Genomic DNA, 56,812 nt, shown 5'->3' with positions numbered 1-56,812 from the left:
CGTCCGCATCACGAGCTGCGCCGCAGGACCGCCGTACGGCGCCATCAGGACCGGCAGCGGCTTGTCGCCAGACCGGTACCACGACGGGAGCAGTACGGCGGTGCGCAGTTCGAGCTCGCCGGCGCGCAGCCGGGTGATCCGCGGTGTGACGACCGGCGTGGCATTGCGGGCCTCGATGGACCGATCCGGCCGACCTGCCCGACGTACGACGAACGAACGGCCGGACTCGGTGTGGGACGTGAGGAGCAACGTGTCGTCGACGAGGCTCCCGCTGTGCACGCCCTGGCCGTCGCTCAGTCGCCGGAGCCCGTGCCCGTCGTACAGCCAGAGGTGGCGCTCGGTCGGCTCGTCGTTCGCCTGCAGCAGGACGGACTCTCCGGAGACCTCGAGAACACTGCGAACCTGGAGTCCGTCCGGAGTCACCGGTACGCCGTCGATCACCAGCCGCCTGGTCTCGCCGACGTCCTCGGTGTGGACGAGCTTGCCCGACGCCGTCCGCGCCGGGGTGCCGTCGATCAGCTCGACCCAGGCCTTGTCCTGCTGCTCGTGCAGGACCCGCGTCTCGCCGGTCTCGGGATCACCCGCCAGCACCAAGAGCGTACGCTGGTCGCGCGACTGTACGGCGAACAGCGGGCCGTGCGCGTCCCAGTCGGCCGCGGTCAGGTACTCGTACGCCCTCCGGTCCCAGCGCAGCTCGACCGAGCCGCCGTCGAGGTCGAGAGCGTGCAGGGTGACGATCGCGTTCGCCGTACCGGCGACCGGGTATGCGACCTCGCGTGGAAGGCGGTCGGGGTTCGCCGGGTCCGCGATCCACCAGCGCTGCACCGGGGTCTGGTCGACCCGCGCTGCGAGCAGCCGGGTGCCGTCGGGCGACCACCAGTACCCGCGGGTGCGGCCCATCGACTCGGACGCCTCATGCTCCGCCAGGCCCCAGCTGACCTCCGGGTCGGGGTCCGCCGCCACAGTCAGGTCCTTGCCGTCGGCAAGGTCCACCACATGCAGCTCGCGACCGGTCACGTACGCGACCCGGCGTCCGGTCGGATCGATCCGCGGATCGACGACCAGGCCGGCCGTCCAGATCTCGCGCGGCAGTGCGTCGGGCCCGTCCAGGTGATACAGCACGCCCTGGAGCGCGAAGACGATCTGCCGGGCGGAGCGATCGGTCGAGTAGGCGACGATGCCCGAGCCACGTTCGCGGCTGCGTTCCCGCCGTACCCGCTCGGCTTCCGGCAGCGACCCGTTCGAGTCCAGGTCCTCGGGGGCGACGACGAGCTGTTCCGTGCCGTCGGCGGTCAGTTGCCACAAGCAACTGGTGCGGTCCTCCGGGCCGGTGGTCCGGAGGAACAACACGTGCTCGCGGCCCAGGGTGAAGGCCTTCGGCAGGCCGTACGTGAAAAGCCCGGTGCGTGCGGATTGGCCGGGGAAGTCTTCGATCGGATTCACCGTGGTCAGGTCAGCCAGTCGGTCAGCGGGCCGATCGCAAAGTAGATCACGAACAGGCCGGCCACCACCCACATCAGCGGGTGCACCTGGCGGGCCTTGCCGCGGACCACCTTGAGGATCACGTACGCGACGAACCCGGCACCGATCCCCGCCGAGATCGAGTACGTGAACGGCATCAGCACGATCGTCAGGAACGCCGGGAACGCGACCTCGAGGTCGTCGAAGTCGATCCCCTTCACCTGCGTCATCATCAGGAACCCGACCAGGATCAGCGCCGGCGTCGCCGCCTCGTACGGGACCAGCGTGACCAGCGGCGCGACCACCATCGAGATCAGGAAGCAGATCCCGGTCACCACACTCGCCAGACCGGTCCGGGCCCCTTCACCGACCCCGGAGGCCGATTCGATGTACGACGTGTTGCTCGACACCGACGCGGCGCCACCGGCGGCCGCCGCGACGCTGTCCACGATCAGGATGCGCTGCGAGTTCGGCGGGATGCCGTCCTTGTCGTTCAGCCCCGCCTCGGCGCCGATCGCGGTCATCGTGCCCATCGTGTCGAAGAAGTCGGCGAGCATCAGCGAGAAGATCAGCAGCAGCGCCGAGACCATGCCGATCTTGTCGAACGAGCCGAACAGGTTGAAGTCGCCGATCGTGTCCAGGTTCGGTTTCGTGAACCAGGAGTCCGGCAGCTTCGGCACACTCAGGCCCCAGCCGCCCGGGTTGTCCTGCGTCCGGGCGCCGATCTTCGCGACCGACTCGAGCACGATCGCCAGCACCGTCGAGGCCAGGATGCCGATCAGGATCGCGCCCTTCACCTTCCGGGCGTACAGCGTGACGATCAACAGCAGGCCGAACACGAACACCAGCACCGGCCAGCCGCGCAGGTTGCCGCCGACCCCCAGTTCGACCGGCGGACCGGTCGGCGCCGCGGGACGCCGTACGAAGCCGGAGTCGATGACGCCGATGAACGTGATGAACAGGCCGATACCGACGCTGATCGCCACCTTCAGCTGCAGCGGAACCGCCTCGAAGACCGCCTTGCGGAAGCCGGTGAGCACCAGGATCAGGATGATCAGGCCCTCCAGCACCACCAGGCCCATCGCGTCCGCCCAGGTCATCTTGGTGGCGACCGTGAACGCGATGAACGCGTTCAGGCCGAGCCCGGTGGCCAGGGCGAGCGGGAAGTTCGCGACCACGCCCATCAGGATCGTCACCACGCCCGCGACCAGCGCGGTCGCGACCGCGATCTTCGCGATCGCCGCCGCCGGGTCGGTGCCGCCGCCGACGAACTGACCGGTGCCGTCCTTGACGGTGCCGATGATCAGCGGGTTCAGCACGACGATGTAGGCCATCGTGAAGAACGTCACCAGCCCGCCACGGACCTCCCGGCCGAGCGTCGATCCGCGTTCACTGATCTTGAAGAAGGAGTCCAGAGGACCGGAACCGGAGCGGGCCGTCGCGGCCTGGGGCGAACTCATAGGCGCATCGTGCCAGGTCGGCCAGGGCAGTTGCGAGCACTTACCGCAAACCGTTGCGCGGCGGAAGCTAAGGTAGGCACGTGACGGAGGATCAGGGGGCATCCAAGAAGCGCACGGACCCGACCAGCCAGCTGGCCCGCGGCGAGCTGGTGCACGCCGAGGTCAAGCCGCTGGACCTGTCCGGCATCCCCAGCGTGATCACCGGTATCGCGCTCTGGGTGGTCGCTTTCGTCGTCCTGCTGATCTTCCGCGACGAGCTCAAGGCCGACGGCCTCGACTGGTGGCTCTGGGTCCCCGTCGCCGGCTTCGGCCTCGGCCTGATCGGCCTCTGGTACTGCAAACGCCGCTGGGCCGCGATCCAGGCCGGCCACCGCCCGGAGACCGAGGACTGATCCCGCACTCCCCCGGCTCGATGATCGAGTACGAGGCGAAGGTCCTGGACATCGATCCGGATGCTGTCGCCGCAACGATCCTGGCACTGGGCGGCCGCCAGATCGCCGACCGCTTGCTGCGGCGCTACGTCTACGACATCACCGCCGGCGACGACTCCCGCTGGATCCGCCTGCGCGACACCGGCTCCGAGGTCACCCTCACGGTCAAGCAGATCGCCCACGACGGCATCGACGGTACGACGGAAACCGAGGTGACCGTCAGCGATTTCGCCACCACGAACGAACTGCTCCGCCTGATCGGCTACACACCGAAGTCGTACCAGGAGAACCGCCGTACCAGCTTCGCACTGCGCGGCGCTGCGCTCGAGATCGACCGCTGGCCGCGCATCCCGCCGTACCTGGAGATCGAAGGGCGATCCCGCGCGCACGTCGTCGAGGTCGCGAACCTTCTGGGCGTCGCCGAGACCAAGCTCACCGGGGAGAACACCACCAAGGTGTACGCCCGCTACGGGATCGACCTGACGACGATCCCCGACCTGCGGTTGGCCGAGTAGTCAGTCCTCGGGCTGGGCCAGCTCGAGGTTGTCGTAGCCGGTGGTGTCGAAGGCGTGCTCGGGGGTCGGCTGCTCGGCGATCTCGATGGTGGCGTCGGAGTGGGCACCGCAGCCGTAGTCGTAGGCGACGACGCGAGCCTCCCCCGGGGCCATCTCGTTGGCGCAGACCCCGAACGCCTGACCGAGGCTGTCGGCGAGGCGGATCCAGTAGCCGCAGGAGAAGCACTTGTACGGGACGGCCTGCGCGATCGCGGACGACGGCCCGAACTCCCCGGCGTACCAACGCTCGGCGGCGTCCTCCCGCCCGACCGGCGAGAGCACCCGCTCGCGACCGAGACCGAGCTCCTCGACCACCGTCAGGACCTCTTCGGGAGCGTCCGCGGTGTCGGTGAACCCCGGCTCGAGGCGCGGGTCGTCGGCGTGCGTCGGGAACAGGTCGCCGGGGCGCAGGTCGCCGGGCTGGACGCGCTCCGACCACGGGACCCACACCGGCGCGACGATCGCGTCCTCGCCGGGCAGCATCACGACCTCGTTGACCGTGACGGTCTTGGCGCGGGACGCGCGGGACAGCGTGACCGCCCAACGCCACCCGAGATACCCGGGGTGCGTCGAGGCGAAATAGTGGGTGACGAGGCGCTCGCCCTCGACCGACTGACCGAGGTGCTCCCCGACCTGCGCCGCGCCGGCCTCGGCGATCGCGGCCTCGCGAGCCGGTTCGACCGCCGCGACGCAGACGGCGTCAGGCTTCGCACGTACCTGGTCCGGGATTCTGACGGGAGTCACAATCGCCCATTCTCGCACGCCGTTCCAGCGACGCCGAACCGCCGTCGCGGAACCGCCAACTACCGGACGCACGCGCGGTGCCTGCGCGCTGTCCCCGGCAGGAGGCAGGATGGTTGCATGCACTCCCCCGACCCTGGCGACCCGAAGGCCACTCCCGGCGGCAAGCCCGCCGACGGCCCGGCGCGGAGCGACACCGGCCGAGCCGCCGGAGCAGGTGACGCAGGTGGCGCAGGTACGACGGGGCGGGCCGGGGCGGGAGGCGCCGAGCCGTCAGCCGGGAAGTCTGGGCAGTCGGCTGGGACGTCTGGACAGTCGGCTGGGACGTCTGCTGGGAAGTCGGCCGGTGAGCGGTTCGGGGACGCGCGCGGGCGGGTCGGCGGCGCCGGTAAGAAGGTCGGGAGCGCCGGTAAGAAGGTCGGGCACGCGTCGAAGGTCGGGGCCGAGGGCGTCGCGTCGGCGTCCAAGAAGGCGGCCGAAGTCAGTGGCAAGGTCGGCCGTGCCACCGGACGGCGGATCCGCGGACTGACCGGTGCGCAAGGCGCCGGCGAGTCCGGGCTGTCCCGGATGATCGAGCTCGGCGCCGTGAACGCGGCCGGTGACACGGCGTTCGCGGTGTCACTCGCCGGGACGGTGTTCTTCACCGTGCCGAGCGACCAGGCCCGCGACCGCGTCGCGCTCTTCCTGGTGCTGACGATGGCGCCGTTCGCGTTGATGGCGCCGCTGGTCGGCCCGATCCTGGATCGGTTCCGCCACGGCCGCCGTTGGGCGATCGGCGCGACGCTCGGCGTCCGCGCGTTCCTGGTCTGGAGCCTCGCGTCCTCGATCGCCGGCCAAGGCTCCGCCTGGCTGTATCCGGCCGCCCTCGGCTGCCTGGTCGCGTCCAAGGCGTACGGCGTCACGCGCGCCACCGCCGTACCGCGGCTGCTGCCCAAGCAGATCACGCTCGTCACGGCGAACTCGCGCATCTCACTCGCCGGTGTCGCCGGCGCGACCATCGGCGCCGGGATCGCCGCTGCCTTCGCCGCGATCGGTCCGCAGTGGTCGCTGCGCTGGGCGGCGCTCGTGTACATCGTCGGCCTCGTCCTCGCGATCCGCCTGCCGAGCGCGGTCGACTCTCCGGCCGACGAGGAAGTCACCGGTACGGCGGGCCGCGAAGCCCGTCGGCGCGCGATCACCGCCGCGGTGTCGCGCGGGATCCGGTGCAACCTCGGGCTCCGGTTCGTGTCCGGGTTCCTCACGATGTACCTCGCGTTCCTGCTGCGGGACCAGCCGATCAGCGGCGTAAAGGGTGCCGTCGCGGCCGGCGCGGTGATCGCCGCGGCCGGGATCGGGAACAGCCTCGGCACCATCCTCGGATCGTTGCTCAAGGCCCGTAAACCGGAAGCGATGGTGCTCGTCGTACTGCTGGCAGACGCGGTCGTGGCGATCGCGGTCGCGGTGCTCTACGGGTTGCCGATCCTCATCGCGCTCGGCCTGGTCGCCGGTTTGTGCAGCTCGCTCGGGAAGCTGTCGCTGGACGCGATGATCCAGCGCGACGTGCCCGAAACCGTGCGGACGTCGGTATTCGCGCGCTCCGAGACCGTGCTGCAGCTCGCCTGGGTGATCGGCGGCGGTTGCGGGATCCTGATGCCGCTGATCCCGCGGCTCGGGTTCGGCTTCCTGGCCGCCGTACTGCTGATCGTGGTCTTCCTGGTACTGCGGATGCGCCCGACAACCCGCCCCACCGAAGGGCCGCTGCGCCCGGGCGGTCTCGGCGGTCCTCGCACCGACGCCCACCCGCAGCACGATCACACGGACGAGCACGCGGACGAGCACGCGGATGAACACGCAGGCGAGCACGCGGACAGCACCACGCGGACGATCCTGACCACGAGCGTCGCCGAGCAGCGCGCCAACCGCGCCCAACGCTCGAGCTCCCACGACGAGCCGACGATCGAGTGGCGGGCCCCCGGCCGGCAATCATCCGGCCAGCAGCCGCCCAGCCCGCCCCAACACGACCATCCCCGTGAGGACCAGCGTCGTCAGGAACGGCCGTCGGGTTCGGGTCCGGAGCAGCAGTCCGCCGGCCGTTGGTGGAGCGGTCAGCCCGACGAGGACGAGGACACCACGCAGAACCAGGCCCCGTGGGCCGAGGAACCAACGGTCGAACGCAACAAGGGCGGCCTGTTCAAACGCCGCGGCGGCCACGACCCGCGTCGCCCACCCCGCTGACAGCACGAAGCTGACAGCACGAAGCGGGGGGCGGGGGGGCGCCGCTTCGGGTTCAGATCGGTTTCAGGATGCGCTGACTAGTTCAGCCTCCTCGGCGGCCGGCTCCTCGGCGGGGGCAGTCCCGCGGAGGGTGAGGGTGGCGGTGACCGCGGTGACCAGCAGGAGCACGGTCCCGACGAGCGCGACCACGTTCATGCTGTGGGTGAAGGCGTGCTGCGCGGTGGTCAGGACGGTGCCGGCCAGTTCCGCCGGCAGGTGGGACGCCGCCGCGGTCGCGGCCGGCAGGCCCTCGCGAACCGGTGCGGCGACGCCCGCTGGCAGGTTCGACGGGAGGTCGGCGCGGTAAGCCGCCGTACCGATCGAGCCGAGGACCGCGATCCCGAGCGCGCCACCGAACTCCGAGCAGGTCTCCATCACCGCGGACGCGGACCCGGCCCGCTCCGGAGCGACCGAACCGACGACGGCCTCGGTGACCAAGGTCATCACCATCACCAGGCCGGCGGCCAGCAGACCGGCTCCGGTCAGCGGCACGGCCAGCGACGAGTCGGGGTGCACCTGGGTCAGGACGCCGTACCCCGAAGCCGCGAGGACGAAGGCACCGCCGATCACGTACGCCCGGTCCATCTTGTTGGCCAGCGCGGTGGCCAGCGGCGCCGCGCCACCGACCAGCACCGACGGCGCCAGCGACCACAGTGCGGCCTTCAGCGGGCTCAGGCCGTGCACCAGCTGCAGGTACTGGGTGAGGAACACCGCGTTGCCGACCAGCGCCAGGGTGCCGACAGTGTTCGCGGCCAGCGACCCGCTGAACGCCCGGTTCCGGAACATCGCCAGCTCGACCATCGGGTGCGCCGCGGTCCGCTGCCGCTGCACGAACAGCGCTCCGAAGATCAGCCCGGCCACGATCGCCACCACCGGCAGCGTGGAAACACCGTTCGCAGCGATTTCTTTAATCCCCCAGATGACCGGAAGCACGGCGGCCAGCGACAGCACCGAACCCAGCAGATCGAAGCGTCCACGGGCCGCGGTCTTGAACTCGGGCAGCAGAATCGGCGCGAGAATCAGCAGCAGAACCATCGCCGGGGTGTTGATCAGGAACACCGAACCCCACCAGAAGTGCTCCAGCAGGAACCCACCGAGCACCGGGCCGAGGGTGATCCCGCCCATCATCACCGCGCTCCAGAACGCGATCGCCTTCGACCGCTGCTTGGCGTCGTGGAACATGTTCCGGATCAGGGCCAAGGTCGAGGGCATCAGCGTCGCACCGCCGATCCCGAGCAGCGCTCGAGCCGCGATCAACTGTTCCGGGCTCTGCGCGTACGCCGCGGCGAGCGAGGCGACGCCGAACCCGATCGCGCCGAGGATCAGCAGCCGGCGGCGGCCGATCCGGTCACCGAGCGAGCCCATGGTGATCAGCAGACCGGCGAGGACGAACCCGTAGATGTCGAAGATCCACAGCTGCTCGGTCGCGTTCACCCCGAGGTCCGCGCTGATGAACGGAACCGCGAAGTACAGGACCGAGACGTCCATCGAGACCAGCAGCAGCGGCAGTGCGAGCACGCCGAGCGCGATCCATTCCTTGCGGCCCGCCCGTTCGGTGGTCCCCATGATGCCCCTCCGGTTTATCTGTCTACGCCGCACACTGTGTGCGCCATACACAGACCATAGGACATGACTGTCTATGTTGTAAACAGATAGGATCCAAGGGAAGACGGCCTCGCTCCGCTCGGCGGTGGAGAGGGAGAAAAGACGGCCTCGCTCCGCTCGGCGGTGGGAGGGAAGGGTGGAGACCATGGACGAGAGCGAACTGCCGCGGGTGCTTCAGCAGCTCTGGGGGATCGAGGGGCGGTCGCGGCCGGGGCCGAAGCCGGCGTTCCAGGTGAGCGACATCGGGCGCGCGGCGATCAAGCTCGCGGACGCGGGCGGGCTGGGCGCGCTGTCGATGAGCAAGGTCGCCGCCGAGCTCGGCGTCACCACGATGGCGCTCTACCGGTACGTCGAGGCCAAGGACGACCTGTACGTCGTGATGCTCGACCAGGCGTTCGGACTGCCACCCGAGGCGAGCGACGGGCAAGACTGGCGGGACCGCATCACCGCCTGGGCGACCGCGTTCCAGGCCGCGTTGCTGGCGCATCCGTGGATCCTGCAGGTGCCGGTGGTCGAGCCGCCGCTGTCACCCAACCAGCTGGTCTGGATGGAGGAGGGCCTGCGCGCGTTCGCGAACACACCGCTGACGCCGGGTGACCGGATGTCGGCGATGCTGCTGGTGAACATCTACGTCCGCGGCACCACCGGACTGAGCGCGAGCATGCTGAGCATGCCGCCGGACGAGGCCGCGGCGGCCGGCGAGCGGTACGTCCGCCGGCTGCGGGGCCTGGCCACGCCGGACCGGTTCCCGACCATCGCGGCCGGGCTCGACGAGCCGATGGATTACGTCGACAACGACCCGTCGGAGTTCTACTTCGGCCTCACTACAGTGCTCGACGGCATCGAATCCTTGATCAACCGCCGCAGCAGTTGATCAGACGTCGAGTTTGTCCGCGACGCCGCGCAGGACCGTCGCGACCTGGCGGGCGGACTTGTTGTCGGGCTGGCGGCCGCGGCGGTAGCCCTCGCCGAGGCGGTCGAGGAGCTTGATCAGGTCCTCGATGACGACCTGCATGTCCTCCGGCTTCGGCCGCATCGCCTTCGCCACCGACGGCGGCGGGTCGATCAGCCGGACCTGCAGGGCCTGCTCGCCCTTGCGGCCCTCGACGACGCCGAACTCGACCTTCTGCCCCGGCTTCAGGTTGGTCACACCGGACGGCAAGGCCTCGGCGCGGACGTAGACGTCCCCGCCCTCCTCCTTGCTGAGGAATCCGAACCCCTTGTCGGAGTCATACCACTTCACCTTGCCAACGGGCACGGGAAACCTCTTCAGTCGTCAATCGTTCGGAAGCCCATCGGACCGTGAAGTCCGATCGGAAACCCAGCGTACGTGAACCTGCGCGACGGCGCCTCCGGGAAACTACCTGATCGAGCAGCCTCCCCGCATCCCTACAAATTCCGGTACTTGTCGGGCTCCGAAAGCCGCTCGTTCATCGACCCGGACCGGAACCCGCGCGGGTCGACCTGCGCGGCCGCGAACCCTTCCGCCACCACGGCATCCACCAGCGTCTGCTGGTCGATCCGGTCGAGCAAAGCGGCGTCGATCTCGATCGACGCACTCTCCCCCAGGTCCCGCACGCGCACGTTCTGGACGTCGTACGCCGTCAGCTGCGCACGCACCGCCTGCTCGGCGCGATCGACGCGGACGAGCAGGTTCGGGGTGATCCGGATGCCGTACGCGATCCGGCTGGACAGACAGGCGGCGGCCGGCTTGTCCGAGGTCTCGAGACCCCAGCTGCGCGACGCCGTACGGATCTGGGCCTTGGTCAGCCGCGCGTCCTTCAGCGGGGTCAGCGCACCGCGCTCGTGGGCCGCGCGGATGCCGGGCCGGAAACCGGCGATCGCGTCGTCGGCGTTCGTCCCGGTCGCGATCGCGGTGATACCGAACTCGTCGGCGATCGGTTGCAGCGTCTCGATCAGTTCGGCCTTGCAGAAGTAGCAGCGGGCCCCCGAGTTCGCCTGGTAACCCTCGCGCTCCATCTCGTGCGTGTGCGGGGTGACATGCCGTACGCCGATCCCGTCCGCGAACCGCGCCGCCGGCTCCAGCTCGGCCGCCGGCAACGACGGCGAGATCGCAGTCGCCGCAACGACATTGGCCGCGCCGATCGCTCGCGCGGCAGCCGCCAGCAGGAACGCCGAGTCGGCGCCACCGCTGAACGCGACGACCATCGTGTCGTACGTCGACAGCCGCCGCATCAACGCTTCCAGCCGCTGCTCGAGCACATACGCGTCAAGCCACGCCGGGAACTCGGTCAGATCGTTCAGTACGACGTCGGCGCCGTACGCCCGCAGCTCGTCGGCCGTGAACGGACCGGTCGCCACCGACACCGCGACCGCACCGGCGGCGTGTGCACCGTCGATGTCGGCGGTGTGATCACCGACGTAGATCGTGGCCCGGTGCTCGCGGAGCGCCGTACCCTTCTCGGCTCCGTGCAGGTCACCGACGGGCTCGTCGACGTCCAGGCCGAGGTGCTCGAGGTGCAGCCGGACCGACGGCGTGTACTTCGCGGACACCACCATCGTCCGCCCGCGCAGCGCCCGGATCGCGGCCAGCGACTCGGCCACGCCGGGCAGCGGCAGGCTGCCCGTGATCGCGTGCGACGGGTAGTGCTCGCGGTACCGCGACACCATCGCGTCGACCTGCTCCGGCGGGAACCAGTTCGCCATCTCCCAGGTCAGCGGCGGGCCGAGCCGGCTCACCACCAGGTCGGTGTCGATGGCGACGCCGGTCTCCGCGGCCAGCAGGTCCCAGACGGCCTGGATCCCTGGCCGAGAGTCGATCAGCGTCATGTCGAGGTCGAAGCCGACCACCAACTCCGGGACGTCGGCGGTGTCGGGGGCGGGTTCAAGAGCGGCGGCTGACACGTCCCCCACACTACGTGACCCGTCACCGACACGGTCTCGCATCCCGAAACAGACCCTATGTCTACTAAATCGGTCGGATTATGGGAGATCACCGACCGTGAGGGAGCAGTCATGACAGCGCAACTGGAAGCACCGGAGATCACCGTCGACAAGGCCGGCGGCGCGCTCGGCGCCGTGATCGGGAACGTCCGGCTCGGGGGCGACCTCGCGCCGCCGACCGTCGCCGCGATCCGGCAGGCGTTGCTCGACCACAAGGTGATCTTCTTCCGCGAGCAGCACCACCTCGACGACGCCGGCCAGCTGGCGTTCGCGCGCCTGCTCGGCACGCCGACCCTCGCGCACCCGACCTCGAAGAGCCTCGACGGCGCGGCCGAGGTACTGCCGATCGACTCCGACTACAGCAAGGCGAACAGCTGGCACACCGACGTCACGTTCGTCGACCGTGTGCCCGCGATCAGCCTGCTCCGCGCGGTCACGCTGCCGGCGTACGGCGGTGGGACGACGTGGGCCAACACCGTCCGCGCGTACGCCCAACTGCCCGAGTCGCTCAAGGCCCTGGTCGACCGACTGTGGGCCGTGCACAGCAACGTGTACGACTACGCCGGCCATGCGGACGAGGGCCGGATCGGCGGGGTCGACGTGAAGTTCGAGGAGCACCACAAACAGTTCGAGTCGAAGCTGTTCGAGACCGAGCACCCGGTGGTCCGCGTGCATCCCGAGACCGGTGAGCGGGCGTTCGTCCTCGGGCACTTCGTCCGCCGCTTCGTGGGCCTCAGCAGCACCGAGACGAGCGCGCTGTTCCAGCTCCTGCAGAACCGGATCACCAACCTCGACAACACCGTCCGCTGGCAGTGGCAGCCGGGCGACCTGGCGATCTGGGACAACCGCGCCACCCAGCACTTCGGCGTCGCCGACTATGACGACCTGCCGCGCCGCCTGCACCGGATCACGCTCGCCGGCGACGTCCCGGTGAGCGTCGACGGCGTCCGCAGTACGCCGCGATCGGGTGACGCCTCGCACTACTCCAGCATTTGACAAACGAAGACACGATGTCCGAACACTTGACACCGGAGACGATTTTGTAAACCCTCGTCCCCATGGACTCGTTTGCCGATCGGACCAAACGCCGGCTCCACGACGAGCTGCTCGACGCCGCACAGGACGCCATCGAAACAGGTGGGTACGACGGACTTCGGATGGCCGAGGTAGCCCGTCGTACCGGGGTGTCCCGCCAGACCGTGTACAACGAGTTCGGCGACAAGTGGGGCGTACTGGAAGCCGTCGCGGCGCGCGAGACCGAACGGTTCCTGCTGGATGTGAACGCGGCGCTCGCCGAGGAGTCCGACCCGATCGACGGCCTGCGGGCCGCGGTCGAGCGGGCCCTCACGCTGGCCGGGGAGAACCCGCTGGTGAAGGCGGCGCTGAGCCAGCCGGGATCGGACCAGGCCAGTCAGCTGCTGACCACACGGGGGCAGCAGGTGCTGGAACTGGCACACCTCCGGCTGGATGCCCATGTCAGGGAGCACTGGCCGGAGGTCCCAGCCGAGGACGCGACCAGTTGCGTCGACGTCGCGTTACGCGTCGTCCTGAGCCACATTGTCACGCCGGGCCCTCCCCCGGCGGTGGTGGCCGCGCAACTGGCTCGCGTCCTCTCTCCGTTCCTGTCCGAGACGAGGAGGCAGCACGTATGAACGAACTGCACCGTAAGGGTTTCAGCTCGCTGCGGTCCGGTGGCCTGAACTGGGACGCGCTGCCCCTGCGTCTGTTCGACAAGGGCAACCGCAAGTTCTGGAACCCGCGCGACATCGACTTCAGCCAGGACGCCAAGGACTGGCAGGAGCTGGGCGACAACGACAAGGACAACGCGTTGATGCTCTGCTCGCAGTTCATCGCGGGCGAGGAGGCGGTGACCGAGGATCTACAGCCGTTCCTGCAGGCGATGGCCGCCGAGGGCCGGTTCGGCGACGAGATGTACCTGACCCAGTTCTGCTTCGAGGAGGCCAAGCACACCGCGGTCTTCCGGCTCTGGCTGGACGCGGTCGGCGTCACCGAGGACCTGCACCGGTACGTCGAGAACAACCCGGGGTACCGCGCGATCTTCTACGAGGCGCTGCCGGTCGCGCTGAAGTCGCTCGCCGACGACCCGTCGCCGGCCAACCAGGTCCGGGCGTCGGTGACCTACAACCACGTGGTGGAAGGGACTCTGGCCCTCACCGGGTACCACGCGTGGAACCTGCTCTGCACGTCGCGCGGCGTCCTGCCCGGCATGCAGGAACTGATCCGCCGGATCGGCGACGACGAGCGGCGGCACATGGCGTGGGGCACGTTCACCTGCCGCCGGCACGTCGCCGGTGACGCGTCGAACTGGAAGGTCGTCACGGACACGATGGAGGAGCTCCTCCCGCACGCGTTGACGCAGATCCAGTGGGCTCTCGACAACTCGCCGGAACTCCCGCCGGAGATCAGCCCGACGGCGTTGATGACGTACGCCGGTGATCGCGCGACCCGCCGCCTCGGCGCGATCGAGTCGGCGGTCGGCGCGGACGTGGCCGGGATCGATCTCGACTACTCGCCGGAGAAGCTCGAGGACACCTTCGGCGACGAGGACTCAGCCGCGCTGGCGGCGGTTCGCTAACAGGACCAGCAGGGCGGCGGTTGCCAGCGTTGCGGGCAGCCAGGTGACGGTCGTCGTACCAAGGTGATCGGCGACCTGGCCGCCGGCGAAGGCACCCAGGGCGATGGATCCGTTGTAGGTCCCGACGAGGACGGCGGAGGATGCTTCGGGCGCGGTGGGTGCCGCGGCATGTCCCCACGCTTGCGTGCTGACCGTCGTCCCGCCGTACGCGAGGCCCCAGATCACCAGCAGGACAAGGGATCCGGCGAGGGTGGTGCCGACGACGGGCAGGGCGAAGGCGGTCAACGCGATGCCGGCTGCGATGAGGGTCAGGGCGCGGGCCGGGCGGAGAGCGCCGGTGAGGAAGTTGCCGATGACACCGGCCACGCCGTACGCGAGCAGCAGGGTGCCGATCAGTGCAGGGCCCGTGTGCGGTTCGAGGAGCGGACGGACATAGGTGTACGCCGCGAAGTGGCCGGTCACGATGAGCCCGACGAGCACCAGACCGACGCGCACCTGCTTGACCTGCAGCACCTTCGCCACGTCGTTGAAGCGCACTGCTTTCTCGGCGGCCAGTGGCGGTAGGTAGATGGTCAGCGCGGCAGCCAGTGCGATGGACAGCAGCCCGACACCCGCGAAGGCCCAGCGCCAGCCGACAAGCTCGCCGACGTACGCGCCGGCCGGAATCCCCAGTACAGAAGCGATTCCGATCCCGCTGAAGATGAGCGACGTCGCGGGACCGGACGCATGCGCAGGTACGACGCGACGCGCGAGGCCGACCGTGAACAGCCAGACGCCGCCGATCGAGATCCCCATCAACACCCGGCCGCTGACGAAGACGGAGTACGCCGGGGCGATCGCGGCGAGGAAGCCGGCCGCGGCGAGCAGGAGCATCAGGCCGATCAGCACCGTGCGGCGGTCGAGTTTGCCGAGCAGCAGCGGGAGGACGGGCGCGGCGATCGCGGAGACGACGCCGGTGACGGTGAGGCTCAGGCCGGCGGTTCCTTCGGTGACATGCAGGGCGTCGCTCATCGGGGTCAGCAGGCCGACCGGCAGCATCTCGGCGGTCACCACGGTGAACACGGTCGCGGCCATCGTCACGGACGCGGCCCAGGCCCGCGCGCCGGAGACCGGCTGGTCGACGCAGATCGTTGTCATGTCACCAGTGAGCGGCTCAGCGGTGGTCCCGAACAACGGCGATCTGGTCATCCTTGTATTAGCTGAGCTAATCGATGACCCTGGACCCATGGCCGTCGAGATCCGCGAACTCGAGTGTTTCCTCGTCCTCGCCGACGAACTCCACTTCGGCCGCACGGCGGAACGCCTCTACCTCTCGCAAAGCCGAGTCAGCCAACTACTCCAGGCACTCGAACGCCGAATCGGCGGCCCGCTGTTCGAGCGAACCAGCCGGCGAGTGGCGCTGACCCCGCTGGGCAAGGAGCTGGTGACGTCCCTGCGCCCGGCGTACGCGGCACTGGAGCGGGTCGTCGAGAACGCCCGCGAGTACGCCGCGTGCGTCCAGGGGAAGCTGAAGATCGGGTTCCAGGGTGCGGCGAGCGACGAGATCCTCGCCGCGGTTTCGGCCTTCCAGGCGCGCAATCCGAACTGCCTGATCGATGTCTGCGAGCTGCCGCTGAACGATCCGTTCGGCGCTCTTCGCCGCGGCACGATCGACGCTGCCGTCGTACTGCTGCCGGTCGCCGAGGATGACCTGGTCGTCGGTCCGGTCTTCTCGCGCCACCCGCAAACCCTCGCGGTCTGCGAGCGGCATCGGCTCGCCGGGCGGGACTCGGTCGACGCGGAGGACCTGGCCGGCGAAACCCTGATCGCGTTCGCCGGGCCTGCGCCCGACTACTGGCGGCAGGCCCAGGCTCCGACGCAGACACCCGGCGGCGCACTCATCCACCGCGGGCCCGACGTCAACACCCTTCAGGAAGGCATCTCGCTGATCGCCGCCAACCGCGGCGCGATGATCATCTGCCGCCCCACCGCCGACCTCAACGGCCGCGCCGGCATCGTCACCGTCCCCCTCACCGGCCTCCCCGACTCCGCCCTCACCCTGATCTGGCGCCGCGGCGAACAAACCCCGTCAGTCAAAGCCTTCGCCGAACACCTGCGGGACTAGACGCGCGATCGGCAGCTCGACAGGAGGTGTCGGTCGGCCAGGTAGTGCACCTGAGCGTGATTGGTGTTCCGTGTACAGCGTCTCGCCTGTGCTCTACCTGTCGAGCTGCCGGTCAGACCTTGTGGACCTCGGTGTCGGACGGGGTGATTGGGCGGCCGTCGGCGGCGTGTACTTCGAGGGGGCGTAGCCGTAGGTGGTCGCGGCGGTCCAGGAGGACTGAGTGGTCCTCGCCCGGCTCGAAGGCGAAAGCCTCGCCCCATTGGCGGAGGGCGACGATCACGGGGAAGAGCGCCTCACCCTTGGCGGTCAGGACGTAGTCGGGGCCGGTGTGGTCGAGGATGCCGTTGTCGACCAGTGCGCGGAGCCGCGAGCTGAGGATGTTCTTCGCGACGCCGAGGCTGCGCTGGAAGTCGCCGAACCGGCGGCTGCCGTCGAAGGCGTCGCGGACGATCAGCAGCGACCACCAGTCGCCGACCGCGTCCACCGACCGCGCGACCGGGCAGCTCTCACCGTCGAATCTCGTGCGCTTGACCACTCCACACCTCCTGGTTGCAATATGCTACCAACTCCTCCTACGGTAGCAAGATGCAACCAAACAGGCTGTTCCTCGCGCTGACGGCCGGGGTCGCGGTCGCCACGGTGTACTTCGCCCAGCCGCTGCTCGTGACGATCGGCGGCGACCTCGGGATCGCCCCCGGAACGGTCGGAGTGTTCGTGACGGTCACCCAGGCCGGGTACGGGCTCGGCCTGTTCTTCCTGGTACCGCTGGGCGATCTGCTCGATCGGCGGCGCCTGATCAAGGTCCAGTTCGCCCTGCTGGCCGCGGCGCTGCTAGCGACCGGGTTGGCGAGGAACTCCGCGATGCTGCTCCTCGGCCTCGCCGCGGTCGGCGCCCTCGCCGTCGTCACCCAGTCCCTCGTCGCCTTCGGCGCGTCGATGAGCGACCCCGCCGAACGCGGCCGCACCGTCGGAACCATCACCAGCGGCATCGTGATCGGCATCCTGCTGGCCCGCACGACGTCGGGAATCCTCACCGACCTCCTCGGTTGGCGATCCGTCTACCTGATCGCCTGCGCCGTCTGCCTCGCCATCGCCGCCGCTTTCGCTCCCGCCAGACCGCGTCCCGCGAGCAACCTCACCTACCGCGCGGTGCTGCGATCCACCGCCGGGCTATGGCGGGAGCCGTTGTTCCGTGAGAGCGCGGTCCGCGCGTTCTTCGTCTTCGCGTCGTTCAGCACCCTGTGGACCTCGATCGCGCTGCCGCTCACCGAACGCGGCCTGTCGCACACCGAGATCGGTGCGTTCGGCCTGATCGGCGCGGCCGGCGCGCTCGCCGCCGGACCGGCCGGGCGGCTGGCCGATCGTGGCCACGGCCGGGCCGTCAGGATCGCCGCTTCGGTGCTCTTGGCAACGAGTTGGCTGGCGACGTCGCAGTCCCTGGTGGGGCTCGCGATCGGAGCGGTGCTGCTCGATCTCGCCGTACAGGCTGTGCACGTCACCAACCAGAGCCTGATCTACCGGCCGGACGCCGGCAGCCGGCTGATCGGTGGCTACATGGTGTTCTACTCGCTGGGCAGCGGCGTCGGCGCGATCGCCTCGACCGCGTTGTACGAGCGGGCCGGGTGGTCCGCGGTGTGCGGACTCGGCGCCGTGTTCGGGATCGGCAGCCTGATCAGTTCAGTCCGAGGAGCTCGACGGACTTCTCACGCATCTCGACCTTGCGAATCTTGCCCGTGACGGTCATCGGGAAGTCGTCCACCAGCAGCACGTACTTCGGGATCTTGAAGTGCGCGAGCCGGCCGTTCGCGAAGGCCCGGACGGCGTCCGCGTCCAGCGGGTCCGAGCCGGGCTTGAGCTTGATCCAGGCGCAAAGTTCCTCGCCGTACTTCTCGTCGGGGACACCAATGACCTGGACGTCGGCGATCGACGGGTGGGTGTAGAGGAACTCCTCGATCTCCCGCGGGTACACGTTCTCGCCACCGCGGATCACCATGTCCTTGATCCGGCCGACGATCTTCACGTACCCGTCCTCGCGCATCGTCGCGAGATCGCCGGTGTGCATCCAGCGGGCCCGGTCGATCGCCTCCGCGGTCTTCTCCGGCTCGTCCCAGTACCCGAGCATCACGGAGTACCCGCGGGTGCACAGCTCGCCGGTCCCGCCGCGCGGGACGACCAGGCCGGTGGCCGGGTCGACGAGCTTCACCTCGACGTGCGGCAGCACCCGCCCGACAGTCGACGTACGGCGGTCCAGGTCGTCGTCGCGGCGGGTCTGAGTGGACACCGGCGACGTCTCGGTCATGCCGTAGCAGATCGCGACCTCGGCCATGTGCATGTCGGCGACGCAGCGCTTCATCACCTCGATCGGGCACGGCGATCCGGCCATCACCCCGGTTCGCAACGAGCTCAGGTCGTACCCCGAGAAGTCCGGCAGCCCGAGCTCGGCGATGAACATCGTTGGTACGCCGTACAACCCGGTGCACCGCTCGTCCTGGACGGCCTGCAACGTGGCGGCCGGGTCGAACGCCGGCCCCGGGATCACCATGCAGGCACCGTGGGTGGTGCAGCCGAGGTTGCCCATCACCATGCCGAAGCAGTGGTAGAAGGGCACCGGGATGCAGAGCCGGTCCTCGGGAGTGAACGCGATCGTCTCGGTGACGAAGAAGCCGTTGTTCAGGATGTTGTGGTGGCTGAGTGTCGCGCCCTTCGGGAACCCCGTCGTACCGCTGGTGTACTGGATGTTGATCGGGTCGTCGAAGGACAGCTCGGACTCGCGGGCGTTCAGGGCCTCGACGGTGATCCGGCTCGCGTCGTCGCGGAGCGCGTCCCAGTCGCCGGTGCCGAGGTAGACGGTCTCCTCGAGCGCGGCGCAGTCCGGGCGCACCTCGTCGATCATCGCGCGGTAGTCGCTGGCCTTGAAGGCGGTCGCGGACACCAGCAGCCGGACGCCTGACTGGTTCAGCGCGTACGCCAGTTCGTGGGTGCGGTACGCCGGGTTGATGTTCACCAGGATCGCGCCCATCAAAGCGGTCGCGTACTGCGTGATCGTCCACTCGGCCTGGTTCGGGGCCCAGATGCCGACCCGGTCACCTTGCGCGATCCCCCGCGCCATCAGGCCGCGCGCCACCAGCTCCACCTCGGCGCCGAACTCGTCGTACGTCCAGCGCCTTCCGGTCTGGACCTCGACCAGCGCCTCTCGATCGCCGTACGCCGCGATCGTCCGTCTGAGGTTCTGGCCGATCGTCTCGCCCAGCAACGGAACCTCGGACACCCCGGACGCGTACGACGGCAGGCTCATCAAGTCATCGTCACCTGCGCCGGATGCGCCTGCAAGTGCACGTGCGGCAGGAAACAGGGGCCCTCTTTCTTCGTTCCCCTGAACCGAGCACCTGCACGTGCGGCAGGAAACAGGGGGTGGACGGCAAGCAATGTCCTCTCCAACTCTCCGTCATCGCCGTCGCGGAGCGTGGTTGGACCGTTACATTGGAGCTGAGAGGTGTGAGGCGATGGGCCGATCCATGGAAGGTCACGCCCGCAGCGACCGTCCGCCGCGTCGATCCGCCGAAGCGGCGCAACGTACCGCTGCGGTACAGGAGCGCGTCGGAACCCTGGGCACCGTCCTGGCCGACGCGCTCGCCATCGACATACACGGTGCCGATCTACAGACCCTGAAGCGGGCTCCGCGCCGGGCTCCGCCGACCGTGTCACCGGCCGATCTCGAGGCGCATCCCGGACCTGTCTGGGATGCGTTCGTACCTCACCCGCCGGGCAGGTTCCGCTGGTGGGGCGCCGAGCGCCGGTTCGCGCGTCGACTCGCCGACGCGGAGGACCGGTTCGCGGAGGCGATCGAGCGGCACCGGGCCGCCGAGGAGACCCGCCGTACGCGGGTGGCCAAGGCGCTGCGGGAGCAGGTCGAGCACCAGCGCCGGCTCGACGAGGCGACCGCGGAGCAGCATGCGCGGGTCGACGCGTACCAGCGCGCGGTGGAGAACCACGACCGGGCCGCCGTGACCCGCTACTTCACCAAGGCGCTGGACCGCGTACCCGAGCCGTTGGACTTCCCACGCCGGCGCAAGGTCGGGTACGTGCCCGAGTCGACGTTGTTGGCGCTCGAGTGGGACCTCCCGGATGTCACTGCGGTCCCTGCCGAGGCGTCGTACCGCTATGACCGTGACGTCGACGCAGTGCTCGCCGTACTGCGGGATCCGCAGGAACTGCGGCGGCTCTACCAACAGCTGGTCGCCCAGCTCGCGCTGCGGGCGCTGCACCTGGTCTTCGGCAGTGACAGGTACGGCGTGGTCGACACGGTCGTGTTCAACGGGATGGTCGAGTCCGTGGATCTCACCACCGGTCAGACCGTGCGGCCGTGCCTCATCACCTTGCGGGCAACGCGGGAGCAGTACCAGGCGCTGGTGATGGATCAGCTCGATCCGGTGGCCTGTGTCCGGCACTTCTTCGCCGCAGAGGTGTCACGGCACCCGGAGGAGCTGCAGCCAGTGGAGCCGGTGCTGGAGTTCGACCTGACCGACCCACGCGCTGTCGAAGCGGTCGACGTGATCAGTGAGATCGACGCCCGGCCCAATCTGCTGGAGCTGAGTGCGGAGTCCTTCGAACACCTCGTACACAACCTGCTCACCCGGATGGGCCTGGAGGCGCAGCTGTTTCGGCGCGGGACGGACGGTGGGATCGACTGCGTGGCTTACGATCCCCGGCCGATCACCGGTGGGAAGTTCGTCGTCCAGGCCAAGCTCTGGACCCGCACCGTGCCGCCTTCCGCCGTACGCGACCTGTTCGGCACTGTGGTGGACGCCGGCGCCACCAAGGGCATCCTGATCACCACCTCCGGTTTCGGACCGACCAGCTACCAGTTCGCCAACGGCAAACCCATCCAGCTCATCGACGGCACAGCACTGCTGTCGCTCTGCCACCTCCACGACATCCCCGCTCGCATCATCCGCCGCGCCAGTTGAGCGGGATGCCAGACTGGCCGCCATGGATACTGGGGTGACTGTTGTCGGGTCAGGACAGGTCAGTGGGGCGCCGGATGTGCTGCGGGCGACATTCGGGGTCGAGTCGTTCGCACCGGACGTGGCGAGTGCGGTGGCGCGGGTCGGTGAGCTCACGGAGGCGGTGACCGCAGCTCTGCGTGGACGCGGCGTCGTGGAGTCGCAGCTCGGCACCAGCGCCGTCAACGTGTTCCAGCACTTCCGTGAGCCCGGGGTTGACGTGGGGTTCCAGGCGTCACACATGATCCAGGTCGAGACGAAGGACCTCACCGGGTTCGGAGCGCTGCTGAACGCGGCGGTCGATGCTGCGGGCAACAGTCTGACCCTGAACGGGCTGCAGTTCGACATCGAGGACAAGTCCGGCCTGCTGACCCAGGCACGGGAACTCGCTTTCCAGCAGGCGCGGACGAAGGCCGAGCACCTGGCCACGCTGGCCGGCTTCGCACTGGGCTCGGTCACCGCGATCGCAGAGACCCAGAACGCGTTTCCGATCCGGTACGCCGCGTCCGCCGCGGGCCGGAAGGCGAACCTCGACGCCTCGATCAACGTCACCCCGGGCGACAGCAGCGTCGAGGTCACCCTGGAAGTGCACTTCAGCTGGGCGTAAGGCCCGTCTCAAAAGCGGAACAAGGGTTGCGTTGTCGGTGCCTTCGTAGAGACTTCTCTCATGTATGCACCGGCGCCGCTGCGGCGGCAACTGAGCCGGTCCGGGCTGTTACTGCTCGGACCGGCGTTCGTTGCTGCAGTTGCGTACGTCGACCCGGGCAACTTCGCGACCAACATCGCCGCGGGGGCGACGTACGGCTACTTGCTGTGCTGGGTCGTCGTCGGCGCGAACCTGATGGCCGTCCTGGTGCAGTACCTCGCGGCCAAGGCGAGTATCGCCACCGGGCGGACCCTGCCGCAGCTCTGCCGTGACCATTTCAAACGCTCGACGTCAACCGGACTGTGGGCGCAGGCCGAGATCGTCGCGGTCGCGACCGACCTGGCCGAGGTCGTCGGCGGTGCGATCGCGCTGAACCTGCTGTTCCACGTCCCACTGCTGCTCGGCGGAGCGATCACCGGCGTCGTCTCGTTCGCCTTGCTGATCTACCAGTCGAAGCGCGGGCAACGGCCGTTCGAGGCCGCGATCATCGGACTGCTGGCCGTCGTACTGATCGGCTTCGTGGTGTCGACGGCTAAGGCTGACCCGTCGGCGAGTGGCGTGGTCAGCGGTCTGGTGCCCCGCCTGGACGGGACCGAGTCCCTGGTGCTGGCGGCCGGCATGCTCGGCGCGACCGTGATGCCGCACGCCATCTGGCTGCACGGCGCCCTGGTCACCGACCGGCACTGGAAGAGCATCCGGTCCGACGAAGGCAAGTCCCGGGTACTACGGGCCACCCGCCTGGACGTAGCCGTCGCGATGGCGCTGGCCGGCGCGGTCAACCTGGCGATGGTCGTCCTCGCCGCCGCCTCCCTCAAGGGCACCGGCGCCGACTCGCTCGACGCCGCCCACTCCGCGATCGGTGTCCGGCTCGGAGAGTTCCCGGCCCTGCTGTTCGCGCTCGCCCTGCTGGCCAGCGGATTCGCCTCCTCCTCGGTCGGGACGTACGCCGGGTCGGTGATCCTGGACGGGTTCTGGCAGCGCCGCGTCCCGCTGGCAGCCCGACGGCTGATCACGCTGGTGCCCGCCCTGCTGGTGCTCGCGATCGGCATCGACCCGAGCCGGGCGCTGGTGGTTTCCCAGGTGGTGCTGAGCTTCGGCATCCCGTGCGCGTTGTGGCCGTTGGTGAGATTGACCGCTTCCCGGCGCGTCATGGGTGACCTCGTCAACCGTCGGGCGACTACTCTCGCCGCATGCCTGGTAGCCACCGCCGTCACGGCCCTGAACGTCGTACTGATCGTGCTGACCATTCGGGGATGACATGACGCGGGTGTTCGCCGTGAGCGACGTCCACGGCCACCTGGAGAAACTGACCGCCGCCCTGCACGCCGCCGGCCTCACCGATGCCGACGGCAACTGGGCCGCCGCGGACGCCCGACTGTGGTTCCTCGGCGACTTCTTCGACCGCGGCCCGGACGGCATCGGCGTCCTCCGCTACGTGCGCGGCCTGATCGACCAGGCACCGGACGACGCGGTCCGGATGCTGCTCGGCAACCACGAGATCCTCGCGCTCGGGATGCACAAGTTCGGCGACACCTTCGTCCCGCACGACGGCATCACCATGCGCAGCTTCGAGCGGTCCTGGGCTCTGAACGGCGGCCAGGACCGCGACCAGGAGCTGCTCACCGACGAGGAAGTGGCCTGGCTGCTCGACCGGCCGATGCTCGCGCTGGACGCCGGCCATCTGCTGATGCACTCCGACACCGCCGAGTACGTCGAGTGGGGCGACACGATCGACCAGATCAACACTGCCGCCCGCGCCGAGCTGCACTCCGACGACATCGAGGTCTGGTGGGAGATCTGGCGCCGCACAACCTCCCGGTACGCGTTCCGCGGCGCGAGCGGTCCGGAGGTGGCCCGGATCATGCTGCAGCACCTCGGCGGCCACCGGATCGTGCACGGGCACAGCATCGTCGCCGACCAGCTCGGGATCGACCCACAGTTCCTGACCGGCCCGCACCTGTACGCCGATGGGCTCGCGCTGGGGATCGACGGTGGCGCCTTCGACGGCGGACCGTGCCTAGTCGTCGAGCTGGAAGAGTTCACCACCGAGTGACCCGCTGACGGCATCGAGGCAGGACCGGAAGGTCCGCTGCCCGCCACCGTCGATCCACCGGCTGAACGCGTTCTGGAACACGACCGACCCCACCTGCGCCACCAGCGCGGCGTCGTCGGGCGACAACCCACGCTCCTCGAGCCCATCGCGCAGAGCGGCGGTCACCGAGGCCATCTTGGTCCGCTCTCGCTCCTGCAGTTCCGGGCTGGCCGCGATCACTTCCCGCCGTACGTCGGTGTCCTCGGCGAGATCGACCAGGAGCTCGCCGACGGTCGCGGCGGCCTGCAGTACGGCGGGCCACGGCGCGACCGTGGGGTCGACGGCGCGGATCGCGTCGGTCACCGCGGCGGGCAGGCGCTCGGAGCCGGCGAACAGGACCTCGCGCTTGTCCGGGAAGTAGCGGAAGTACGAGCGCCGGGTCAGGCCGGCGTGCTCGGCGATCTGGTTGACCGTCACCGCGTCGTACCCGTGTGCGGCGTACAGCTCGAGCGCGGCCTTCCGCAGCCGCTGCTCCGCACCGGGGTCCCATCGCGCCATGCCCGGAGTCTAGCAATCGCGATGTCTCAGAGTGTCATCGACGTGCTATCGTCGCAGTGATGACACCCTGAGACATCAGACCGAGGAGCACGCATGGCCATCTGGATTCTTGGCGCCACCGGGCGGACCGGACGCGAGATCGCCGCCCAGGTCGCGGCCCGAGGAGGTACGCCGGTGCTCGTCGGGCGGAATGCCGAGCGGCTGCGCAAGACCGCCGCGGAGGTAGGGCTGGGCGACGCCGAGGTGATCGAGACTGCGGACGCGGCGGCCGAGATCGCGCGGCGCCGGCCGGCCGTCGTGGTGAACACGATCGGTGGGTACGCCGAGACCGCCGTACCGATCGCCCGGGCCTGTCTGCCGGGCGGACATTACGTTGACCTGGCCAACGATCTGGTCGCGATGCCGCGGTTGCTCGCACTGCACGACGAGGCCGTGGCGGCGGGCAGCACGTTCGTGACCGGCGCCGGGTTCGGGGTGCTCGGGACCGAGGCGGTGGTCGCGCTGTTGTGTGCGGATCGGGCGACGCCTCGCGACGTACGGGTGGATGCGTTGCCGTCGGTCGCGATCGAGGGTGGGCAGCTGGGCGAGGCGTTGGCGCAGTCGATCGTGTCGGGGCTGACGACGGGCGGACTGCGGTACGAGGACGGTCGGCGGGTCCCGACGCGGCTGGCGGCCGACCCGCGGGTGCATGCGCTGCCGGATGGCCAGACGGCGAAGTCCGCGGGCGGTCCGACGGGCGAGCTGCTGGCGGCGCAGCTCGCGAGTGGTGCACCGAACGTCGTGGCGACGTCCGGACTCGTCCCGTCGGCGCCTGCGGTGCGGGCGATCCTGCCAGTGGCAGGTGCGCTGTTGAGGATCCCGGCGTTGCGACGGTTCGCCGTACGGCGGATGGCGGCGGCCGAGTTCAAGCCGGCTCCGCGACCGCGCGAGCACTCGTGGGGTCATGCGGTCGTGACGTGGCCGGACGGTACGACGCGGGAGGCGTGGCTGCGGACCGGGGACGCGATGGAGTTCACCGCGAACGCCACCGCGGAGACAGCAGTCCGACTGGCTCGCGGCGACGGCCGGCCCGGCGCGTACACCCCGGCCGGTGCCCTAGGCGCCGAGCTCGCGGAAGCCGCGGGGGCAACGTTCGTCACCAGTCACCAACATCCGGGAATGGGATGAGAGGTGGCTGGGTTGTCAGCAGTTATGGCGGAGAAGACTGTGAAGATCCCCGGGCCGGACCATCCGATCACCGTGGGAAAGAACCCGGACCGCGTGGTCGTGAAGGTCGGCGACCGGGTCGTCGCGGACACCCGCGACGCGCTGTCGCTGCAGGAGGCGAGCTATCCGGCGGTGCAGTACATCCCGCGCAAGGACGTCGACTTCACGCAGCTCGAGCGCACCGAGCGCCACACCTACTGCCCGTACAAGGGCGACGCGTCGTACTACAACGTCCTCCCCGCCGGGGCGGACGGGGCGAACGCGGTCTGGACCTACGAGGCGCCGTACGACGCAGTCGCCGACATCCGCGACCACGTCGCCTTCTACCCGGACAAGGTGTCGATCGAGATCATCGCCTGAGAAAGTCAGCCACCACAGGGGCGAGCACCTCGGGGGCGACCGCGTGGTGCTGGTCCTTGAGTTCGGTGAGGGCGGCGTTCGGGAGGATCGAGACGATGCGGTGCGCCGCGTCGATCATGAACGGCGCCGTCGCGGTGCCGGCCAGGACGAGCGTCTCGGGCTTGACCGTGCGGAGCAGCTCGACCGGCGTACCCGTGCCGTTCAGGCCGTGCCCCATGACGGCGAAGTCGTAGGCGAGCGTCGGCGCGAGATCGGCCAGACCGGGAGTGGCCGCCCACTGCAGCGCCTGGGGCTTCGGCATGCCCGTCATCATCAGGAACAGCTCGACCGCCTCCAGGTTGCGCCCCTCCCGGATCCGTTCGAGCACCTCGTCCCCACCGTCCGACGGGTCGACGTCGTCCGGTCCGTACGGCGGCTCGTGCAGCACGACCTTCGTGAACGGCAGTCCGGTGCTTGCCGCGATCGCCGCGAGCCCGGCGCCGGACGAGTGCCCGTAGATGGCCGCCGTACCGCCGAGGGCCGTGACCAGGGCGGCGATGTCCTCCACCTCGCGCTGCACGCCGTACGGCGTACCCGCGCCGGAGTCACCGCGGCCGCGCCGGTCGTAGGTGACCACGTCGTACTCGCTCGCCAGCTCGTCGGCGAGCGGCCGGAACGACTGCCGGTCGCACAGCGCCCCGCCCACCAGGATCACCGGCTGTCCGCTGCCCAGGCGGTCGTAGGCGATCGTCGTACCGTCCGCGGACGTCACGTTCTGCATCTGTTGCTCCTCGGTCGTGTTAGCTGACACGTGGTACGTCGGAGCCGTTCGGCGCGTCTCGACATATCCACTGGCGTCGACCCGGTCCGGGTGGTTCACTGCCTCGCGATGATCAGCACAGTCGATGAGTACCTTCACAGCGTCCCTCTGTCCGGCGCGTTTCCCGAACAGGTCGGTCCGTTCACGCTGTTCCGTAGTACGACCGTCTGGCCGTACTACGCCCGCCCAGTACCCGGATCCGGCGCGACCATCGAGCCGAGTGACATCGAGCTGGTGCGGGCGCGGTGTGCCGAGCTGGAGATCCCGCTGAGCTTCGAGTGGGTCGTGGAGACCTGTCCGTCGCTGGGACCGGCTGCTGCCGCCGCAGGTCTGTCTGTGGTCGAGCACCCGCTGCTCGTGCTGCAGCGAGATGACTTCCGGCCCGCCCTGGCTGACGCGCGCTGCGAGATCCTGTCCGCTGACGAGGTCATGGTCCGGGAGGCGCGTGCGGTCGCCGGCCTCGCGTTCGGTGAGCCCGGCACGGCGGTCGGCACTGCTGGACCCACTGAGCGCGAAGTAGCAGCCGCAGCGGTACCGGACGACGTCGTAGCGACGCTGAGAGACCGGGTACTACAGGGCGTGGCAGTCACCGCCGGCGCGTTCACCGAGCAGGGCATGGTGGCCAGTGGGACCCACCAGCCGGTCAACTCGACCACTGAGATCGTCGGCGTCGGCACGCTGCCGTCCATGCGCCGTCGCGGCCTGGCAGCCGCAGTGACCTCCACACTGGTCGAGCACGCGCTCGCCAACGGAGTGGAGCTGGTGCTGCTGTCAGCCGAGTCCGACGCCGTCGCAGCCGTCTACGAGCGTGTCGGCTTCCATCGGATCGGGAGCGCCGGGGCAGCCGAGTGACCGGTACGCCGGCGACGCGACTCGTCGTACTGCGAGGGAACTCGGGCTCCGGCAAGTCGACGACCGCGAAGGCGCTGCGGGAACGACTCGGCCGCGGTACGGCGTGGGTAGAGCAGGACCACCTCCGGCGGATCCTGCTCCGCGAGCGCGACGTCCCCGGCGGGGTGAACATCGGGCTGATCGACACAACCGTCCGCTACGCCCTCGACCACGGGTACGACGTGGTGCTCGAGGGCATCCTGGACCACGGGCGGTACGGCGACATGCTGCGGCGGCTGACCGCCGACCATCGCGGGACGACGCTGCACTACTACTTCGACATCCCGTTCACGGAGACCGTCGTACGGCACGGGACGCGGGTGATGCCCGGGGTGGATCCGGACATGATGCGGGACTGGTACCGGGAGCACGACGTCCTGGACCGGATCGAGCAGACCGTGATCGGCCCGGACAGTCCGCTGGAAGAAACCCTGGGCCGGATCCTGACCGACCTTGGGGTGCAGACCGCCGGGGCCGTACCTTTGGAAGGATGAGCACCGCCGATCCGACCCGCCCCCGTACCCTCGCTGAGGCCTTGCGGACGTGGGACGACGCCGCGCTCGGCGAGCTGCTCCGGCGGCGGCCCGACCTGGCGCTGCCGATTCCCGCGGACACCGGCCAACTCGCCGCGCGGGCGACCAGCAACGCGTCCGCGGCGCGCGCGATCAACCGGCTGGACGAGTTCGGCGTGGACCTGCTCGAGTCGCTGTCCGCACTGCCCGAGCCGGTCGATCTGGAGACGTTGGCGCGCGGCGTCGACCAGCCGGAAGAGGTGGTCCGGCCGCGGGTCGACGAGCTGCTGGACCTCGCTTTGGTGTGGGGCGCCGCGGATGACCTCCGTCCGATCCGCGCGGTGCACGAACTGCTCGGACCGACGCCGGCTGGACTCGGTCCGGTGACCACGCGGCACTTCGGTGATCTGGACAAGCTGATCGAGCAGGCCGGTCCGGATGCGCGGGCAGTGCTGGACAAGCTGACCTGGGGTCCGCCGACCGGCTCGGTGGAGAAGGCGGAGCGTCCGGTGACGATCGCCTCGGCCCGTACTCCCGTGGAGCGGTTGCTCGCGCGCGGGCTCGTCGTACCCAAGGATCCGAACACCGTGGTGCTGCCGCGGCAGATCGGGCTGCATCTGCGGGGCGGGCGGGTACTGGCGTCGACTAGACCGGTGCCGCCGCCGTTGGACGGGAAGAAGGTGTCGGCGACGATCGCCGACCGGGCTGCCGCTGGTGCGGCGTTGGACCTGGTGCGGCTGGTTGACCGAGCTCTCGAGCAGCTGGGGACCGAGCCGCCGCCGGTGCTGCGTACTGGTGGGCTTGGCGTCCGTGAGCTCCGCAGTCTGGCCGGGAAGATCGGCGCGGAGGAGCAGACCGCCGCAGCAGTGCTGGAGATGGCGTACGCCGCCGGCCTGGTTGCTGCGGTCGAAGTCGGCACCAGTGAGCTGTGGCTGCCGACCAGTGCCTACGACGACTGGCTGGAGCTGGACCTGGCGCACCGGTGGGCTCAGCTCGTCGTTGCGTGGTTCAACGGACTCAGGGCGATCGGACTGATCGGCCGACGGGACAGCGGCGGCGGTACGGCGGCTGCTCGGGAGCGGCTGATCAACGCGCTGGCGCCGGACCTGGAGCGGTTGCTGGCACCGGAGATCCGGGTGCTGACGCTGCAGGCGCTGGCCGAAGCAGGTGCGGGTACTGCGCCGGCTCCGGAGACCGTGGTGACCTGGGTGGCGTGGCATCGGCCGCGGCGCGGTGGGCAGTTCCGGGACGACCTGGTGCAGTGGAGCGTGACCGAGGCCGCGCTGCTCGGGCTGACCGGACTGGGCTCGATGGCGAAGCACGCGCAGCCGTTGCTGGGTGCGGAGCCGACCGTTGACGAGTTGGCCGAGGCGATCAGCCCGTTGATGCCGGAGCCGGTGTCCGAGGTGCTGTTGCAGGCTGACCTCACCGCGATCGCTCCTGGACCGTTGGTGCGTGCCGTGCAGGACGAACTGTCCACGATGGCGGATGTCGAGTCCGACGGTGGCGCTGGGGTCTACCGGTTCAGTGACAGCTCGGTGCGGCGTGCGTTCGATCTCGGGCGGACCGCGGCGCAGTTGCACAGCTGGTTGGCGGAGCACTCGCGCACTCCCGTGCCGCAGCCGCTGGCGTACCTGATCGACGACGTTGCACGGCGCCACGGCGTACTGCGACTCGGGACCGCCTCGACGTACCTGCGGTGTGATGACGAGAACGTGCTGACCCAACTGCTGAACTCGAACATGCCCGGTGTGCGGTTCCGGCGGTTGGCGCCGACCGTGGTCGTGTCGCCGTCCCCACCGGACATGGTCCTGAGCCGGCTGCGGGACGCCGGGCTGGCGCCGCTGGCCGAGACCTTCGACGGGGCACTGCACGTGACCGGCGCGCCGCGACGTGGCGAGGCACCGCGGCGTCGTACCAGCCGGGACTTCAACGAGAGCGCGTTCGACCTGACCGACGACCAGGTGAAGGCAGTCATCGAGAAGGTCCGCGCCGGCGACCGCATCGCCGCCGAACGCCCCGACGACCAGGGCCTCGTCGAACCCGCCGCCCCCGCCGAGACGATCGCCGTCCTCACCAACGCCGCCGAGGCCCACACCCGCACCTGGATCGCGTACGTCGACCACAACGGCCACTCCTCCGAACGCATCGTCGAACCAGTCCGAGTAGCCGACGGCTGGCTAACCGCCTACGACGACACCGCCGACACCCCCCGCACCTACGCCCTCCACCGAATCTCCACAGCCCGCCCCGTCGACTAGGTCACCCGCTTATTTGCAGCACCAGGCACAATGGAGGGTCGGGGCGAGGTTAGGAGCTGCGGGTGACAGACGGTCCACTGATCGTGCAGTCGGACAAGACGTTGTTGTTGGAGACCGCGCATGCGGACGCGAACGACTGCCGGAAGGCGATTGCGCCGTTTGCGGAGTTGGAGCGGGCGCCGGAGCATGTGCACACCTACCGGCTGACGCCGCTGGGCCTGTGGAACGCGCGCGCGGCCGGGCACGACGCGGAGCAGGTGATCGACGTACTGCTGCGCTACAGCCGCTACCCGGTCCCGCACTCGCTGCTCGTCGACATCGCCGAGACCCTGGATCGGTACGGGCGTCTGCGGCTCGAGAAGCATCCGGAGCACGGGCTGGTGCTCGTGACGACCGACCGGCCGGTGCTGGAAGAGGTGCTGCGCAGCAACAAGGTGAAGCCGATGCTGGGCGCGCGGCTCGACGACGACACCGTCCTGGTGCACCCGTCGGAGCGCGGTCACCTCAAGCAGACCCTGCTGAAGCTCGGCTGGCCCGCCGAGGACCTGGCCGGGTACGTCGACGGCGAGGCGCACCAGATCGACCTGGTAACTGACGGCTGGGAGCTACGCCCGTACCAGGAGCAGGCGACCGACTCGTTCTGGCACGGCGGCTCCGGGGTCGTCGTACTCCCCTGTGGTGCCGGCAAGACGATCGTCGGCGCGGCCGCGATGGCACAGGCCTCCGCGACCACGCTGATCCTGGTCACCAACACGGTGTCCGCGCGGCAGTGGAAGGACGAGCTGCTGCGCCGCACCACGCTGACCGAGGAGGAGATCGGCGAGTACTCCGGTGCGCGCAAGGAGATCCGGCCGGTCACGATCGCGACGTACCAGGTGATGACGACGCGGCGGAAGGGTGTCTACACGCACCTGGAGCTGTTCGACGCCCGCGACTGGGGCCTGATCGTGTACGACGAGGTGCACCTGCTGCCCGCGCCGATCTTCCGGATGACCGCCGACCTGCAGACCCGCCGCCGGCTCGGTCTGACGGCGACGCTGGTCCGCGAGGACGGTCGCGAGGGTGACGTGTTCTCGCTGATCGGCCCGAAGCGGTACGACGCGCCGTGGAAGGACATCGAGGCGCAGGGCTGGATCGCGCCCGCGGACTGCATCGAGGTGCGGGTCGACCTGGAGCAGACCGAGCGGTTCGTGTACGCGACGGCCGAGCCCGAGGACCGCTACCGCCTGGCCGCGTCCACGCCGGCGAAGTCCCGGCTGGTACGACGGATCGCCGACCATCACGCCGGTGAACCGCTGCTCGTGATCGGTCAGTACATCGACCAGCTGGACGAGCTCGGCGAACGGTTGGAGTGCCCGGTGATCAAGGGCGAGACCACGGTCCGCGAACGCCAGCGCCTGTTCGACGCGTTCCGCCACGGCGAGATCACCCGCCTGGTGGTCAGCAAGGTCGCCAACTTCTCCATCGACCTGCCCGAGGCGTCGGTCGCCATCCAGGTCTCCGGCACCTTCGGCTCTCGCCAGGAAGAGGCCCAGCGCCTCGGCCGCGTCCTCCGCCCCAAGGGCGACGGCCGCACCGCCCGTTTCTACTCGATCGTCGCCCGAGACACCATCGACGCCGAGTTCGCCGCCCACCGCCAACGCTTCCTAGCCGAACAGGGCTACGCCTACACAATCGTGGACGCCGAGAACCTCTTCGCCTGAGGGATCGGCGGCTCGACAGGACGTGTCAGCTCGGTCGGCCCATCGTCACGCTCAACCGACCGAGCGCCGCGCCGCAGTGGGCGTATACGTACTGTCGAGCTGCCGGACTTCACCCGACGAGCCGCTGCGCGAGGGCCGCGCGGACGGTGGCAACAACCCAGGCCGGATCACCGATGATCTGCTCGTAGGTGAACCGGAGAACCAGCCAGCCCGCGGTGTTGAGCTCGTCGTACCGGTAGCAGTCGGCGGCGAAGTCCCGGCGCGAACCGTGGAACTCGAACCCCTCGGCCTCCAACGCCAACCGGGCGACCCGATGTCCGAGGTCGACTCGGGCATAGAACCCGTCGTGCGACACCAGGACCTGTGGCTCGAAGCCCTCGACGCCCGCGCTGATCAGGAGCGCCCGAAGGATCGACTCCAGAAAGCTGCCGGCCAACGGTGTGGCAGCGGTCGCGACCTGCCGAGCATTCGGGCAACCGGCACCCCGCATCGCAGATACCTCGGACAGTAGTTCCTCGGGAAGCAGGTGCCGGGTGGCGAGAGCAGCGTCGGCGACGGCCAGTGCCTCGGCGAACGGAAGCAAGCGCGAACAGTCGGCGACAGTACGGGACAAGGAAGTGATGCGGGCCTTTCGCTCGGTCGAACTGACTTCGGCCCAATGCATCACAGCAGGTGGGCCTGGTCGCGGACGGCGATGCGGCGGCAGGATCAGGTGTGGCTTCTCAGGTGCTGACAGTAAGGGAAGGCCGGAGGCCGCTGCCGCACTCATGTGCGAGAGGACACCGTCGTAAGCCAGTACCGCGACAGTTTCGGCCGGGAGGCCGGGAAGTCCGTAGATCCCCAGTGCGATCCGCTGGACGTCGCCGCGCGCGACGGCCTTCGCCACGGCGTGCCGGGTGACCAGGCCGGCCAAGTCGGAGGCGGTGGCCCAGCCGCCCCGGCGCAGCAGGATCTGATCGACCGATTCCATCCCGGGATGGTGCCTGAAAACGCCAGTTCACCGGTTTGGTTCATCCACAGGCGGCAGCTCGACAGGAGGTGTCCCTCCCAATCACTCATCTTCACGCTCAGCTGCCGCGCCGCGAGGCCGCAGTGGGCGTATACGTACTGTCGAGCTGCAGAGCTACGAGTCCAGGCGGGTGTGGATTCCGTTGAAGTGGGACTTCATGGAGTGGGCGTAGGTGTCGGGGTTGCCGGAGGTTAGGGCTTGGAGGAGGTCTCGGTGCCAGGCGGCGGCGTCGGAGGGGGTGTAGCGGGCGCCGGGGAGGCGGGCGTCGACCTGGGCGAACGTGCGCCAGAAGACTGACAGCAGGTCGATGACCAGGGCGTTGCCCAGGGGTTCGTAGAGCGCTTGGTGGAAGGCCCAGTCCTCGTCGGGGAAGTACTTGCCCTCGGCGGCCTTGGCTTCCATGCGTTCGACGATGGGCTCGAGCGTGTCGTAGCCGTGCTGTTTGAAGTGCTCGACCACATCGTCCGCCAGCCCGACCTCGATGGCCTGGCGGACCTCCAGGACGTTCTGTACGTCGCGGAGGTCGCCGGCCATCGACTGGGACATGCGGAACGCGAGACCGTCCTCGAGCGACTGCAGGTTCACCGCGCCGACGTACGTGCCGTACCCGTGCCGGATCTCGATGATGCCGACCGCCTGCAGCGCCTTCATCGCCTCGCGCAGCGGGTGCCGCCCGACGCCGAGCTGCGCCATCAGGTCCTGCTCGTTGGGCAGCGGGTCACCTGCCTTCAACCCGCGTTCCAGGATGTACGACTTGATCGCATCCCGGATAAAGGACTGATTCCCCGCCGCACCACGTGCCCGGCTGAGCCCACCCGTTGTCACTGCCGGCCTCCCTTGGTCAGGATCGCTCAGTGTAATCCGGCCCGGTCCAGTAGCGGTCGGACCGCGGCGATCTCCGTCTCACTCAAAGGAATACACGGGTACGCCGTGATCGGGCAGGCGATCACGCCGAGCAGGTACAACCCCGCCTTGAACGCACCCAGTGCGGACGAGCTGGCGCCCATTCGCGACCGGTCCGCCACGTTGATGATGTCGAACAGCCTGAACAGCCGATCCTGCTCCGCCCGTGCCGCTGCCGCGTCGCCGGCAACAGCTGCCGTGAACAACCGCACGTACCCGGCCGGGTCCACGTTCCCAAGACCAGGTACGACGCCGTCGACGCCGAACGCCAAAGAGGAGTCGACCGTCACCTCCGAGCCGGTCATCAGGGTGAACCCCTCCAGCCCGGCCTCACGTCGCGACAGCACCAGCTCGCGCAACGAGGTGTCCTGACCACTGGAGTCCTTCACGCCCGCGATGACCCCCTGCTCGCCGAGCGAGATCATCAGCGAGGCGGGCAGCTTCGTGCCGGCCCGCGGCGGAATGTCGTACGCGTAGATCGGCGTGTCACCAGCCAGCGAGTGCAGGCGCACGAAATGGCGTTCGATCTCGGCAGGGTGGGTGGCCGCATAGAACGGGGCAGTGGCGACCAGCCCGTCCACACCGGCCTTCAGAGCGGCGGACACGTGCGCAGCCACCCGATTGGTCGACGTGTCGATGACGCCGGCCAGCACCGGTACCTGCCCGGCCACCTCCGCGACAGTGGTCTCCAGCACGACCTGCCGCTGCTCGTCGGTCAGGAACGTGCCCTCCCCGGAGGTGCCGAGCACGAACACCCCGTTGACACCCCCGGTCAGCTGGTACTGGATCAGCCGCGCCAGCGATGCGGTGTCGACGTCGTACTCGGGCGTGAGCGGAGTGACGAGCGGCGGTACGACGCCAGTCAAACGGGCGGATTCACGGGCGGACGCGGTCAAGGGGTCTCCCAACCTCAGAGGGCGAATGTGGCAAAACGCAGGGTCGCGAAGGAGGACGTCTCACCGGCCTCGTAGAAGATGCCGACCGAGCCGTCGGGCAGCAGCGTCAGATCGGAGTACCCGGCCATGGCTTCGTGCACGACCAGAGCCGGCTTCCAGGACGCACCGGAGTCCGAGCTCACGAAGACGGTCAGCTCGCGCCGGCTGGACGGGTTGACCGGAGTGGACAGCAGCAGGCGCCCATCCGGTAGGCACAGCACGCTGCCCTGGATCCCCGGTGCGGTGATCTCGGGAATCCCGGCGTACGGCGCGTCGAGGGTCTGACCGCCGTCGGACGACCAGGCCTGCACGCGGGCCGGTCCGGTGCCCTGGTGGTTGCGGGCGTTGAAGTAGAGGCGTCCGTCGGGCAGCTCGGCCACGGTGGTCTCGTTGGCGTTGATCTCGGCGCCGTCATTGCGGTCCACGAAGCCGACCGACCAGGAAACGCCACCGTCGTCGCTGTAGATGCAGTGCCCACCGTTCAGCCGGATCAGGTCCTCCACGGGCTCCGCCGGCACAAACGAGTGATTGGCCGGTACGACGAGACGCCCGGAGCGCAGCGTGATGCCGTGACACGGGCCGGTGGCATACCAGCCCCAGTTCGCCTGCTTCACCTGCGCTGTGATCTCCGTAGTTGCGCTCCAGGTCGCACCGTCGTCCGACGAACGCTGGACGAACACGCGCCTGCCGTCGACCGGATCGGTCCCACGGGCCAGCGACATCTCGACCGCGTGCGCGCCGTTCTCCACGGTGATCAGCACGAAGTCACCGCTGGCCGGGTCGAACAGCGGCACCGGGTTCCCACAGGTCTTGCCGGCCGCGGCGGACACCACCTGCAGCGGCAGCCACGTCCGCCCGCCGTCGAGTGAGCGCCGCAGGACGACCTCGATCTCGCCCGCGTCGCCGGCGCCGTGCAGCCGGCCCTCGCAGAAGGCGAGCACCAGGTCTCCCCGCGCCAGGACCGAGGGGATGCGGAAGGTGTGGTAGTCGCTGCCGCCGGATTCGAAGACGGTTTCCAGCGCGCCGACTCTTGAAGACATAGGACGTACTATGTCATGGTGTGGCCCTCCGATGGAAGGTGAGGCCTCATGCCGGTCAGCAGAAGAACATTCCTCGGTGGCGGTCTGGCCGCCGCCGCTGTCGCGGTCACGGGTACGCCGCTGCTGGCGGGGTGCGCGTCGGACAAGAAGAACACCGCGGCCGCCAACGCGGCGGTGAAGCTGCCGACGTACACGAAGTACGGCGAGATCAAGCCGGACCTGCCCGGCACCGACGTGGTGCTGGACGGGTTCCTGAAGTACCCGGCGAACCCGGTGAAGGCGATCACCGAGGTGCCCGGCGACGGCAAGCCGATCACGTTCATGACGAACATCCCCGGCGCCATCCCGCCCGCGGCCGACAAGAACCAGTTCTGGCAGGAGCTCAACAAGCGCCTCGGCTCCGAGCTGCAGATCAGCATGGCGTCGAACGACGAGTACAAGGACAAGTTCGCGACCCGGATCGCCGGCGGCGACCTGCCGGACATCCTGAACATCCCGACCGACACGCCGCAGATCCCCGGTCTGGTGAAGTCCAAGTGCATGGACCTGACCGAGCACCTGTCCGGCGACGCGGTCAAGAAGTACCCGTTCCTGGCGAACCTCCCGGCCGAGTTCTGGAAGGGCTGCGTCTTCAACGGCGCGATCTACGGCGTCCCGGTACCGCGTGGCATGTCCCGGACGTCGCTCGCGCTGTACCGCGAGGACCTGCTCGCGGCGAAGGGCATCAAGGACCCGGCACCGAAGAACTTCCAGGAGTTCTTCGACCTGGCGAAGGAGATGACCGCCGCCAAGCAGAACAAGTGGGCCTGGACGCGGGTGCCGATGTCGACGATCCGGATGATGCTCGGGATCCCGAACGTCTGGAAGTCCGACGGCGGCAAGTTCACCTCGATGTACGAGCACGAGGCGCAGCAGCAGGCCCTCGAGGCCGGCCGCAAGATGGTCGCCGCCGGCGTGGTGAACCCGGACGCCTTCAACGACAAGGCGAGCGCCCGCAAGCAGTGGTTCAACGGTGGCACCGCCGCGTTCGACTACGACAGCTTCGTGGCCTGGAACCAGTACTACGCCGACAACACCGCCGGTGACGCGTTCGCGGTGAACATGCTCGACGTACCGGGTTTCGACGGCGGTGACGGTGCGCCGTGGATGGGTGCGGCGCTGAACAACGTCACGGCGTTCAACAAGGACACCAAGCACTCGCCCGAGACGCTGCTGAAGATCGCGAACTGGATGGCCGCGCCGTTCGGCACCGAGGAGTACATGTTCCGCAAGTACGGCGTCGCGGGCCGGCACTACACGTTGCAGGGCACGGACCCGATCCCGTCGAAGGTCGGCACCGTGGAGACCGGCATCGGCCTGCAGTACATCAGTGACTCGACACTGGCGCTGTACTGGGCCGGCAAGCCGGACGTCCCGCAGAAGCAGCACGCGATCCAGCAGAAGGTCGCCGAGCGGCTCGTGTACGACGCGTCGTACGGGCTGTACTCCGACACGGCGTCGAAGAAGCAGGCGCAGCTCAAGAAGACGCTGGACGACCTGGAGAACCAGATCGTGCAGGGCAAGAAGCCGGTGTCGGACTGGGCGGCCGCGGTACAGACCTGGAAGTCGTCCGGTGGCGACAAGATCCGCGCCGAACTCGAGCAGGCGCACGCCGACACGGCAGGGAAGTAATGCTGCAACGTTCCTCGAAGCGTCCGCAGCAGCAGCTGAGCCTCGGCCGGCGGCTGCTGCGGGACCGCGTACTGCTGCTGTTCGCCCTGCCGGGCGTCGCGCTGATCATCGTGTTCCACTACGTGCCGTTGCTCGGCAACGTGATCGCGTTCAAGGACTACCAGCCGTTCCTCGGGATCGGCGGCAGCGACTGGTCGGGCTGGGAGAACTTCGGTGTCATCTTCAACGGCGATCCGGCGTTCCTGCGGGCGTTGAAGAACACGCTGATCCTCACCAGCCTGCAGTCGATCTTCGTGTTCCCGGCGCCGATCCTGCTCGCACTGCTGCTGAACTCGTTGTTCTCCGAGCGGATCAAACGGATCGCGCAGAGCATCCTGTACCTGCCGCACTTCATGTCCTGGGTGATCGTTGTCGCGCTGTTCCAGCAGATGCTCGGCGGCAGTGGCCTGCTGAACAACTACCTGCGCTCGCACGACCTGTCGACGGTCCACATCATCGGGAACTCCGAACTGTTCCATGTGCTGCTGACGTCCCAGATCATCTGGAAGGACACCGGCTGGGCCACCATCCTGTTCCTGGCCGCGCTGTCCCAGATCGACTCGCAGCTGTACGAGGCGGCGAGCGTGGACGGCGCCAGCCGGATGCGGCAGCTCTGGCATGTCACGCTGCCCGGGCTGCGCGGGATCATCATCCTGCTGTTCATCCTGCGGCTCGGTGACTCACTGACCGTCGGGTTCGAGCAGATCGTCCTGCAGCAGCAGGCGGTCGGCAGAGACGTCAGCGAAGTACTGGACACCTACGTCTACAACAACGGCGTCCTCGGCGGGGCCTGGGGCGTGGCGGCCGCGGTCGGTCTGGTGAAGGGCGTCGTCGGCGTGATCCTCGTCCTGACCGCGAACAAGGTCGCCCACATCTTCGGCGAGCAAGGGGTGTACCAGCGATGAGCAGGAAGATCGTCCAAGGCGTCCCGATGCCGGGCTGGCCGATGCGGGTCTTCAAGGGCTTCGTACTGCTGGTCTTCTGCGCGGTCGTGATCGTCCCGTTCGTCGGGGTGATCTCGACCAGCGTGGCGCCGAACAAGCAGATCAACGAGTCCGGTGGGCTGGTGCTGTTCCCGAAGGCGGTCAGCTTCGCGGCGTACGAGTCGCTGTTCGCCGGTGGCGTGGTGACGCGGGCACTGTTCGTCAGCATCTTCGTGACGATCGTCGGCACGCTGCTCAGCCTGACCGTGTCGTGTCTGCTGGCCTACGCGTTGTCGCGGCCCACGTTCTCCGCCGGGCGGCCGATCCTGCTGGTCGTGTTGTTCAGCATGCTGTTCTCGCCCGGCATCATCCCGCTCTACCTGACGGTCAAGGGCGCCGGCCTGCTGGACAGCATCTGGGCGCTGATCGTCCCGACGATGATCAGCGCGTTCAACGTCGTCGTACTGCGGGCGTTCTTCATGAACCTGCCCACCGAGATCACGGAGAGCGCCCGGATCGACGGCGCCGGTGAGTTGAAGACGTTCTCGTACATCGTGCTGCCGCTGTCGAAGGCGGTGCTGTCGGTGATCGGCCTGTTCTACGCGGTGGCCTACTGGAACGCGTTCTTCTCCGCACTGCTCTACCTCAACGACTCCAAGCTCTGGCCGTTGCAGTTGGTACTGCGGACCTACGTCATCAACGACACGCAACTCGGCAGCGCTGAGCTCGGCACCGAGCTACTGCCACCGCAGGCGTCCATCCAGATGGCCATCCTGGTCGTTTCGATCGTTCCGATCCTGCTGATCTATCCGTTCCTGCAAAGGCATTTCGCGAAGGGCGTGCTGACCGGCGCCGTGAAGGGTTAGGCCGCGCGTCACGCCCTCGTCGCGGTGGGTTCGCGGTCGGGTCACAACGTGTCGACCGGGGGTTGCCCAGGGCAACGTCAGGGTTGCGCCTGGGCAAACCCTGCCGGAACTGCGAGTACCGTCGAACGGTATGGGGATACAGGCGCTGGAGCGGGTGGGGAACGGCGGGGAAGACCAGCAACGAGGGGTCCAGGTTTTCTGGAGGGTGGTACGGGAAGCGGTCCTGCTGGCCACCTTGTTCCTGGTCTACAGCGCAGGACGGCAGATCGCGGCCCGACATACCGGGCCGGCGTTCGACCATGCCCACCAGCTGTTGTCGTTCCAGAGCTGGCTGCATCTGCCGAACGAGGCGTCGATCCAGCACTGGGCGCTGCAGTTCCCGCATCTGATCGAGGGTGCGAACCTCTACTACGCGAGTGTGCACGCGCCGCTGACGGCCGCCGTACTGCTGTGGCTGAGCATCTGGCGGCCGAAGGCGTACGCGCACGTGCGCTGGACGCTGGTGTCGCTCACCGGGCTGGCCCTGATCGGTCACATCGCGTACCCGCTCGCGCCGCCGCGGATGATGCCGGGTTTCGTCGACACCGGCCTGAGGTTCGGCCAGTCCGTGTACGGCCCGGACCACTCCGGCGGTCCGGTGAACCAGTTCGCCGCGATGCCGAGCCTGCACGTCGGGTGGGCGGCGCTGATCGCGTTGTCGATGATCCTGATCACCCGGTCGCACTGGCGGTGGCTGTGGCTGCTGCACCCGATCATCACGTTCAGCGTGGTCGTGGTGACCGCCAATCACTACTGGCTGGACGGGATCGTCGCACTGGTCCTGCTGGCGGCCAGCCTGCCGTTCCTGCTCCGGCAGGGACTGCACGCCGACAGGCCGCAGCCGCGTAATTCGGTTCCACCGCGCAGGGTGCTCAAGTAACGTAGCCAGGCTTCCCCCACCCCCCGTGCTGCTGGAGGTTCAGTCATGCCCCCCGATACGTCCGACACCCTCCAGGCCGAGAAGGACTACCTGAAGAGCTCCCGGGCCGCGCTGGCGGTGATGCGGGAGAAGACCGGCGCGCTGGAGATCCACAGTGCGGACCGGGTCAACCAGGAGTACCTGCAGGCCGCCATCTTCCGGCGGATGAAGGAGCTGGAGGACGACCCGGACGTGCCGCTGTTCTTCGGGCGGCTGGACTACCTGGAGCCGACCGACGAGACGTTCCACATCGGCCGCCGGCACGTGAACGACGAGCTCGGCGAGCCGCTGGTGGTGGACTGGCGGGCCGACATCTCGGTGCCGTTCTACCGGGCCAGCAAGACCGAGCCGATGGGTGTCGGGGTACGGCGGCGGTTCGGCTTCACGCACGGCGAGATGACCGCGTTCGAGGACGAGGACCTCACCGCGAGCGGTGCCGCCGAACAGCACAGCGACATCCTGGACGCCGAGATCGAGCGGCCGCGTTCCGGCCCGATGCGCGACATCGTGGCCACCATCCAGCCGGAGCAGGACGTGATCGTCCGGGCCGGCGTCGACGACACCATCTGCGTGCAGGGAGCGCCCGGGACCGGGAAGACCGCGGTCGGTCTGCACAGGGCGGCGTACCTGCTCTATGCGTACCGGGACCAGCTCAGCCGGGCCGGCGTGCTCGTCGTGGGACCGAACGCGAGCTTCCTGCGGTACATCGGGGACGTCCTGCCGGCACTGGGTGAGATCGAGGCGAAGCAGACGACGGTCGAGGAGCTGGTCGGCCGGGTGAAGATCGCCGGGCCGGGGCCCGCGCCGGTCGACGTACTCAAGGGCGACGCTCGGATGGCCGAGGTACTGCACCGGGCCGTGTGGGCGCATATCAAGCTCCCCGAGGAGGCGCTGGTGGTGCCTCGCGGGGCGCACCGCTGGCGCGTCGCGACGTACCAGGCCGAAGAGCTCGTCACCGAGCTGCGCAACCGCGGCATCCGGTACGGCGCTGGTCGGGCGATGTTGCCGCAGCGCCTGGCCCACGCGGTACTGCTGCGGATGGAGGCGGCGGGCGACTCCCCCGACGACCGCGTACAGGACTCGGTAGCGCGCAGCCGCCCGGTCAAGCAGTACGCCGACGCACTCTGGCCGGCCGTCGACCCTGCGAAGCTGCTCTTCCAGCTCTTCACCGACGCTGAGCGCCTGGCCGAGCACGCCGACGGCATCCTCACTGCGGACGAGCAGGCGATGCTGATCTGGGACAAGGTGCCCAGATCAGCAGGTGCGGCCAAGTGGTCGGTCGCCGACGCCACTCTGATCGACGAGATCGCCGATCTGGTCGACCGTACGCCGTCACTCGGCCACGTCGTCCTGGACGAGGCACAGGACCTGTCCGCGATGCAGCTGCGCGCCGTCGGCCGCCGCTGCTCGACCGGCTCGATGACTGTGCTCGGCGACATCGCGCAGGGCACCACGCCGTGGGCCACGCCGTCCTGGGACGACGCACTGAAGCACCTAGGGAAGACTGGCGCCCACACCGAGGAGCTGACCGCCGGCTTCCGCGTCCCCGGTCAGGTCATCGAGTACGCCGCCCGCCTCCTCCCGACTATCGCTCCGCACCTCAAGCCGCCCACAGCGGTACGGCGAGCGCGCGGTGAGCTCACCATCTCTCGCGTACCGGACAGCCTCGCCGCCGCAACGGCTGCTGTTCGGGAGGTGTCGGCGCGCCCCGGCTCGATCGGTCTGATCGTCCCGGACGCACTGGTGACCGCGACCCGGAAGACCTTGCAGGACGAGGGCATCCCGTTCTCGGTGCTCGGTGACGAGGACGACGTGGACGCACACCTGGACGTCGTACCGGCGTCTCTGGCCAAGGGTCTCGAGTTCGACCATGTGGTGCTGGTGGAGCCGGCCGGCATCGTGGCCGGTGAGGCCGACGAGCGGACCGGACTCCGGCGGCTGTACGTCTGCCTGACGCGTGCCGTCACCTCACTGGTCGTTCTGCACGACGAAGACCTGCCGGTGGTCCTAGAAGCCGCGTGACCCACCGGACCGGCGCGACGAGCGCCGGGACGAGCCGCCTCCGCTGGAGCGGGTCCGCGACGACCAGGAGCTGCGCCGGTTCGACCCGCCGTACCAACTGCTGTCGCTGTCGCCGGAGCCGCTGCTCGACGCGGCCGCCATGTCGCCGATGGTGCTCCCAACGTTCGAGCCGAACCGCCGGAAGCGGCCGCCCGGACGACGGGAACGCCAGCGGGACCGCATCTGCTCACCACGGCGCTTGAAGTCGTTGTCCGGGAACCACCAGGCACTGCCGTCACCACGGGACCAGTAGCCGTCGACGTAGGCAGCGAGGTCCTCGCCGTGTTCCCAGTACGGCGACGAGATCTGCCACCCCTTCACCATCCGGATCTGGGGCTGCTCGCCGGCCTCGTCCCGTTGCTTGCAGGCCGCGCAGACGTCGACTGCGCGGGCGGCTCCGTCCTTCGGCTTCGACTCGATCTGGTCCGTGCTGGGCCCGTGCCGCGGGTCGAAGAAGCAGGGCGCCGTCGGCTCGGGAATCGGCCTGCCCGAGCGGACGGCCTCCAGGCAGACCATCCCGTAGCGGGCTGATCCGAGCAGGGTCGTGACAGCCTCGATGTCCTCGTCGCCCTTGGCCTCGTCCAGCCGGTGACGCGCTTTCTCGACGGTGTCGAGCACGTCCTTCGACAGCTTGGACTGCTGCGGATCCGAAACCGTCGGCAGCGCGGAGACCTGCTGCGAGAGCGCGATGATCTCCTCGTTCAGCAGCGGCTTGGTGACGTTGAGGTGGGCCTTCTCGTCGCGACGCCGTTCCCTGCGCGCACCGAGCCCGGTCACGGCACACCAGAGCCCGATCACCCCGGCCGCACCGCCCGCGAACGGCGCGGCGTCGACGTAGAACGGTTTGTCCACAACCTGCGCGCGTTCAATGAACTGCTTGAGCATCGGCTCGTAGTTCGGTGCGCAGCAGTCGACCGCCTGGTCCACCGCGTCGCCCGCGTAGTACGTCGGCCCGTGGTCGGCCCGCTGCACGGCGTGGAAGCCGCGCCCGTCGGACTCCGACTCCGCGTCGACCAGGACGGCGTACACACCCTCGACGCCGACCCGGTCGTAGAGCTGGTCGGCGATCTCCTCGCCCTCCCAGGCGAGCTCGACGTAGTACTTGTTGTCGGAGGTGTTGATCTTGGACGCCGGGATGACCGCGATCCGGATCGGCGCGGCCGCGCTCTTCGCCGCGGCGTCGAGCTCGGCGATCTCGGTCGAGCTCAGCTCCGTGACACCCGGATCGACGTACACGCCGGGGTCGCCGAGGTGACTGGCGACGGTGTTCATGTACGCGGCAGGGTCCGTGGCCGCGTGTGCGGGCAATGCGGGCAGGACCCACAGTCCGACGACGGCGAGTGCGGCGAGCAGGCGTTTCATCGTGCTCCTCCCGAGAGCCGATCACGGCAGGGACCGCAGACCGGGATCTCCCGGGCCCGCCCGCCAGGTGGCGTGTACATCCAGTCCGTCACGGACATCCCGTGTGCCGGGTCGAAGAAGCAGGCGGCGCGGCGGGCCGGTGCGGGCGTGCCGGCGATCTTCGCCTGCGCGCACGCCAGCCGCCAGCGCCCGTACTCGACCGTGGCCCGGACTGCGCGCAGCGTGTCGTCGTCGGGTTCACCGTCGACCACGCGGCCGGCGTCGGCGTACGCGTCCATCGCCGCTTGCACGTCCGCTGCAGTGTCCACGCCGTCCAGACGCACGTCCGCCGCATCCAGTTCCTCACCGAACCGCGTCACGTCCTCCCGAGCCGCCGCCCGCCGCTCGTCGACCGTGTCCACCTCATCGGGCAGCACGTCGTACGACGGCCGGTACAGCGCCGGTCCGCTGTCCTTACGCGGACGCGACCTCCACCACCGCAGTCCGAGCCCACAGGCAATCAAAAGCACCAGCACGATCACCAGCGGCCACAGCCAACCAGGTGCTCCCTTGGAAGCCTTCGGTACGTCGAGTTGGTCCAGCACCCCGTTCAACGTGCCCACCGGATCGGAGCGACTGTGCTTGTCCAACTCGTCGTTGAGGATCTCCGCGATCGGAGTGTCGACCCCCACCGCGCTCCCCCAGCTGATCGCCCCGCCGAACACCACCAGGTAGATGCCGTCCGCCTTCTGAGCGTCCACCAGCTTGTCGACGTACTTGTGAGCCGCCGTGCTGTTGTCAGCACTGCCGTCGTTGAGTACGGCGGCGGGCACGACCGCGATGCGAATCGCCGGGTCGTGCCCGTTCACCCGTTCAGCCAGCTCGGTGGCGTCCTTGTCCGAGACCAGGGACCGCTGCGTCGGGTCGACGTACACCGGTGAGGTCTTCCACCCGTCGACCACCGCGGTGGGGTCGCTGGAGCCCGTCAGAGTCGAGGCGAGCAACAGCACACCGGCAAGCAGACGCATGGGCAGAAGCCTGCCTTACGACTGGTCCCTCCTAGTCAGCGACCGCTGTGACGTAGATGTCCTCGTCACGCTCGAGCTCCTCGACCTTCTGGAGGGAGGAGTCCCGCCAGAGGAGGTAGACCAGGCCAACCACGACCAGCGAGAGCGCGGAGGCCAGCACCGGGAGGTAGCCGACGCCGAAGGCCTGGATGACCAGTCCGCCCACCACAGCCGACAGTCCGGCACCCAGGTAGATCGCGGAGGCGTTGAGCGAGATCAGCAGACCACCGCCGAGCTCCAGCAGCAGGTTCTGGATCGGAGGGTTGAAGGCCCAGGTCAGCATGCCCCACACCACCAGAGCGATACCGGCACCGACCTCGGTCGTCAGCGTCACGTCGAGGGTGGCGAGGACCGCGGTAATCCCGATCATCAGGACGACCAGGGTGCGCAGGCTGCCGAAACGGTCCGTGATCCGTCCCCCGAGGAAGTTGCCGATGACAGCGCCCACGCCGTACAGCAGAAGGAGCAGGCCGGTGACGCTGCCGGTCAGGCCGGCGGTGTGCTTCAGCAGCGGGACGATGTAGATGTACACGCTGAACGCCGCGAGCACAGCCAGGACGGTGATGGCCAGGATGATCTGCACCCGTCGGTCGGCCACACCGGCGAAGCGTTCACGCAGGCTGACCACTGGGGGCGCCTCGACCTTCGGAAGCGCCGCGCACTCGGCGATGGCGACCAGTACGGCGACAGCGGTGATGAGCGCGAACACGCCCTTGTAACCGAGTGACGGGCCCAGCAGCGTGCCGGCCGGGACTCCGAGGACCAGTGCGAACGTCAAGCCACCGAACACGATGGCGACTGCCCTGCCGCGTTCCTCGGGCGGCATCAGGCTGGTGGCGAACAGGGTGGCGGCCGGGGTGTACACGGCGGCGCCGAACGCGGCCACGACACGACCGGCGATCAGGATCGGGTAGTTGTCGGCCAGCGCGGCGATCAGGTTGCCGAGCGCGGCCAGGACCAGTGCGGCGATCAGCAGCGTACGGCGCTCCCAGCGGCCGGTCAGCGTCGACAGGATCGGTGCACCGATCGCGTACGACAGCGAGAACGCGGTGGCGAGCTGGCCCGCGGCGGTCAGCGAGACGTGCAGCTCGGAGCTGACGTCGGGGAGCACGCCGGACACGACGTACGCGCTGGTGCCGACCGCGAACGCGCCGGCGCCCAGGAGGTAGATCCGTGCGGACATCGAAGACCTTCCGGAGACGGGATCAGTAGTTCGACGATCATCGTACTACGAAGATCATCGAAGTTCGACAGGCGTCGTACTATGGATTCATGGCTCTACTAATGCCACGCCTCCGGCGCGGCGGGTCCCGGGGCTTCGACTCCCGGCCTTCCCTCGTCGCTCCGCTCCTCAGTCCAGGCCGGGAGGCCCCGTGACCAGCAAAGTCCTTCCGCAGCCGGAGCGGGCCGAGATCCGCGTCGAGGCGGTGCTGCAGGCCTTGGGCGAGCCGGTCCGGCTGACCATCGTCCGGGCGCTCGCCGACCAGCCGGCGGGAGTCTGCTGCGGCGAGATCGAGCTGCCGGTGACCGCGTCCACCCGGGCCCACCACCTGAAGATCCTGCGCGAGGCGGGCGTGCTGTCCACGCACACCGACGGCACCCGGCGGATCAGCATCCTGCGCCGCGACGACCTCGAGGCGCTCTACCCCGGCCTGCTCACCGGAGTGCTGTCGGCGAAGCAGTAACCAACCGCAAGGTGGCGTTGGGGTGATCGTGGGGTGGTTGTAGAACTGCGGCTGGCAGACTGAAGCAGTGGTGGAGCTGCGGGCGCGATGGGACGACCTGGTGCCCGGGTCTGCCCCGCTGGCCGACGACCTGGTCGCGCGGTACGTCGAACGCAACCGGCGCGCGTACCGCGACCACTATCTCGGCACCGTCCTCAGCGCCCTGGACTCGCTGATCCAGCTGTCCACCGACCCGACCAGCGTGCGGCTCGCGGCCTGGTTCCACCGCGCCGTCCACGAGCCCGGCGGTACTCCGGCCGAGGACGCGGAAGGTTCCGCCCGCCTGGCCGAGCGGCTCCTCCCGAAGTACGGCGTACCGCCGATCCGGATCGCCGAGGTGGCCCGGCTGATCCGCCTCACCGGCGACCTCGCGGCACCGCCACCGGACGCCTACGCGCCACCGCGGCGGGACGCGAACGGCGACGTACTGCTCGACGCCGTCAACGCCACCCTCGCCGCCGACCCCAGCCGGTACGCCGTCCACACCGCCGAGGTACGCCGCGACGCCGGCGACCGCAAGGCCGCACTCGAGCACCGGTACGACGAAGTTCGCGAACTGCTCGACGGACACCTCTACCGGACCCAACTGGCGCGCCAGCGTCTCGGCCCGGTGGCCCGCCTCAACCTCGAGTCCGAACTCGCCGGACTGGACAGCGAGCTCCCAGCCCCGTGGCGTGGCTGGCAACAGGCCGCACTGACCGCCACCGCCACCTTCACCGCGATCGCCGCCGCGGTTGTCGCCATCGCCGCGTCCGGAGCCTCCTGGCAGATCCCAGCCGCGCAGGACGAGGCAGGCTGGCCGACTGTCGCGCTGGCCATCCTCTCGTTCTTCAGCGCACCGGTCCTGTTCCGATGTGCCCGCAGCGCGAGTCAACGTGCCCGCCTCATCGCAGGCGCCGTACTGGCGATTGCAGTGACCGGACTGCTCGTCGCGTGGGCCCAAGCACCCCGGACCAATGTGGCCGTCGGCGTTGGCCTCCGCGTGCCACTGCTGATCTCCGCACTGGTCCTGCTGGTCCTTGCCAGCACCTCAGCTCTGGTCGCCTCACTACTCCGCACGAAGACGGCTCGCTACTTGCCTGCCCGCAACCTCGGTCAGCAGCTCGCCTGGCTCGCGGCACCGGCAACGGTCGCCCTCGTCCTGTTGCTGATCGTCCAGCCGTTGTCGCGCAGCTACGTGCTCGGTTCGAACGAGCGGCTCGAGGGATCACCGCGGGAGGCCGGCAAGGCGGTCCCGTCCGTTCTCGACGGCGGTGTGGCGTGGGTCAGCGACTCGGTCGTCGGAACCGGTGCGGAGGAAGCGATCGGCACCCGGTACGGCATCGCGATCCCCCGGCCCAACGGCGTGGTGGAAATGCTCGACGCGGCCACCGGCGAACTGCGGTGGCGCTACAGCCGGTCCGACTCCGACGAGAAGCCAGTCATCGCCGCCACCGATAACGGCGAGTACGTCCTCGCGCTGTTCGCCGACGTCGGGTACCTGCTGCTCGACGCGAACACCGGCCACCGCAAGGCCGCCTGGCCCGGCAACACCCGCGACCGCTTCATCCTGCAGGCCCAGCCGCTGCTGACCGGCGAACGCTCCGGCAAGCTGCACGGCGTGGATCCGTCCGGCCATGAGCGGTGGACGTACGAGTCCGGCGACTGCACCGACCTGGGTGCCGTCGCCACGGCCGAGACCGTGCTCACGTTCGTCAGTCACACCTGCGACGATCGGCCCGACCAGATGACCGCTTTGGACGTCCGGTCCGGCAAGAAGCTGTGGACCAGGACGTCGACGGACACCTACCGCCGACCGGTGGTCGTGGCCGGTCTGGTCGTCGTGGCCGAGCCCGGCGGCGACTCCGACGTACCTGAGGCGCTGACCGCGATCGAACCGCGGACCGGCGACATCCGCTGGCGCTGGGACGTACCGAAGACCTGGGCCTGCCGCACGCTGCTCAACGCGGCCGGCAAGTACCTGATCGTCGTCGACTGCCCTGGCCCGAGCAGTCTGGAGAACCGCGTCAGCGTGGTCACGGCGATCGACGCCAACACCGGTCTGACCGCCTGGCAGACCAAAGCGCCGATCAGCCCGAGCGTGAAGGTCACCGTCACCGCCGACGGCCGCGTCATCACCCTGAGCCGCGGCGCGGCGGGCTGCATGGCCAACGTGGTCAGCCGCGCCGGCTACCGCCAGGTCCGCCTGCCGACCGGCATCCTGTGCAGCCGCGACCCCCGAGCCGTCGGCAACGTCGTCCTGGCCTCCGGCCCCGAGTCCGTCATCGCCCTGCGCTGAGTTGTTGCTGGGCGAAGGTGAGGAGCTCGACGATGCGGGTGCCGAAGGCGACGTCGACGGGGTGGGACTCACCAGACTCGGCTGCGGCGACCAGCTCCTCCGCGGCGAGGCGGAGGGCGTCCGCCGGAGCGGTACGGCGCTCCGGGAGCAGCGCCGTACCTGACTCGCCCCAGACGCCGGTCTCGAAGTTGCTGCCGGCCGGTGGGGCGAACAGGGTGATGCTGGCGGTGCTGGTAGCGCCTGACTCATGCGTGAGGACCAGGTGGATCAGACCGTCGGCACCGCCCACAGCGGTGAGCTCACCGATCGGACCGAGCATGGCGGACAGGTTGGACAGCGCGTGCGGGCCGACGTCCCAGAGCGACCCCCACTGCTCGCGTCGCCAGGGTGAGTCGGCGGTCGGGTTGCCAGGGCGGTCCAGCGCGGCCAGCATCCGGCTCCAGCCGCCCTTCCAGCCGCCAGTCGCCTCAAGGTCCGCGAAGAACGTCCGCATCAGTGGGTCGAACCGCTGGGTCAGGAAGACCACCGACGCGATGCCTTCGTCCGCCACCTCGTCGACCAGCGCGCGGGCGTCGTCCAGCGAGTCCGCGACCGGCTTGTCGAGCAGCAGGTGCTTCCCGATCGCGGCCGCCTCCAGCGCCATCGCCGCCTGCACCTTCGGCGGGACGGCGAACGCGACCGCGTCGACCGACTCCAATAACTCCGCGTAGTCGTCGTACGCGGGGATTCCCAGCTGGTCCGCCAGCGCGGCGGTTCTGTCCGGGTGCCGGCCCCAGACTCCAGCCAGCTCGACCCCGGTGGCCGCCACGAGCCCTGGACCGTGCGTCCGCCCCGCCCACGGACCCGTCCCGACCAGACCGAACCGCATACCGTCCTCCTAGGGCCGGAGATGTGATCTGCACCGCAATATCAGTTGTCACGCGCCCTTTGCGAAGCGGTCAGGTGACGAGCCGATATCGCTTTGGCCACGACCCTATAGGGAACCCCGGATCGGGTCGGCCGAGACTCCCAACCGGTGCCAGACTCCTTAGCCATGGACCTGCGCGACCAGTGGAATCGCCTGCTGCCGCACGCGCAGCCGTTGGGCGACGACCTGCTGGCTCGTTACGCAGAGCAACATCGGCACTATCACGACCAGCGGCACCTGACCGAGGTACTGCAGACCGTCGACGAGCTGGCGGAGTACGCCGACGACGCGGACAGCGTCCGGCTCGCGGCCTGGTTCCACGACGCGATCTACGATCCGCAGGCCGAGCCCGGTGAGAACGAGGAGGTCTCGGCCCAGCTGGCCGAGCTCGAACTGGCGGCGTACGGCGTGGCGGCCGAGCGGGCCGCGGAGATCGGGCGGCTGGTCCGGCTGACCGCCAAGCACGACTGCGCCCCGGACGACCGCAACGGCGCAGTGCTCTGCGACGCCGACCTGCGCATCCTCAGCCTGCCGGCGGCGCGGTACGACGAGTACGCCGCCGGGATCCGGCAGGAGTACCAGCACGTCGCCGACCGGGACTTCGCGCGCGGCCGAATGTCGTTCCTGCAGACGCTGAGCGAGACCCGGCTGTACGCGACACCCCGCGGTCATGAGGAATGGGAACGACCGGCCAGGGCGAACCTGACCCGGGAGGTCGAGTCGCTGGGCCCTAGGGCCGCCCGACCGATCGGCGGGCTGATCCCGGTCATCTACTTCGGTGCTGCCCTCGGTGCGGTCGTCGCGTCCTCGGTCCTCCTCGGCCGTGGCCTCGGCGCGGCCGCCAAGTGGCCCGCCGACCCGTCCGACGCCGCCGGTTTCCCGGTCTGGGCTCCGATCGCCGGTACGGCGGTGGCGGCCGCACTGACCTGTGCGTGGTTCCGGCGTGCTCAGCAGCGTCTGGTCACCATCCCGGCGATTGTATTCGGGGTGGTCGGCATGGTCGCCATCGGCGTGTGCTGGTGGCGCTGGCCGGCCGCGCAGCCCGGTGCGGCCATGTCGGAGCGCTGGCCGTACTTGCTGATCGCCTCCGTGGCACTAGTACTCGCCGGCGCGTTGCTGGCGCTGGCGCGGCGGCTGCGGTTGGCGCCGCCGTACGCACAGGCTCCCCCGCGCTGGCTGGGCGTCGGCGCGACGGCTGTGTTCGGCGCACTGCTGGCGTGGGTCGTGGTGTCGGCCGGTGAGCCGTTCGTACAGGCCCGGCTGGAGACCGCGAACACGGTCAGCACGACCACCACGATTCAGCCAACCCAGCTGCCGGTCCAGCTCGACGGAACGCTGGCGTGGAGCCGTGAGGTCCCAGCCACCGGCGCCATCACCGGTACGGCGGGTGGGGTCGCCGAACTGCGGTCGGACGGTGTGGTGATGTCCGACGCGGCCACCGGTCAGATCCGGTGGCGGTACTCGCGGGCCGACGTACAGGACGCCGCGTCGAACGGCGCGAAGGGTCTGCTGGTGTCGCCGGACGGGCGGACGATCGCTGCGCACCTGCCGCGGTCCGACTACCGCGAGCCGGCGGGCATCAACCTGCCGACGTACGCCGTGCTGGACGCGGTGAGCGGCAAGGTCCTGACCGAGGTCGACACCGACGGGACCGCACTGGCGGTCGACCAGGACCAGCTGCTCGTGGCGGAAGGCAACTACGTCGTCGCGCACGGCGTGAGCAGCCCGACGCACTGGCGGGCGCAGGTGCGCTGCAACGTGACGCAGGGCGAGTTGGTCGGCGACCAGGCGGTCGTCGTCGACGCCTGCGCCGGAAACAGCGCTGTTGTCCGCGGTCTGGATCTCAAGACCGGCGCCCAGCGCTGGGAGGTTGACCTGGGCACCCGGATCGAGCTGAGCTCGGAGCTGGACCCGACGACGTGGGTCGGAGACCTGGTCGCCGTACCGGACACGCGTGAGGTGTCTGGGCTCATCTGGACCGGCGCGGCCGGCGGAACTCTCTACCAGTGGTCGGTGGACGTCAGCGAGGGCCACCTCATCTGGACGACGCCAGTACCGGGCACACCACGCCCACGGCTCGGCTCGTCCTCCTGCGACGCCCAACTGGCCGCTACACATGCCTCCTTGGTCCTCATCACGTGCCGCACCGGCGACGACCCCGGCCAGCCGCAGACGTACGACGTGTCCTCGTCAAGCCCGGCCGACGGGACTCCGCAGTGGCACCACCTGCTGCAGGTACCGCCGAAGTTGCAGCAGCCGGAGTACCCACGCAACGGGTTCGGGCTGCTGCCCGATGGGCGCGTGGTGACGTTGATGCCGCAGGCCAACGGCAGCTGCTCCCCCGTGATGATCGGCACCACCGGCGTCCAGCCGCGCCCGATCGTGCCGAGCCCGAACGCCCAGCCGGTCGCCAAGTCCGAAGAGGTCACCTGCGAACAGCCGGCCGTCACGGTCGCCGCCGCCCGCCCGATCTTCTCCGACGGCACCCGCCTCTTCGCACTGAACTAACGCCCAGCTTCCTCCGCTTCCCGCCTTCAGCGGTCTGGGAATTACGTTGCTCACGGCAGCGTTACTGCCTACCGTGATCCGCATGTTCCGCGTGGTTTTCGAGTTCGACCTGTCAGGCACCGGCCTGACGGGCGCTCCCACGTGGGCTCCGTCAGTCGATTGCACCGGCGCTCGAAGCTGACCCTCCTCCTGCCTCGCAGGACCCGCGGAGGAGGGTGGCCCGCACCGGCCCCCTCCACGCGGTGACAGCGCTGTGAGGGCTTGCCGGAGGGTCCTGGCTCACACCGAAACCTTCTGACAGGCAAAGGAATTCTCATGGCCAAGAGCCAGTTCGTGCGGACCAAGCCGCACCTCAACATCGGGACGATGGGACACGTCGACCACGGCAAGACCACGCTGACCGCGGCGATCACCAAGGTGCTCGCCGAGCGCGACCCGAGTGTGAACCGCTTCGTCGCCTTCGACGGCATCGACCGTGCGCCGGAGGAGATGCAGCGCGGGATCACGATCAACATCTCGCACGTCGAGTACGAGACCGCGACCCGGCACTACGCGCACGTCGACATGCCCGGGCACGCCGACTACGTGAAGAACATGATCACCGGCGCCGCCCAGGTGGACGCCGCGATCCTGGTCGTCTCCGCGCAGGACGGCGCCATGCCGCAGACGCGGGAGCACGTGCTGCTCGCGCGCCGGGTGGGCGTGCCGTACCTGGTGGTCGCGCTGAACAAGGCGGACACCGTCGACGACCCGGAGCTGCTCGACCTGGTCGAGCTGGAGGTCCGGGAGCTCCTCACGGAGTACGGCTTCCCGGGTGACGACGTACCGGTGGTGCGGGTGTCCGGTCTGAAGGCGCTCGAGGGCGACCCGCGGTGGACCGGCGCGATCGGCGAGCTGCTGGACGCGGTGGACACCTACGTGCCGGTGCCGGACCGTGAGCTCGGCGAGCCGTTCCTGATGCCGATCGAGAACGTGCTCACCATCAGCGGCCGCGGCACGGTGGTCACCGGTGCCGTCGAGCGCGGTTCGCTGAAGCTCGGTGACGCGGTCGAGGTCGTCGGCCTCGGCCCGACGGTCACCAGTACGGCGATCGGGATGGAGACGTTCGGCAAGTCGCTGGAGTCCGCGGACGCGGGCGACAACGCGGCGGTGCTGCTGCGTGGCGTGAAGCGCGACGAGGTCCGTCGTGGCCAGGTGGTGGCGTTGCCGGGCAGTGTGCAGCCGCACCGGAAGTTCCGGGCGACCCTGCACGCGCTGTCCACCGCCGAGGGTGGCCGGCACACGCCGTTCGCCGCGGACTACCGGCCGCAGTTCTACTTCCGGACCACGGACGTGTCCGGCGGGATCGACCTGGGTGAGATCACCCTGGTGATGCCCGGCGACACGATCGAGCTCGGCGTGGAGCTGGAGAAGCCGATCGCGATGAACGTCGGCCTCGGCTTCGCCGTCCGCGAGGGCGGCCACACCGTCGCCGCGGGCACCGTCACCGAACTGCTCGACTGATACGAAGAGGCCCTCAGCCTGCTGAGGGCCTCTTCCGATGTCTGAGCCCGGCAGCGATCAGCCGCTCCACCAGCTCCCTGCTGGACACAGGCGTCGCACCAGCAGCGACCAGGTCGTCATAGCGATCACTGGGTACGTCGTAGTGGTCCCGGTCGAAGCCACGCGCCGGAATGCCGGCCGCCTTGGCGAACGCGTGCAGCTCCTCGTAGGACTCGTCACTGACCAGATGCGACCAGATCCGGTCCCACGCCGGCCAGGCGGGTGGGTCGATGAGGATCATCCGCGGGCGTCCTGCGCGTCGAGCAGAGTGCGCCAGGAGCGGACGAAACGGGAGTTCACGTAGGCCTTCGTCCACGAGCCGTCCTGGCGGACCGACGTACCGACGTGGAAGCGGCGTACGCCGCTCTGGAACAGCCACGGGACATGCTCGGGCTGGAGACCGCCACCGGCCATCATCACGCCCGCGACAGCAGAGTCGTCACGTGCAAGCTTGCACAGGTCGTCCAGCCCGTGGCTGACCCCGATGGACGACCCAGCGGTCAGGACACAGTCCAGCCCAGGCAGAGTCCGCAGTGCGCGCCAGGCCTGCTGCTGCTCGAGTACGGCGTCGATCGCGCGGTGGAACGTCCACGGCGTACCGGCGAACGTGCTGACCAGTGTGGAAACCGACTCGACGTCCACCTGGTTGTTCGGGGTCAGGAAGCCCAGCACGAACCCGTCCGCCCCGGCGGCGAGGTACGACTGCGCCATCGCGGCCAGCCGGTCCAGCTCGGCGCTGTCCGTGGTGAACGAGTTCTCCAGTCGCAGCATCACCCGCAACGGCAGGTCGGTGACCCGCCGGATCGCACTGACCGTCGACACCGGCGGACACAGCCCGTCGGCCTCCATCGAGGCGCACAGCTCCAGCCGGTCCGCCCCACCCTCCTGCGCCGCCTCCGCGTCCGCCGGGTGCAAGGCGATGATCTCCAGCAACGAACCCATGGGGGCTATCCTCTCGCACCCGCGGGGAATTGGTGTTGCACTCGCCGCCGGGCTTCTGTATCGTTTTTCTAGAACGATTTAGAAGAACGATACAGAAGGGTGTGTGAGATGGCCGGGGTGACGCTCAAGACCGTGGCGAAGGCCGTCGGTGTGTCGCCGTCCACCGTCTCCAACGCCTACAACAAGCCCGACCAGCTCTCGGGCGCTCTCCGCGAGCGCATCCTGGCCGCCGCCCAGGAGCTCGGGTACGCCGGTCCGGACGCCTCCGCCCGCGCCCTGCGCAGCGGGAAGGCCGGGGCCGTCGGGGTGCTGTTCACGGACAAGCTCGCGTACGCGTTCTCGGACCCGTACGCGGTCGGTTTCCTCGCCGGTCTCGCGGAGGTCGCCGAGGAGTTCGCCACCAGCCTGCTGCTGATGCCACTGAGTTCGACGGACCCCGCGAGCGGGAGCAACGCCGTCCAGCAGGCGGCGATCGACGCGGCGGCGATCTTCTGTGTGCCGAGCGGGAACCCGGCGCTCGAGATCCTCGCCAACCGCGGCATCCCCGCGGTGTCGACCGATCGAGGCGACCACCCGGACCTGTGCTGGGTGGCGATCGACGAGATCGAAGCGGCCGCGCAGCTGGGCGAGCACCTGGCCCGACTGGGGCACCGCGAGGTCGTCGTACTGGTGGACAACGCGCAGGCGGCCGGCGGCCGTCCGGTGGAGCTGACGCTCGACGAGGTCGGGTACACCGACTGCGAGCTGCGGATCCAGGGCCTGCAGAAGGCGATGCCGGATGCCCGGCTGCGGATCGTCTCCGGCGGGCACAACGCGATCGCGTCCGGCCTGCGCGGAGCGGAGTACGTGCTCGACTCGCAGGACCGGCCGACGGCGATCGTCGGGCTGAGCGACGTCCAGGCGCTCGGCGCGATGGAAGCGATGAAGGTCCGGGGGCTGACCCCGGGTCGCGATCTGACCCTGGCGGGATTCGACGACATCCCCGCCGCGGAGGCCGCCGGCCTGACGACGGTCCGGCAGCCGATCAAGGACAAAGGACGCGCGGTCGGCCGGATCCTGCTCGATCCCACCACCACCGAGCGCCAACTGCTGATGCCGACCCAGCTGATCGTCCGCTCGAGCAGCGGGCCGGCACCGAAGCGCTGACAACTCCAGACACCCTCGGGGCCACTCGGTTCCCGGGCTGATCCAGCACGTCTTCCGACGGTCACACCGGCCGCCGGCCGATCAACCACGCTCTCAGGAGGGAGCAGAATCATGACGTACTTCACCCCCGGCAACACCGCGGTCGAGAACGCTCGCAGCCTCAGCCAGTCGGCTCTCCCGAACGCTCCCCAGCAGCCGTACGACGAGCCCGCGCCCCGTCGCGCGCTGACGATCCGGGCCCGCCTCGGCGCCGCATTGCGCACCACTGCGGAACGCGAACTCCGCCTCGCCAACCGCATCGACCCCAGCCCCACCTGCCCCACTCCGGCGAGCTGATCGCGCCGCACGCCTCTTTGGGCCCGCACCAACCAGATCCGCCGCGGAAATCTGGTTGAGCCGGACCCAAAGAGGCGGCGCGTGGTTTTGTCGGTGCCGTCTGGCACCCTGAAGGGCGATGAATGAGCCAGGGGTGCTGCTGACCGCGCGGGCGATGGTCCTCCACGACCTCGCCGCGCGCGGTTTCAACGACGCGACGATGGTGTCCCTGCTGGAGGACGCCGTGGCCGGCCGCCAGTGGTGGCTGGATCAGTGGCCGGACGGCGCCGAGCACATCGCCGGCCTGGTCGCGCAGGACGTCCAGGACCGCCTGGTCGACTCCGGCGTCCGGTGGCCGCGGTGCACCGCGTGCGACGACCTGCACGACCACCAGCAGCGGAGAGGGGCGGCTCGCGGCCCCCGCCCCCCCCGGGGGGGCGGGGCCGCGCGCCGGGCCCTCGCGCCCCCCCCCGACCCCCTGGCCCCCGCCGCCGCCCGCCGCCGCGGCCCCCTCGGTCGTGGCGGGTGCCAGCACCGCGGGCGCCTGCCCCATGGTC

52 protein-coding genes (1 of these 52 running past the window's edge) are annotated in these 56,812 nt (G+C 69.3%); 31 read left to right on the top strand and 21 right to left on the bottom strand.

From position 1 onward, the window contains the following. Positions 1–1,443, bottom strand: the 5' portion of a protein-coding gene (locus ACWGID_RS14080; RefSeq protein ID WP_452196858.1) for a prolyl oligopeptidase family serine peptidase. 618 nt of this gene lie to the left of the window's left edge; the window shows 1,443 of its 2,061 coding nt (coding positions 1–1,443); it begins with the start codon at positions 1,441–1,443; its stop codon lies beyond the left edge, outside the window. Positions 1,444–1,448: 5 nt separating this feature from the next. After that, entirely contained in the window at positions 1,449–2,921 is a 1,473-nt protein-coding gene (locus tag ACWGID_RS14075; protein ID WP_452196857.1) for an NCS2 family permease, read from the bottom strand. An 80-nt stretch (positions 2,922–3,001) separates the two neighbouring features. Between ACWGID_RS14075 and ACWGID_RS14070 the strand changes: the two genes are divergently transcribed. Continuing rightward, the gene (locus tag ACWGID_RS14070) at positions 3,002–3,313 is read left to right on the top strand and encodes a DUF2530 domain-containing protein (protein ID WP_452196856.1); all 312 of its coding nucleotides are present in this window, start codon (positions 3,002–3,004) and stop codon (positions 3,311–3,313) included. Positions 3,314–3,333: 20 nt separating this feature from the next. After that, positions 3,334–3,867: a class IV adenylate cyclase gene (locus ACWGID_RS14065; RefSeq protein WP_452196855.1), complete on the top strand. Its 534-nt coding sequence runs from the start codon at positions 3,334–3,336 to the stop codon at positions 3,865–3,867. On the opposite strand, the gene ACWGID_RS14060 is transcribed toward ACWGID_RS14065, so the two are convergent. Then, positions 3,868–4,650, bottom strand: coding sequence for a DUF3027 domain-containing protein (locus tag ACWGID_RS14060; protein ID WP_452196854.1), 783 nt, complete (start codon positions 4,648–4,650; stop codon positions 3,868–3,870). It lies immediately after the preceding gene. Between the two features lie 117 nt (positions 4,651–4,767). On the opposite strand from ACWGID_RS14060, the gene ACWGID_RS14055 reads away from it, so the two are divergent. After that, positions 4,768–6,861, top strand: a complete 2,094-nt coding sequence (locus ACWGID_RS14055) for an MFS transporter (RefSeq protein ID WP_452196853.1) — start codon at positions 4,768–4,770, stop codon at positions 6,859–6,861. Between the two features lie 63 nt (positions 6,862–6,924). Here ACWGID_RS14055 and ACWGID_RS14050 read toward each other — a convergent pair whose 3' ends face one another. Then, entirely contained in the window at positions 6,925–8,466 is a 1,542-nt protein-coding gene (locus ACWGID_RS14050) for an MFS transporter (protein ID WP_452196852.1), read from the bottom strand. A gap of 184 nt (positions 8,467–8,650) precedes the next feature. Between ACWGID_RS14050 and ACWGID_RS14045 the strand changes: the two genes are divergently transcribed. Next, a complete protein-coding gene (locus tag ACWGID_RS14045; protein ID WP_452196851.1) occupies positions 8,651–9,379 on the top strand; it encodes a TetR/AcrR family transcriptional regulator in 729 nt (242 codons plus the stop codon). Here the strand turns inward: ACWGID_RS14045 and ACWGID_RS14040 are convergent, their stop codons facing one another. Together ACWGID_RS14040 and larE are read right to left on the bottom strand one after the other, a co-directional pair. Then, the gene (locus tag ACWGID_RS14040; protein WP_452196850.1) at positions 9,380–9,763 is read right to left on the bottom strand and encodes a cold-shock protein; all 384 of its coding nucleotides are present in this window, start codon (positions 9,761–9,763) and stop codon (positions 9,380–9,382) included. It lies immediately after the preceding gene. 131 nt (positions 9,764–9,894) lie between these two features. Further along, a complete protein-coding gene (gene larE, locus ACWGID_RS14035; RefSeq protein ID WP_452196849.1) occupies positions 9,895–11,370 on the bottom strand; it encodes an ATP-dependent sacrificial sulfur transferase LarE in 1,476 nt (491 codons plus the stop codon). A gap of 111 nt (positions 11,371–11,481) precedes the next feature. Here larE and ACWGID_RS14030 point away from each other — a divergent pair, with 111 nt between their 5' ends. From ACWGID_RS14030 to ACWGID_RS14020, 3 genes are all read left to right on the top strand, one after another. After that, positions 11,482–12,405, top strand: a complete 924-nt coding sequence (locus ACWGID_RS14030; protein ID WP_452196848.1) for a TauD/TfdA dioxygenase family protein — start codon at positions 11,482–11,484, stop codon at positions 12,403–12,405. Positions 12,406–12,467: 62 nt separating this feature from the next. Next, positions 12,468–13,061, top strand: coding sequence for a TetR family transcriptional regulator (locus ACWGID_RS14025; protein WP_452196847.1), 594 nt, complete (start codon positions 12,468–12,470; stop codon positions 13,059–13,061). Continuing rightward, entirely contained in the window at positions 13,058–14,005 is a 948-nt protein-coding gene (locus ACWGID_RS14020) for a R2-like ligand-binding oxidase (protein WP_452196846.1), read from the top strand. The genes ACWGID_RS14025 and ACWGID_RS14020 overlap by 4 nt, the downstream gene beginning before the upstream one ends. Here ACWGID_RS14020 and ACWGID_RS14015 read toward each other — a convergent pair. Continuing rightward, the gene (locus ACWGID_RS14015; RefSeq protein WP_452196845.1) at positions 13,979–15,142 is read right to left on the bottom strand and encodes an MFS transporter; all 1,164 of its coding nucleotides are present in this window, start codon (positions 15,140–15,142) and stop codon (positions 13,979–13,981) included. The two genes, ACWGID_RS14020 and ACWGID_RS14015, sit on opposite strands and share 27 nt — an antisense overlap. 88 nt (positions 15,143–15,230) lie before the next feature. Here ACWGID_RS14015 and ACWGID_RS14010 point away from each other — a divergent pair, with 88 nt between their 5' ends. Further along, complete coding sequence (locus tag ACWGID_RS14010; RefSeq protein ID WP_452196844.1) at positions 15,231–16,109, top strand: LysR family transcriptional regulator; 879 nt, start codon at positions 15,231–15,233, stop codon at positions 16,107–16,109. Between the two features lie 112 nt (positions 16,110–16,221). Here ACWGID_RS14010 and ACWGID_RS14005 read toward each other — a convergent pair whose 3' ends face one another. After that, positions 16,222–16,644, bottom strand: coding sequence for a winged helix-turn-helix transcriptional regulator (locus ACWGID_RS14005; protein ID WP_452196843.1), 423 nt, complete (start codon positions 16,642–16,644; stop codon positions 16,222–16,224). 50 nt (positions 16,645–16,694) lie between these two features. Between ACWGID_RS14005 and ACWGID_RS14000 the strand changes: the two genes are divergently transcribed. Next, the gene (locus ACWGID_RS14000; protein WP_452196842.1) at positions 16,695–17,846 is read left to right on the top strand and encodes an MFS transporter; all 1,152 of its coding nucleotides are present in this window, start codon (positions 16,695–16,697) and stop codon (positions 17,844–17,846) included. Here ACWGID_RS14000 and ACWGID_RS13995 read toward each other — a convergent pair. Further along, positions 17,782–19,404 carry an AMP-binding protein gene (locus tag ACWGID_RS13995; protein WP_452196841.1) on the bottom strand — a complete coding sequence of 541 codons (1,623 nt, stop codon included), beginning with the start codon at positions 19,402–19,404 and terminating at the stop codon, positions 17,782–17,784. The genes ACWGID_RS14000 and ACWGID_RS13995 overlap by 65 nt on opposite strands. A gap of 208 nt (positions 19,405–19,612) precedes the next feature. Here ACWGID_RS13995 and ACWGID_RS13990 point away from each other — a divergent pair, with 208 nt between their 5' ends. The 4 genes from ACWGID_RS13990 to ACWGID_RS13975 are packed head-to-tail and all read left to right on the top strand — an operon-like array spanning position 19,613 to position 23,811. After that, positions 19,613–21,076, top strand: a complete 1,464-nt coding sequence (locus ACWGID_RS13990; protein WP_452196840.1) for a restriction endonuclease — start codon at positions 19,613–19,615, stop codon at positions 21,074–21,076. A 22-nt stretch (positions 21,077–21,098) separates the two neighbouring features. Then, positions 21,099–21,719, top strand: a complete 621-nt coding sequence (locus ACWGID_RS13985) for an SIMPL domain-containing protein (RefSeq protein WP_452196839.1) — start codon at positions 21,099–21,101, stop codon at positions 21,717–21,719. Positions 21,720–21,779: 60 nt separating this feature from the next. Then, the gene (locus tag ACWGID_RS13980) at positions 21,780–23,015 is read left to right on the top strand and encodes an Nramp family divalent metal transporter (protein WP_452196838.1); all 1,236 of its coding nucleotides are present in this window, start codon (positions 21,780–21,782) and stop codon (positions 23,013–23,015) included. A gap of 19 nt (positions 23,016–23,034) precedes the next feature. Further along, entirely contained in the window at positions 23,035–23,811 is a 777-nt protein-coding gene (locus tag ACWGID_RS13975; RefSeq protein ID WP_452196837.1) for a metallophosphoesterase, read from the top strand. Here the strand turns inward: ACWGID_RS13975 and ACWGID_RS13970 are convergent. Next, positions 23,776–24,348: a TetR/AcrR family transcriptional regulator gene (locus ACWGID_RS13970; RefSeq protein ID WP_452196836.1), complete on the bottom strand. Its 573-nt coding sequence runs from the start codon at positions 24,346–24,348 to the stop codon at positions 23,776–23,778. The two genes, ACWGID_RS13975 and ACWGID_RS13970, sit on opposite strands and share 36 nt — an antisense overlap. A 93-nt stretch (positions 24,349–24,441) precedes the next feature. Here ACWGID_RS13970 and ACWGID_RS13965 point away from each other — a divergent pair, with 93 nt between their 5' ends. Beyond that, the gene (locus tag ACWGID_RS13965; RefSeq protein WP_452196835.1) at positions 24,442–25,515 is read left to right on the top strand and encodes a saccharopine dehydrogenase NADP-binding domain-containing protein; all 1,074 of its coding nucleotides are present in this window, start codon (positions 24,442–24,444) and stop codon (positions 25,513–25,515) included. Between the two features lie 24 nt (positions 25,516–25,539). Continuing rightward, a complete protein-coding gene (locus tag ACWGID_RS13960) occupies positions 25,540–25,914 on the top strand; it encodes a DUF427 domain-containing protein (RefSeq protein ID WP_452196834.1) in 375 nt (124 codons plus the stop codon). On the opposite strand, the gene ACWGID_RS13955 is transcribed toward ACWGID_RS13960, so the two are convergent. Further along, positions 25,904–26,674, bottom strand: coding sequence for an alpha/beta fold hydrolase (locus tag ACWGID_RS13955; protein ID WP_452196833.1), 771 nt, complete (start codon positions 26,672–26,674; stop codon positions 25,904–25,906). The genes ACWGID_RS13960 and ACWGID_RS13955 overlap by 11 nt on opposite strands. Positions 26,675–26,782: 108 nt before the next feature. Here ACWGID_RS13955 and ACWGID_RS13950 point away from each other — a divergent pair, with 108 nt between their 5' ends. The 4 genes from ACWGID_RS13950 to ACWGID_RS13935 all read left to right on the top strand — a co-directional run bounded on the left by ACWGID_RS13950 (position 26,783) and on the right by ACWGID_RS13935 (position 32,080). Next, positions 26,783–27,565, top strand: coding sequence for a GNAT family N-acetyltransferase (locus ACWGID_RS13950; RefSeq protein ID WP_452196832.1), 783 nt, complete (start codon positions 26,783–26,785; stop codon positions 27,563–27,565). After that, a complete protein-coding gene (locus tag ACWGID_RS13945; RefSeq protein ID WP_452196831.1) occupies positions 27,562–28,098 on the top strand; it encodes a zeta toxin family protein in 537 nt (178 codons plus the stop codon). Before ACWGID_RS13950 ends, ACWGID_RS13945 begins: the two co-directional genes overlap by 4 nt. Further along, on the top strand, positions 28,095–30,377 hold the full coding sequence (locus tag ACWGID_RS13940; RefSeq protein WP_452196830.1) for a helicase-associated domain-containing protein: 2,283 nt from the start codon (positions 28,095–28,097) through the stop codon (positions 30,375–30,377). The genes ACWGID_RS13945 and ACWGID_RS13940 overlap by 4 nt, the downstream gene beginning before the upstream one ends. A 62-nt stretch (positions 30,378–30,439) precedes the next feature. Continuing rightward, positions 30,440–32,080 (top strand): DNA repair helicase XPB, encoded by a 1,641-nt coding sequence (locus tag ACWGID_RS13935; protein WP_452196829.1) that lies wholly within the window; start codon positions 30,440–30,442, stop codon positions 32,078–32,080. 109 nt (positions 32,081–32,189) lie between these two features. On the opposite strand, the gene ACWGID_RS13930 is transcribed toward ACWGID_RS13935, so the two are convergent. The 4 genes from ACWGID_RS13930 to ACWGID_RS13915 all read right to left on the bottom strand — a co-directional run bounded on the left by ACWGID_RS13930 (position 32,190) and on the right by ACWGID_RS13915 (position 35,967). Further along, a complete protein-coding gene (locus ACWGID_RS13930) occupies positions 32,190–33,050 on the bottom strand; it encodes a DUF559 domain-containing protein (RefSeq protein ID WP_452196828.1) in 861 nt (286 codons plus the stop codon). A gap of 153 nt (positions 33,051–33,203) precedes the next feature. Next, entirely contained in the window at positions 33,204–33,914 is a 711-nt protein-coding gene (locus ACWGID_RS13925; protein WP_452196827.1) for a FadR/GntR family transcriptional regulator, read from the bottom strand. A gap of 26 nt (positions 33,915–33,940) precedes the next feature. Further along, positions 33,941–34,888: a dihydrodipicolinate synthase family protein gene (locus ACWGID_RS13920; RefSeq protein WP_452196826.1), complete on the bottom strand. Its 948-nt coding sequence runs from the start codon at positions 34,886–34,888 to the stop codon at positions 33,941–33,943. Between the two features lie 14 nt (positions 34,889–34,902). Next, complete coding sequence (locus ACWGID_RS13915) at positions 34,903–35,967, bottom strand: sialidase family protein (protein ID WP_452196825.1); 1,065 nt, start codon at positions 35,965–35,967, stop codon at positions 34,903–34,905. Between the two features lie 48 nt (positions 35,968–36,015). On the opposite strand from ACWGID_RS13915, the gene ACWGID_RS13910 reads away from it, so the two are divergent. The 5 genes from ACWGID_RS13910 (at position 36,016) to ACWGID_RS13890 (ending at position 42,446) form a co-directional block, all read left to right on the top strand. Continuing rightward, complete coding sequence (locus ACWGID_RS13910) at positions 36,016–37,638, top strand: extracellular solute-binding protein (RefSeq protein WP_452196824.1); 1,623 nt, start codon at positions 36,016–36,018, stop codon at positions 37,636–37,638. Continuing rightward, a complete protein-coding gene (locus ACWGID_RS13905; RefSeq protein WP_452196823.1) occupies positions 37,638–38,582 on the top strand; it encodes an ABC transporter permease subunit in 945 nt (314 codons plus the stop codon). Before ACWGID_RS13910 ends, ACWGID_RS13905 begins: the two co-directional genes overlap by 1 nt. Further along, positions 38,579–39,466, top strand: coding sequence for a carbohydrate ABC transporter permease (locus tag ACWGID_RS13900; protein WP_452196822.1), 888 nt, complete (start codon positions 38,579–38,581; stop codon positions 39,464–39,466). Before ACWGID_RS13905 ends, ACWGID_RS13900 begins: the two co-directional genes overlap by 4 nt. A 130-nt stretch (positions 39,467–39,596) precedes the next feature. Beyond that, on the top strand, positions 39,597–40,385 hold the full coding sequence (locus ACWGID_RS13895; protein WP_452196821.1) for a phosphatase PAP2 family protein: 789 nt from the start codon (positions 39,597–39,599) through the stop codon (positions 40,383–40,385). Positions 40,386–40,430: 45 nt separating this feature from the next. Then, positions 40,431–42,446, top strand: a complete 2,016-nt coding sequence (locus ACWGID_RS13890; protein WP_452196820.1) for a HelD family protein — start codon at positions 40,431–40,433, stop codon at positions 42,444–42,446. Here the strand turns inward: ACWGID_RS13890 and ACWGID_RS13885 are convergent. The 3 genes from ACWGID_RS13885 to ACWGID_RS13875 are packed head-to-tail and all read right to left on the bottom strand — an operon-like array spanning position 42,432 to position 46,076. After that, entirely contained in the window at positions 42,432–43,847 is a 1,416-nt protein-coding gene (locus tag ACWGID_RS13885) for a hypothetical protein (protein ID WP_452196819.1), read from the bottom strand. The genes ACWGID_RS13890 and ACWGID_RS13885 overlap by 15 nt on opposite strands. After that, the gene (locus tag ACWGID_RS13880; protein WP_452196818.1) at positions 43,844–44,854 is read right to left on the bottom strand and encodes a hypothetical protein; all 1,011 of its coding nucleotides are present in this window, start codon (positions 44,852–44,854) and stop codon (positions 43,844–43,846) included. Before ACWGID_RS13880 ends, ACWGID_RS13885 begins: the two co-directional genes overlap by 4 nt. Positions 44,855–44,885: 31 nt before the next feature. After that, a complete protein-coding gene (locus ACWGID_RS13875) occupies positions 44,886–46,076 on the bottom strand; it encodes an MFS transporter (protein WP_452196817.1) in 1,191 nt (396 codons plus the stop codon). A 190-nt stretch (positions 46,077–46,266) separates the two neighbouring features. Between ACWGID_RS13875 and ACWGID_RS13870 the strand changes: the two genes are divergently transcribed. Together ACWGID_RS13870 and ACWGID_RS13865 are read left to right on the top strand one after the other, a co-directional pair. Further along, positions 46,267–46,578 (top strand): ArsR/SmtB family transcription factor, encoded by a 312-nt coding sequence (locus tag ACWGID_RS13870; RefSeq protein ID WP_452196816.1) that lies wholly within the window; start codon positions 46,267–46,269, stop codon positions 46,576–46,578. Positions 46,579–46,645: 67 nt separating this feature from the next. After that, complete coding sequence (locus ACWGID_RS13865; RefSeq protein ID WP_452196815.1) at positions 46,646–48,895, top strand: outer membrane protein assembly factor BamB family protein; 2,250 nt, start codon at positions 46,646–46,648, stop codon at positions 48,893–48,895. On the opposite strand, the gene ACWGID_RS13860 is transcribed toward ACWGID_RS13865, so the two are convergent. Next, positions 48,879–49,763, bottom strand: a complete 885-nt coding sequence (locus ACWGID_RS13860) for a Gfo/Idh/MocA family protein (RefSeq protein ID WP_452196814.1) — start codon at positions 49,761–49,763, stop codon at positions 48,879–48,881. The genes ACWGID_RS13865 and ACWGID_RS13860 overlap by 17 nt on opposite strands. A gap of 165 nt (positions 49,764–49,928) precedes the next feature. Here ACWGID_RS13860 and ACWGID_RS13855 point away from each other — a divergent pair, with 165 nt between their 5' ends. Then, positions 49,929–52,310 (top strand): outer membrane protein assembly factor BamB family protein, encoded by a 2,382-nt coding sequence (locus ACWGID_RS13855; protein ID WP_452196813.1) that lies wholly within the window; start codon positions 49,929–49,931, stop codon positions 52,308–52,310. Between the two features lie 315 nt (positions 52,311–52,625). Continuing rightward, positions 52,626–53,813 (top strand): elongation factor Tu, encoded by a 1,188-nt coding sequence (tuf, locus tag ACWGID_RS13850; protein WP_452196812.1) that lies wholly within the window; start codon positions 52,626–52,628, stop codon positions 53,811–53,813. A 13-nt stretch (positions 53,814–53,826) separates the two neighbouring features. Here the strand turns inward: tuf and ACWGID_RS13845 are convergent, their stop codons facing one another. After that, positions 53,827–54,093, bottom strand: coding sequence for a DUF4031 domain-containing protein (locus tag ACWGID_RS13845; RefSeq protein WP_452196811.1), 267 nt, complete (start codon positions 54,091–54,093; stop codon positions 53,827–53,829). Then, complete coding sequence (locus ACWGID_RS13840) at positions 54,090–54,794, bottom strand: copper homeostasis protein CutC (RefSeq protein WP_452196810.1); 705 nt, start codon at positions 54,792–54,794, stop codon at positions 54,090–54,092. The genes ACWGID_RS13845 and ACWGID_RS13840 overlap by 4 nt, the downstream gene beginning before the upstream one ends. A gap of 108 nt (positions 54,795–54,902) precedes the next feature. On the opposite strand from ACWGID_RS13840, the gene ACWGID_RS13835 reads away from it, so the two are divergent. From ACWGID_RS13835 to ACWGID_RS13825, 3 genes are all read left to right on the top strand, one after another. After that, positions 54,903–55,940: a LacI family DNA-binding transcriptional regulator gene (locus ACWGID_RS13835; RefSeq protein WP_452196809.1), complete on the top strand. Its 1,038-nt coding sequence runs from the start codon at positions 54,903–54,905 to the stop codon at positions 55,938–55,940. A 111-nt stretch (positions 55,941–56,051) separates the two neighbouring features. After that, the gene (locus ACWGID_RS13830; RefSeq protein ID WP_452196808.1) at positions 56,052–56,276 is read left to right on the top strand and encodes a hypothetical protein; all 225 of its coding nucleotides are present in this window, start codon (positions 56,052–56,054) and stop codon (positions 56,274–56,276) included. A 118-nt stretch (positions 56,277–56,394) separates the two neighbouring features. Next, positions 56,395–56,812, top strand: a 418-nt coding sequence (locus tag ACWGID_RS13825; RefSeq protein WP_452196807.1) for a hypothetical protein, incomplete at its 3' end; no start/stop codon positions are given.

The sequence above is a fragment of the Kribbella sp. NPDC054772 genome (assembly GCF_053611945.1).
Note: the sequence above shows the minus strand (reverse complement) of the source record. Positions and strands in the feature narration are given on the sequence as shown.

Excerpts from the sequence above, each read along its gene's own strand:
- ACWGID_RS14075 (WP_452196857.1), bottom strand. The coding sequence starts at position 2,921 with ATGAGTTCGCCCCAGGCCGCGACGGCCCGCTCCGGTTCCGGTCCTCTG.
- ACWGID_RS13950 (WP_452196832.1), top strand. The coding sequence starts at position 26,783 with ATGATCAGCACAGTCGATGAGTACCTTCACAGCGTCCCTCTGTCCGGC.
- ACWGID_RS13900 (WP_452196822.1), top strand. The coding sequence starts at position 38,579 with ATGAGCAGGAAGATCGTCCAAGGCGTCCCGATGCCGGGCTGGCCGATG.
- ACWGID_RS13875 (WP_452196817.1), bottom strand. The coding sequence starts at position 46,076 with ATGTCCGCACGGATCTACCTCCTGGGCGCCGGCGCGTTCGCGGTCGGC.
- ACWGID_RS13885 (WP_452196819.1), bottom strand. The coding sequence starts at position 43,847 with ATGAAACGCCTGCTCGCCGCACTCGCCGTCGTCGGACTGTGGGTCCTG.
- ACWGID_RS13845 (WP_452196811.1), bottom strand. The coding sequence starts at position 54,093 with ATGATCCTCATCGACCCACCCGCCTGGCCGGCGTGGGACCGGATCTGG.
- ACWGID_RS13915 (WP_452196825.1), bottom strand. The coding sequence starts at position 35,967 with ATGTCTTCAAGAGTCGGCGCGCTGGAAACCGTCTTCGAATCCGGCGGC.
- ACWGID_RS13895 (WP_452196821.1), top strand. The coding sequence starts at position 39,597 with ATGGGGATACAGGCGCTGGAGCGGGTGGGGAACGGCGGGGAAGACCAG.
- ACWGID_RS13880 (WP_452196818.1), bottom strand. The coding sequence starts at position 44,854 with ATGCGTCTGCTTGCCGGTGTGCTGTTGCTCGCCTCGACTCTGACGGGC.
- ACWGID_RS13860 (WP_452196814.1), bottom strand. The coding sequence starts at position 49,763 with ATGCGGTTCGGTCTGGTCGGGACGGGTCCGTGGGCGGGGCGGACGCAC.
- ACWGID_RS13835 (WP_452196809.1), top strand. The coding sequence starts at position 54,903 with ATGGCCGGGGTGACGCTCAAGACCGTGGCGAAGGCCGTCGGTGTGTCG.
- ACWGID_RS14000 (WP_452196842.1), top strand. The coding sequence starts at position 16,695 with ATGCAACCAAACAGGCTGTTCCTCGCGCTGACGGCCGGGGTCGCGGTC.
- ACWGID_RS13965 (WP_452196835.1), top strand. The coding sequence starts at position 24,442 with ATGGCCATCTGGATTCTTGGCGCCACCGGGCGGACCGGACGCGAGATC.
- ACWGID_RS14050 (WP_452196852.1), bottom strand. The coding sequence starts at position 8,466 with ATGGGGACCACCGAACGGGCGGGCCGCAAGGAATGGATCGCGCTCGGC.
- ACWGID_RS13910 (WP_452196824.1), top strand. The coding sequence starts at position 36,016 with ATGCCGGTCAGCAGAAGAACATTCCTCGGTGGCGGTCTGGCCGCCGCC.
- ACWGID_RS14045 (WP_452196851.1), top strand. The coding sequence starts at position 8,651 with ATGGACGAGAGCGAACTGCCGCGGGTGCTTCAGCAGCTCTGGGGGATC.
- ACWGID_RS13970 (WP_452196836.1), bottom strand. The coding sequence starts at position 24,348 with ATGGCGCGATGGGACCCCGGTGCGGAGCAGCGGCTGCGGAAGGCCGCG.
- ACWGID_RS13830 (WP_452196808.1), top strand. The coding sequence starts at position 56,052 with ATGACGTACTTCACCCCCGGCAACACCGCGGTCGAGAACGCTCGCAGC.
- ACWGID_RS13930 (WP_452196828.1), bottom strand. The coding sequence starts at position 33,050 with ATGGAATCGGTCGATCAGATCCTGCTGCGCCGGGGCGGCTGGGCCACC.
- tuf (WP_452196812.1), top strand. The coding sequence starts at position 52,626 with ATGGCCAAGAGCCAGTTCGTGCGGACCAAGCCGCACCTCAACATCGGG.
- ACWGID_RS14055 (WP_452196853.1), top strand. The coding sequence starts at position 4,768 with ATGCACTCCCCCGACCCTGGCGACCCGAAGGCCACTCCCGGCGGCAAG.
- ACWGID_RS14015 (WP_452196845.1), bottom strand. The coding sequence starts at position 15,142 with ATGACAACGATCTGCGTCGACCAGCCGGTCTCCGGCGCGCGGGCCTGG.
- ACWGID_RS13995 (WP_452196841.1), bottom strand. The coding sequence starts at position 19,404 with ATGAGCCTGCCGTCGTACGCGTCCGGGGTGTCCGAGGTTCCGTTGCTG.
- ACWGID_RS13890 (WP_452196820.1), top strand. The coding sequence starts at position 40,431 with ATGCCCCCCGATACGTCCGACACCCTCCAGGCCGAGAAGGACTACCTG.
- ACWGID_RS13905 (WP_452196823.1), top strand. The coding sequence starts at position 37,638 with ATGCTGCAACGTTCCTCGAAGCGTCCGCAGCAGCAGCTGAGCCTCGGC.
- ACWGID_RS13990 (WP_452196840.1), top strand. The coding sequence starts at position 19,613 with ATGGGCCGATCCATGGAAGGTCACGCCCGCAGCGACCGTCCGCCGCGT.
- ACWGID_RS14030 (WP_452196848.1), top strand. The coding sequence starts at position 11,482 with ATGACAGCGCAACTGGAAGCACCGGAGATCACCGTCGACAAGGCCGGC.
- ACWGID_RS13855 (WP_452196813.1), top strand. The coding sequence starts at position 49,929 with ATGGACCTGCGCGACCAGTGGAATCGCCTGCTGCCGCACGCGCAGCCG.
- ACWGID_RS14025 (WP_452196847.1), top strand. The coding sequence starts at position 12,468 with ATGGACTCGTTTGCCGATCGGACCAAACGCCGGCTCCACGACGAGCTG.
- ACWGID_RS13955 (WP_452196833.1), bottom strand. The coding sequence starts at position 26,674 with ATGCAGAACGTGACGTCCGCGGACGGTACGACGATCGCCTACGACCGC.
- ACWGID_RS14010 (WP_452196844.1), top strand. The coding sequence starts at position 15,231 with ATGGCCGTCGAGATCCGCGAACTCGAGTGTTTCCTCGTCCTCGCCGAC.
- ACWGID_RS13840 (WP_452196810.1), bottom strand. The coding sequence starts at position 54,794 with ATGGGTTCGTTGCTGGAGATCATCGCCTTGCACCCGGCGGACGCGGAG.
- ACWGID_RS13980 (WP_452196838.1), top strand. The coding sequence starts at position 21,780 with ATGTATGCACCGGCGCCGCTGCGGCGGCAACTGAGCCGGTCCGGGCTG.
- ACWGID_RS13985 (WP_452196839.1), top strand. The coding sequence starts at position 21,099 with ATGGATACTGGGGTGACTGTTGTCGGGTCAGGACAGGTCAGTGGGGCG.
- ACWGID_RS13940 (WP_452196830.1), top strand. The coding sequence starts at position 28,095 with ATGAGCACCGCCGATCCGACCCGCCCCCGTACCCTCGCTGAGGCCTTG.
- ACWGID_RS14065 (WP_452196855.1), top strand. The coding sequence starts at position 3,334 with ATGATCGAGTACGAGGCGAAGGTCCTGGACATCGATCCGGATGCTGTC.
- ACWGID_RS13960 (WP_452196834.1), top strand. The coding sequence starts at position 25,540 with ATGGCGGAGAAGACTGTGAAGATCCCCGGGCCGGACCATCCGATCACC.
- ACWGID_RS14020 (WP_452196846.1), top strand. The coding sequence starts at position 13,058 with ATGAACGAACTGCACCGTAAGGGTTTCAGCTCGCTGCGGTCCGGTGGC.